Annotated in this window: 41 protein-coding genes and 1 pseudogene; 22 read left to right on the forward strand and 20 right to left on the reverse strand. The window is 73.5% G+C overall.

What is annotated here, in order from left to right:
- Nucleotides 1-145: 145 nt before the first annotated feature.
- The 4 genes from ACWC91_RS18230 to ACWC91_RS18245 form a co-directional block, all read right to left on the reverse strand.
- A complete protein-coding gene (locus ACWC91_RS18230; RefSeq protein ID WP_225076539.1) occupies nucleotides 146-913 on the reverse strand; it encodes a hypothetical protein in 768 nt (255 codons plus the stop codon).
- A gap of 406 nt (nucleotides 914-1,319) precedes the next feature.
- Entirely contained in the window at nucleotides 1,320-1,679 is a 360-nt protein-coding gene (locus ACWC91_RS18235) for a hypothetical protein (RefSeq protein WP_225076538.1), read from the reverse strand.
- Nucleotides 1,680-2,026: 347 nt separating this feature from the next.
- Entirely contained in the window at nucleotides 2,027-2,395 is a 369-nt protein-coding gene (locus ACWC91_RS18240) for a YrdB family protein (RefSeq protein ID WP_225076537.1), read from the reverse strand.
- Complete coding sequence (locus ACWC91_RS18245) at nucleotides 2,392-3,003, reverse strand: peroxiredoxin-like family protein (protein WP_225076536.1); 612 nt, start codon at nucleotides 3,001-3,003, stop codon at nucleotides 2,392-2,394. Before ACWC91_RS18245 ends, ACWC91_RS18240 begins: the two co-directional genes overlap by 4 nt.
- A gap of 78 nt (nucleotides 3,004-3,081) precedes the next feature.
- On the opposite strand from ACWC91_RS18245, the gene ACWC91_RS18250 reads away from it, so the two are divergent.
- Both ACWC91_RS18250 and ACWC91_RS18255 read left to right on the forward strand, forming a co-directional pair.
- A complete protein-coding gene (locus ACWC91_RS18250; protein WP_225076535.1) occupies nucleotides 3,082-3,714 on the forward strand; it encodes a TetR/AcrR family transcriptional regulator in 633 nt (210 codons plus the stop codon).
- Between the two features lie 258 nt (nucleotides 3,715-3,972).
- Nucleotides 3,973-4,812: a hypothetical protein gene (locus tag ACWC91_RS18255; RefSeq protein ID WP_281155710.1), complete on the forward strand. Its 840-nt coding sequence runs from the start codon at nucleotides 3,973-3,975 to the stop codon at nucleotides 4,810-4,812.
- Nucleotides 4,813-5,062: 250 nt separating this feature from the next.
- Here ACWC91_RS18255 and ACWC91_RS18260 read toward each other — a convergent pair whose 3' ends face one another.
- The gene (locus tag ACWC91_RS18260) at nucleotides 5,063-5,206 is read right to left on the reverse strand and encodes a hypothetical protein (protein ID WP_225076533.1); all 144 of its coding nucleotides are present in this window, start codon (nucleotides 5,204-5,206) and stop codon (nucleotides 5,063-5,065) included.
- Nucleotides 5,207-5,420: 214 nt separating this feature from the next.
- On the opposite strand from ACWC91_RS18260, the gene ACWC91_RS18265 reads away from it, so the two are divergent.
- On the forward strand, nucleotides 5,421-6,104 hold the full coding sequence (locus ACWC91_RS18265; RefSeq protein ID WP_450643527.1) for a phosphatase PAP2 family protein: 684 nt from the start codon (nucleotides 5,421-5,423) through the stop codon (nucleotides 6,102-6,104).
- Nucleotides 6,105-6,394: 290 nt separating this feature from the next.
- On the opposite strand, the gene ACWC91_RS18270 is transcribed toward ACWC91_RS18265, so the two are convergent.
- Entirely contained in the window at nucleotides 6,395-7,570 is a 1,176-nt protein-coding gene (locus ACWC91_RS18270; protein ID WP_450643528.1) for a TerD family protein, read from the reverse strand.
- A 210-nt stretch (nucleotides 7,571-7,780) separates the two neighbouring features.
- On the opposite strand from ACWC91_RS18270, the gene ACWC91_RS18275 reads away from it, so the two are divergent.
- Nucleotides 7,781-8,047, forward strand: coding sequence for a GlsB/YeaQ/YmgE family stress response membrane protein (locus tag ACWC91_RS18275; protein WP_141359764.1), 267 nt, complete (start codon nucleotides 7,781-7,783; stop codon nucleotides 8,045-8,047).
- Between the two features lie 25 nt (nucleotides 8,048-8,072).
- Here ACWC91_RS18275 and ACWC91_RS18280 read toward each other — a convergent pair whose 3' ends face one another.
- The 7 genes from ACWC91_RS18280 to ACWC91_RS18310 form a co-directional block, all read right to left on the reverse strand.
- A complete protein-coding gene (locus tag ACWC91_RS18280) occupies nucleotides 8,073-8,240 on the reverse strand; it encodes a hypothetical protein (protein ID WP_450643529.1) in 168 nt (55 codons plus the stop codon).
- 5 nt (nucleotides 8,241-8,245) lie between these two features.
- A complete protein-coding gene (locus ACWC91_RS18285; RefSeq protein ID WP_450643530.1) occupies nucleotides 8,246-13,165 on the reverse strand; it encodes a DNA repair ATPase in 4,920 nt (1,639 codons plus the stop codon).
- 171 nt (nucleotides 13,166-13,336) lie between these two features.
- On the reverse strand, nucleotides 13,337-15,403 hold the full coding sequence (locus ACWC91_RS18290) for an SPFH domain-containing protein (RefSeq protein ID WP_225076529.1): 2,067 nt from the start codon (nucleotides 15,401-15,403) through the stop codon (nucleotides 13,337-13,339).
- A gap of 436 nt (nucleotides 15,404-15,839) precedes the next feature.
- Entirely contained in the window at nucleotides 15,840-16,493 is a 654-nt protein-coding gene (locus tag ACWC91_RS18295; RefSeq protein ID WP_225076528.1) for an Rv1733c family protein, read from the reverse strand.
- 147 nt (nucleotides 16,494-16,640) lie between these two features.
- Nucleotides 16,641-17,465, reverse strand: a complete 825-nt coding sequence (locus tag ACWC91_RS18300; RefSeq protein WP_450643531.1) for a rod shape-determining protein — start codon at nucleotides 17,463-17,465, stop codon at nucleotides 16,641-16,643.
- Nucleotides 17,462-17,833, reverse strand: a complete 372-nt coding sequence (locus tag ACWC91_RS18305; protein WP_225076526.1) for a TraR/DksA family transcriptional regulator — start codon at nucleotides 17,831-17,833, stop codon at nucleotides 17,462-17,464. The genes ACWC91_RS18300 and ACWC91_RS18305 overlap by 4 nt, the downstream gene beginning before the upstream one ends.
- A 57-nt stretch (nucleotides 17,834-17,890) precedes the next feature.
- Complete coding sequence (locus ACWC91_RS18310) at nucleotides 17,891-18,214, reverse strand: TraR/DksA family transcriptional regulator (protein WP_225076525.1); 324 nt, start codon at nucleotides 18,212-18,214, stop codon at nucleotides 17,891-17,893.
- 300 nt (nucleotides 18,215-18,514) lie between these two features.
- On the opposite strand from ACWC91_RS18310, the gene ACWC91_RS18315 reads away from it, so the two are divergent.
- The 9 genes from ACWC91_RS18315 (at nucleotide 18,515) to ACWC91_RS18355 (ending at nucleotide 27,099) form a co-directional block, all read left to right on the forward strand.
- The gene (locus ACWC91_RS18315; protein ID WP_450643532.1) at nucleotides 18,515-19,471 is read left to right on the forward strand and encodes a HAMP domain-containing sensor histidine kinase; all 957 of its coding nucleotides are present in this window, start codon (nucleotides 18,515-18,517) and stop codon (nucleotides 19,469-19,471) included.
- A 2-nt stretch (nucleotides 19,472-19,473) separates the two neighbouring features.
- Nucleotides 19,474-20,133: a response regulator gene (locus ACWC91_RS18320; RefSeq protein ID WP_100568361.1), complete on the forward strand. Its 660-nt coding sequence runs from the start codon at nucleotides 19,474-19,476 to the stop codon at nucleotides 20,131-20,133.
- A gap of 112 nt (nucleotides 20,134-20,245) precedes the next feature.
- Complete coding sequence (locus tag ACWC91_RS18325) at nucleotides 20,246-20,698, forward strand: hypothetical protein (protein ID WP_450643533.1); 453 nt, start codon at nucleotides 20,246-20,248, stop codon at nucleotides 20,696-20,698.
- A gap of 105 nt (nucleotides 20,699-20,803) precedes the next feature.
- A complete protein-coding gene (secD, locus tag ACWC91_RS18330; RefSeq protein WP_450643534.1) occupies nucleotides 20,804-23,146 on the forward strand; it encodes a protein translocase subunit SecD in 2,343 nt (780 codons plus the stop codon).
- A 168-nt stretch (nucleotides 23,147-23,314) separates the two neighbouring features.
- On the forward strand, nucleotides 23,315-23,647 hold the full coding sequence (locus tag ACWC91_RS18335) for a TraR/DksA family transcriptional regulator (RefSeq protein WP_225076521.1): 333 nt from the start codon (nucleotides 23,315-23,317) through the stop codon (nucleotides 23,645-23,647).
- Nucleotides 23,648-23,728: 81 nt separating this feature from the next.
- Complete coding sequence (locus ACWC91_RS18340; protein WP_450725971.1) at nucleotides 23,729-24,550, forward strand: rod shape-determining protein; 822 nt, start codon at nucleotides 23,729-23,731, stop codon at nucleotides 24,548-24,550.
- 270 nt (nucleotides 24,551-24,820) lie between these two features.
- Nucleotides 24,821-25,639 (forward strand): hypothetical protein, encoded by an 819-nt coding sequence (locus ACWC91_RS18345; protein ID WP_450644388.1) that lies wholly within the window; start codon nucleotides 24,821-24,823, stop codon nucleotides 25,637-25,639.
- A 38-nt stretch (nucleotides 25,640-25,677) separates the two neighbouring features.
- A complete protein-coding gene (locus tag ACWC91_RS18350) occupies nucleotides 25,678-26,043 on the forward strand; it encodes a hypothetical protein (protein WP_225076518.1) in 366 nt (121 codons plus the stop codon).
- A gap of 144 nt (nucleotides 26,044-26,187) precedes the next feature.
- Nucleotides 26,188-27,099 (forward strand): SCO2400 family protein, encoded by a 912-nt coding sequence (locus ACWC91_RS18355; RefSeq protein WP_450644386.1) that lies wholly within the window; start codon nucleotides 26,188-26,190, stop codon nucleotides 27,097-27,099.
- Between the two features lie 35 nt (nucleotides 27,100-27,134).
- On the opposite strand, the gene ACWC91_RS18360 is transcribed toward ACWC91_RS18355, so the two are convergent.
- Entirely contained in the window at nucleotides 27,135-28,055 is a 921-nt protein-coding gene (locus tag ACWC91_RS18360; protein WP_225076516.1) for an NAD(P)-dependent oxidoreductase, read from the reverse strand.
- 188 nt (nucleotides 28,056-28,243) lie between these two features.
- Between ACWC91_RS18360 and ACWC91_RS18365 the strand changes: the two genes are divergently transcribed.
- Nucleotides 28,244-28,732, forward strand: coding sequence for a hypothetical protein (locus ACWC91_RS18365; protein ID WP_450644384.1), 489 nt, complete (start codon nucleotides 28,244-28,246; stop codon nucleotides 28,730-28,732).
- 61 nt (nucleotides 28,733-28,793) lie between these two features.
- On the opposite strand, the gene ACWC91_RS18370 is transcribed toward ACWC91_RS18365, so the two are convergent.
- Nucleotides 28,794-29,477, reverse strand: a complete 684-nt coding sequence (locus ACWC91_RS18370; protein WP_225076514.1) for a DUF6445 family protein — start codon at nucleotides 29,475-29,477, stop codon at nucleotides 28,794-28,796.
- 286 nt (nucleotides 29,478-29,763) lie between these two features.
- On the opposite strand from ACWC91_RS18370, the gene ACWC91_RS18375 reads away from it, so the two are divergent.
- Nucleotides 29,764-30,480, forward strand: a complete 717-nt coding sequence (locus ACWC91_RS18375; protein WP_141359781.1) for a DUF4142 domain-containing protein — start codon at nucleotides 29,764-29,766, stop codon at nucleotides 30,478-30,480.
- Nucleotides 30,481-30,519: 39 nt separating this feature from the next.
- Here the strand turns inward: ACWC91_RS18375 and ACWC91_RS18380 are convergent, their stop codons facing one another.
- Nucleotides 30,520-32,217, reverse strand: coding sequence for a glycoside hydrolase family 13 protein (locus ACWC91_RS18380; RefSeq protein WP_450644381.1), 1,698 nt, complete (start codon nucleotides 32,215-32,217; stop codon nucleotides 30,520-30,522).
- Nucleotides 32,218-32,538: 321 nt separating this feature from the next.
- Between ACWC91_RS18380 and ACWC91_RS18385 the strand changes: the two genes are divergently transcribed.
- Entirely contained in the window at nucleotides 32,539-33,495 is a 957-nt protein-coding gene (locus tag ACWC91_RS18385) for an LAETG motif-containing sortase-dependent surface protein (protein ID WP_450644379.1), read from the forward strand.
- A 51-nt stretch (nucleotides 33,496-33,546) separates the two neighbouring features.
- Here the strand turns inward: ACWC91_RS18385 and ACWC91_RS18390 are convergent, their stop codons facing one another.
- Nucleotides 33,547-34,518, reverse strand: a complete 972-nt coding sequence (locus tag ACWC91_RS18390; protein ID WP_376502691.1) for a nucleoside hydrolase — start codon at nucleotides 34,516-34,518, stop codon at nucleotides 33,547-33,549.
- Nucleotides 34,519-34,826: 308 nt separating this feature from the next.
- Between ACWC91_RS18390 and ACWC91_RS18395 the strand changes: the two genes are divergently transcribed.
- On the forward strand, nucleotides 34,827-35,597 hold the full coding sequence (locus ACWC91_RS18395; protein WP_225076510.1) for a hypothetical protein: 771 nt from the start codon (nucleotides 34,827-34,829) through the stop codon (nucleotides 35,595-35,597).
- A gap of 225 nt (nucleotides 35,598-35,822) precedes the next feature.
- Here the strand turns inward: ACWC91_RS18395 and ACWC91_RS18400 are convergent, their stop codons facing one another.
- Entirely contained in the window at nucleotides 35,823-37,166 is a 1,344-nt protein-coding gene (locus ACWC91_RS18400; RefSeq protein WP_450644985.1) for a tetratricopeptide repeat protein, read from the reverse strand.
- 188 nt (nucleotides 37,167-37,354) lie between these two features.
- Here ACWC91_RS18400 and ACWC91_RS18405 point away from each other — a divergent pair, with 188 nt between their 5' ends.
- Nucleotides 37,355-37,519, forward strand: coding sequence for a hypothetical protein (locus ACWC91_RS18405; RefSeq protein ID WP_172632905.1), 165 nt, complete (start codon nucleotides 37,355-37,357; stop codon nucleotides 37,517-37,519).
- 39 nt (nucleotides 37,520-37,558) lie between these two features.
- On the opposite strand, the gene ACWC91_RS18410 is transcribed toward ACWC91_RS18405, so the two are convergent.
- Together ACWC91_RS18410 and ACWC91_RS18415 are read right to left on the reverse strand one after the other, a co-directional pair.
- Nucleotides 37,559-38,347: a hypothetical protein gene (locus ACWC91_RS18410; RefSeq protein WP_450725974.1), complete on the reverse strand. Its 789-nt coding sequence runs from the start codon at nucleotides 38,345-38,347 to the stop codon at nucleotides 37,559-37,561.
- A gap of 129 nt (nucleotides 38,348-38,476) precedes the next feature.
- Nucleotides 38,477-39,538 (reverse strand): hypothetical protein, encoded by a 1,062-nt coding sequence (locus ACWC91_RS18415; RefSeq protein ID WP_281156267.1) that lies wholly within the window; start codon nucleotides 39,536-39,538, stop codon nucleotides 38,477-38,479.
- A 125-nt stretch (nucleotides 39,539-39,663) separates the two neighbouring features.
- Between ACWC91_RS18415 and ACWC91_RS18420 the strand changes: the two genes are divergently transcribed.
- From ACWC91_RS18420 to ACWC91_RS18435, 4 genes and pseudogenes are all read left to right on the forward strand, one after another.
- Nucleotides 39,664-40,104, forward strand: coding sequence for a hypothetical protein (locus ACWC91_RS18420; protein WP_225076507.1), 441 nt, complete (start codon nucleotides 39,664-39,666; stop codon nucleotides 40,102-40,104).
- Between the two features lie 142 nt (nucleotides 40,105-40,246).
- Nucleotides 40,247-41,179, forward strand: coding sequence for a hypothetical protein (locus ACWC91_RS18425; protein WP_450643395.1), 933 nt, complete (start codon nucleotides 40,247-40,249; stop codon nucleotides 41,177-41,179).
- A 105-nt stretch (nucleotides 41,180-41,284) separates the two neighbouring features.
- Nucleotides 41,285-42,202, forward strand: a complete 918-nt coding sequence (locus tag ACWC91_RS18430; RefSeq protein ID WP_450643396.1) for an endonuclease/exonuclease/phosphatase family protein — start codon at nucleotides 41,285-41,287, stop codon at nucleotides 42,200-42,202.
- Between the two features lie 115 nt (nucleotides 42,203-42,317).
- Nucleotides 42,318-42,661, forward strand: a pseudogene (locus ACWC91_RS18435) (VWA domain-containing protein); the annotation flags it as partial.

The following is a 42,661-nucleotide window of genomic DNA, read 5'->3' on the forward strand; positions in this document are numbered from 1 at the left end:
GGGACCTTAGACAAGCCTCATCGTTGCAGCTCAGAAGGCACTTTCGCTTTTCCGATCACGATCCGGACGCGACCCCCGATGAAACGCGCAGGCTAGTGCTGTGACCGTGCCGAGGAGGACACGGGCGGCGGTAGCCGACCGTGTCTCATGAACGCTGTTCCGGCAGGGCGGCCGCCATTTCATGGGCCCTGTGGCCGTGCTCGTAGAGCAAGGGGACGAGGTGGAGTTTCGCCGACAGCTCCTCCTCGGTCAGGACGCCCTGGTCTCGGAGGTGTTTCAGGTTTTCGATCAGCACCTCTTCTTCCTCGTCGGGGCGCCAGTCGTCCTCCTCCGGCATGATTCCGAAGTTGGAGGCGGCCGCCGCGAGGAAAGGGGCGGCGGCACGGAAGAGCGTCACCATGGCAATGAGCAACGTGAAACAGAGAACGGTCCAGCCGACCCAGCGATCGAATTCTTGGAAGAGGATGATCACGAAGAGCACGACCGTGCCGAGTGAGCAGCCGGCGATCTTCCAGGCGTCCAGCATCGGGGGGCCGACGCGGCGGTAGGCGATGTAGTTGGCGCTCATCACGAAGTCGTCGACGATGAAGAGGAAGGCCCAGTTCAGGATGGCGATGAGGGTGGAGGTCCGGGACGTGATCACGAGCACCCACAGGCCGACCAGGATGACCATGAAAAGTACACCCTGGGCGGCGGCTCGCTCCAGCGTCCAGATTCCTCTTCTTGCCTCTTGCGTCATGGTGCGGAGGTCTTTTTCGGGATCCGCGCCCATGGAGTATTCGGGCGCCTTCTCGTGAGCGACCCGCCAGAAGATCATGCAGAACGAGAATCCGATGATCAGGGATGTCGCGCGCAGCGCCAAATGTCCGTTCGCGATCTCATCCCTCAAATGGGCTGCCGAGAAGTTGCCCACTTGAAGGAGCGGATTCAGCAGCGCGTATGACATTGCGGAGACAGCGCATGCCAGACCTACGCAGAATGAAAGATGCAATCGGTTCGCCGGCCGAATCGCCCAGTACAGGCCCAGCAATCCAATGGTTGTGCCCGTGAGTACGGCAGGCAGCACACCGAGTTCGTTCGAGTACAACAGTCACCCCCGTGTTCTCGTGATCCGAGAAGCAAAACGTAGCCCAGATCAGGTGCCGGGCGGGCCGGGTGCGGGGGCACCGGCAGGCGTAGCCCTTCTTCAGGGTGATCAGCTCGGATCCCGCATCGCTCAGCGACCGGTGTAAGTGGCGCGGCGCGGCGACTGAAACGTCTCGGGGGCGCGCCCGTGATGAGCGCGCCCCCTGCCTCTTGGGTTCCTGCGGCAGTCGCCGCTAGTGCACGACGATCACAACGAATCCGTCGTCGAAGCGGTGACCGAAGCCGTGACCAAAGCCGTGGTCGAAGCGGAACTCGCCACGGTCAAAACGGTGGTCGAAGCGGTGGTCGAAGCGGTGGTCGAAGCGGAAACCGCCGCGGTCGAAGCTGTGGCCGAAGAAGCCGAACCCGCCGTGGCCGAAGCCGTGGTCGAAGCAGCGCCAGTCGTTGCCGAAGCACTGCATGGTGGTCACATGGGCGGGCGCGGCAGGAGCCGCTGCCGCGGCCGTGCCGGCTGCGCCGATCGCGGCGCCGCCGGCCATCAGAGCGGTGACCGCGGACGCCGCGGCGAGGCACCGCGCGCCTTGTACTCGCATGATGAATGCACTCTTCCTTCTGCCGCGTCGGCCCGTGTGGCCGTGGCCCGCGCGGTCCTGGCGGTGCGAGAGGGACGACCGCCGCCGCGGGAGGCGGCGGCACGGTCTTGGGCGTCGTCCCGTGCGTTCGGGGAGCGCGTCTCGCATCCGGAACCCCGCCGCACGGGAGCCGGCCGACCAGGGAGGTGTCCTCAGGTAGCAGCCGTACTTCGAATACGTGAGCGAGGCGCTTTGGGATTGGCGCTCCGGCGGGAAAACCGCGCCGGCGCCCCGGCACGGAGTACGCCGCGCCGCGGGCGATGCCGGCCGCGGGGTCCGACCCGCCGCAGTGAGGCGCGGACGGCGGGTCAGGATCCGTGGTGCGTCAAGGCGTTCCGGTCCAGGGTGGCGAGGACGGTGTTGACCGCGACCACGACGGCGGAGACGGCGGCCCACCGGTCCCGGCCGACGGCGTACAGGGCGGCCACCGCGGTGCCGAACACCAGCGCCTTCACGGCCAGAACGCCCAGCACCGGCAGCGCCACCCGGGCCTTCGGGGCGGCGAACAGGCCCCACACGACGGCCGCCGCCGCGGGAGCGGCGACGGCGAGGAGAAGACGCGTGGCCATGTGGTCCGCGCTCTGCCACCCCCACCAGGCGAGGGCGGCCAGGGCCAGCACCTCCAGGAGGAACGCCAGCCCTTCATTGACCACGTGCAACGAGCCGGGAAGCGTCACCGGGAGTCGTCCTCCGTCACCTTCGTCACCTTCATCGCCTTCGTCACGTGCATGGCCGCCAGTTCCAGCAGTTCGTCGACCGACCACTGGTCGTAGACGTGCTCACCGTACTTGGCGGCGAGGACCCGGCCGTCGGGTGCGATGAGGAAGTCGGCGGGCAGACCGAGCCGTCCGCCGTGCGGGCTGGTGGACGGCAGGTGCTCCCGCCCGCGCACGACCTCCCGCAGGCCGCTCAGGACCGCCCGGAGGATCGGCCACCAGGCGCGCGGGTGGAGCAGGGCGCGGGGCGAGCGTTCCACGCCGAACTCCGTGTAGAGCCGCCTGGCCGGATCGGCGACGACGGCGAACGGCAGATCGGTGGTGTGGGGCAGCAGCTCGTCGGCGGGCGAGTGGAAGACCACGACCTCGCGGACACCGGCGGCCTCGATCTCCCCGTGCCGCCGCACCACCGAGCGCAGGTGCAGGTTGCAGACCGGGCAGCCGGCGAACCGCCGGAACTGGAGGTGGATCAGCCGGCCGGGATCGGGAACGGCGACCTGGTCGCCGGAGACGGCGGTGAGACGCCGGTCCCGGACGGTGGAACCGGGCCTCACTGGGTTACGGGACATGCGCACGACGGGCTCCCCTCCGTAAGCGTACGGCATACGCTTACCAGCGTAGGCGTATGCCGTACGCTGTCAACCGCCATGCCACGCCCACGTTCACTCACGCAGGACCAGCCGGCCGCGGCCGCCCTCGCCGTCATCGACCGGGACGGGCTCACCGGACTGTCGATGCGCGCCGTCGCCAAGGAACTCGGCATGAGCACGATGGGGCTCTACCGGTACGTGGACGACCGCGAGGAACTGGAACGACTCGTCGTCGAGCTCGTCCTCGCCCGTGTGGACGTCGAGCCGCCGGACCCCGCCATGCCGTGGCGCGAGCGGATCGAGGTCATGGTGCGGCGGCTGCGCGACGCCGTGGCCGACCACCCGGCGATCGTCCCGCTCGCCATCTCCCACCGGCACCACTCCCGCGGAGTGCTGCGCTGGTCGGAGGCCGTGCTCGCCGTCCTCACCGAGGCGGGCGTCGCGGGCGAGCGGCGGGTCGTCGCCCTGCGCGGACTGCTCAGTTACGTCATCGGGGCCATCCAGCTCGAACATCTCGGGGCCCTGTCCGGTCCGGGCACCGTGGCCATCACCGAGCTGCCGCCCGCCGAGTTCCCGCGCATGGCGGAGACCGCCCGGGACGCCCGGAACGTCGGCGCCGACCAGGAGTTCCTGGGAGGACTCGCCCTGCTGCTCGACGGCCTCAACGGCCTCAACGGCCTCGGCACCTGACATCGGCCTGACGGCGCACGGCGCACCGGGCGGCACGCGCCGTCCGCGCCGGTGGCGACCGAGCCGTGCCTGCCCCTGAGCGCGCCATGCCCCGTCCCGGTTGGACCGGTCGGCAGAGGCCGGGTGTGACGGGATAGGGCCTTCATACGCTGAGGCAGTCGGAATGAGCAGCGAGGGCGTCGGATCCGTAGAGCGAACGAGTAGCAACCGCATGGGATGGACACGGGTATGGGCGACCGACACAGCGACGGTGGGGGCGTGGACCGCCGACACGCCGGCACGGGCGACCGCCGGCCGGGCGGCGATGGCGACACCCGCGCCACCGAGCTGGAACCCGTCCTCCGCCGTGCCCTGTGCGCCGAGGCCCTCGACGCGTCGGCCGAGCAGCGGGCCGTGGCCGCCTTCCGGGCCGCCCGGAAGGAAGGCGCCCACCAGCAGGCACGGGCGCGGAGGCGGGACGACTGGCGACCGCGGCGCGTCGCGGGGCGGCGTGCGGTGCGGGCCGCCATCGCGGTGTTCTTCGCCGGCCTGACCTTCAGCGGCGTGGCGATCGCGGGGATCGGCTCACCGAAATCCGGCGGGAAGGCCGAGGACGACGGTCGCGCACGGCGGCATCCGTCGCCCACCGCTCCCGAGGCTCCGTCGCCCGACCGGCCGCCGGCACCCGCGCCCGCCGACGCCGCACCGTCCGGGCCCGCCTCCCCCACGCCCGTTCCCTCCGTGACCCGCGAGCGACCGCCGACGGCCAAGGACATCCAGGCCCACTGCCGCGCGTACGCGTCGGTGAAGGGCAGCGGCAAGGCGCTGGAGTCGACGGCCTGGAAGCGGTTCGTCGAGGCCGCCGGAGGCGAGGACAACGTCGACGCCTACTGCGCCGACCAGCTGGCACAGAGCGAGACCGGCAGCCCGGGCAAGGGGAACGGCTCCGACAACGGGAACGGCTCCGGGAGCGGGAGCGACCCGGGCAAGGAGAACGGACAGCCGAACGGCAACTCGGCCGTCGAGAAGAACGCGAAGAACGAGAAGAACGGACAGACCAGTCCACCGGGCCGCGCTCCCCAGACCGGTGCGGCGAAGAACGGGCAATCCGGCACGTGATCACGTGGATCACGTGGAATACGGCATGCGAGTTGTGACGCACTGAGTGACGCGATGAGTGCCTTACTGCACAAATGTGTCGACTTCGTGTCAGTGCACCGGAACCCGTGACATCCGGCGCTCCCACAGCGCTGAACCTAGTGACCCCGGGCGGGGTCGGGCCGCCTGCTCTCCGGGGGGAGGTACGCGGGCGGCAACAAGCAGGGGCAGACTTGTTCGCACCCCCCGTGGCGGGTCTGCCCCTGCTTCATCACTCGGCCGGTGCTCCCTCACTCGGCCGGCCCGGCGGCCGCATGAGCCCGCCGCCGGAGCGCTCCCCGCGGATCTGCCTGGTCGTGGCGCTGCCGCGCGAGCCGGGACGGATGACGGCGACCGCCAGGACGTCCTTGGCCACGACCGCCCGCCCTCAGGAGGCCGCGATCGGCCCGGCGGCAATACGACGGCGCCTGAAGCAACCCGGTCTCCAACTGCTACCGTCTACCAATCTGTAGACGTTCATCCCTCGGACGGCCCGGCTTCACGAGGGTTCCACTTCTGCGTCCGCGTGTGTTCACACGCGTTCCCCGGAGCGCTCACGCACGTGGACCCATGGCCCGGAGATCCACCTGATGACGACTTCCTCCCCGCCCGCCACGGGGCTCGACGGCGCGGCCATCGACGGCGGCCTCTACACCGACGTCACCAACTTCGCTCGGGACACGCACTGGCTGAACGAGCCCGCCGCGCTCTTCTCCGACCTCGGCATGGGCCTGTTCGCGCTCTTCCTGCTGGTGGCCTGGTGGCGCGCCCGGCGCGAGGGGAACACGGTGATGGCCGCCGTGCTGGCCACGCCGTTCGCCGTGGTCCTGGCATACGTCGTCAACAGCGGGATCAAGAACGTCTTCGAGGAGCCGCGCCCCTGCCGGGCCCTCCCGCACGGCTTCCTCATCGAGGCGTGTCCCCCGGTCGACGACTACGCCTTCCCCAGCAACCACACCACGGTCGCCTTCGCGTTCGCGGTGGCCCTGCTCGTCATCAGCCGGTGGCTGGGGTCCATCGCCCTGCTCACGGCCGTGGCGATGGGAGCCTCGCGCGTCTACGTGGGCGCCCACTACCCCCATGACGTCGGCGTCGGCGCCCTGGTGGGGACCGTCGTCACCTTGATCGTCGTGCTGATGGCGCGCCGGTTCGCCCCGCCGCTGGTGGAGCGGCTGGGCGCCGGGCCCCTGGGTCCGCTGCTCGTCGCCCGGACCGCGAAGCGGGCCCGGCCGACGGCGCGCTCGGGCCGGGCGGCGGCACGGGCCCGGATCTAGTGCTGTGACCGGGGCGGTGCCGTAGCCGAGGGCCGGCAGGTCGCCCCTGCCGGCCGGGTCGTACGGTCCCGCGGTCGCCGTCGCCGAGGCTCGCGCCGGGCCGGCGGGCGAGACCGGGGCCGGGACCGCCGGCGCGGGCCGGACAACGGAGCCGGAGGGCGGCCCGCCGGCCGCACGCACGATGTCGGAGGCGGCGGCCAGGAGCACCACCGCCGGCCGACGCCGGCGCGACCGGGCACCGGTCATGTCCCGCCTTCTCCGCCCCGCTCCCCCGGCTCCGCGGGAGCCGGTCACTCCTCGTAGTAGTTGTTGATCACCACGTCCGGCTCGTCGTCGTCGAACGCCTCGTTCAGCAGGGCCCCGCCGACCAGGCCGGCCGCGCCGGCGCCGATGAGCGCGCCGGTGCCGAAGCGGCGACCGCCCTGCTGCTGGTCGCCCTGGGGGGCCGGGTAGCCCTGCTGCGGGTAGCCCTGCTGCGGGTACCCCTGCTGCGGATACCCCTGTTGCGGATAGCCCTGCTGGGCCTGGGGATATCCGGGGCTCATCGGCTGGGGCGGGGTGTAGAACGGCGGCGCGGTGGTCTGGACGCGCTGCGCGCACTCGGCGCACGCCTGGACCGGCCGGGGCACGCCCCACTGCGGGTACCAGCTGACGCTCGTCGTGCCGGGGCCGTGGCCGGGGTCGAAGAAGCAGGTCATGTCGGGACTCCTCGTGGGCTGCGGTGGTGCGGCGACGATCGGCGGCTGGGGGGACACCAGGGTCGGTGTCGGTGTCACAGGGAGGGCGGGCGGGGGCGCGTGTGTGGGTGCGGGCGGGGCCGACGGGGGCGGGCCGTACGCTCCCGCACCGGGGTCCGGGGCGGACGGGGCCTGGTTCGGGGCCGGGTCCGGATCCGTCGTCTCCCGCAGGACGTCCACGCCGTAGTCGGCGGCGATGCCCGCGAGGCCCGAGGCGTACCCCTGGCCGACCGCCCGGAACTTCCACTCGGCGCCGTGCCGGTACAGCTCGCCGAAGACCAGCGCCGTCTCACCGGCCAGACCGCCGGCCGCCAGGTCGTACCGGGCGAGTTCGGCACCGCCCTCCTGGTCGAGCACGCGGATGTGGGCGCGCTGCACCCGGCCGAAGGTCTGCCCGCGGGCGGCTCCCTCGTAGAGCGAGACCGGGAAGACCACCTTCGTGATCTCGGCGGGCACACGGGTCAGGTCGACGTCGATCCGCTGGTCGTCGCCGCCGACGGGGCTGCCGCCGCCGCTGTGGCGGACCGAACCGTCGGGGCTGCTCAGGTTGTTGAAGAAGACGAAGTGCCGTTCGGACAGCACCTTGCCGGACGCGTCGCACAACAGCGCGCTGGCGTCCAGCTCGTATCCGGCATCCGCCTGCCAGCCCAGCCCGACCGTGACCGCCGTCAGGCCGGGAGCCTGCTTGCTCAGCGAAACGTTGCCGCCCTTGGTCAAGGGCACACTCATCGAACTCCTCCGCAGCTTTTCCGGTCCCCCGTGTTCATGGAGGTCAACGCGCTTGCCCTCCTCGGCAGTTCCGGGGTTGCGCAATAATGAAAATATGCGGCTGGATGCGGACCGGCCAAGCAACCACGGGCCCCATACCTCGCGTCCTGGCCATAGCAGGCATCCGGAACCACGCGATCGGGCAACCAACACTCCTGGAGGACAGACGACGTGAGCATCATCGGCTGGATCATCCTCGGGCTGCTAGCCGGGGCCATCGCCAAGATCCTGCTGCCTGGGCGGGACCCGGGCGGACTGATCGGCACCACTCTCATCGGCATCGCGGGCGCGTTCGTGGGCGGCTGGCTCTCCGCCAGGTTCCTCGACCGGCCCGTGGAGAGCAACTTCTTCGACCTCTACACCTGGGGTGCGGCCATCGGCGGCTCGCTCGTGCTGCTCATCGGCTACCGCCTCCTGTTCGGCAACTCGCGGAACTGATCCGGCGGCGCCGCCCGGAAGGCGCTCACTCCTCCTCGGCCGGCGAGGGGGACCAGTAGGCGTGGGCCCGGCGGCGGTCGCGGCGGATCAGAACGGTCGTACTGGCCGCCACGATCAGCGTGGCGGTGCTGAGCGGGACCAGGAAGGGCGTCATCAAGGCCATCGCCGCGATGACCGCCGTCATCGTCTCCATCGTCGTCACTCCTCCTTTGCGCGCTCGGCCGCGTGCCGGGCCCGGGAGGCGGTGCGGCCGGTCAGGGCGGCCTCGATGGCACCCATCCGGTCGGCCAGCAGGGCAAGAGCGGCGGTCGCGCGCGTGAGGGGATCCCCGGCCGGGCCGCCGAGAGCCTGCGCGCGGACGTGGGCCGACTTCAGCTCGGCCCAGCGATCCGCCTGTTGCGGGGTCAGGGTGCCGCGCAGTTCGGCCAGTTTCAGCAGGTTGGCCTCGGCTCCCGTGGTGAGGGTCTGTGCCTCGGCGGTGAAGTGGTCGTCGAGGACGGCGGACAGTTCGGCGTCGTTCATGACGGGCCGCAGCCGCTGGGCGATCTTGTTCATGGTGCGGTAGGAGCCCTGGAGCCGGAACGGCGGCTCGGTGCGTGTCGCGTCGGACTGGGCGGCGGAGGCGATGTAGGCGGCGTTGACCGCGAGGACCGTCTCACGCGCGCCGAGCAGATGGCGCAGCACGGACACGATCTGCTCGACCTCGGCGGGCGCGTAGGGGTGCTTCAGCCGGTCGGCGCGGGCCGCGGGGTCGTTGCCCGCGAGCCGGAGGAACAGGTCGAGGTCGCTACGGTCGCGGCCGGCCAGCGGGGCCAGCACGGGGTTCGCGGTGAGCGCGTTCTCCAGGAAGCTGAGGGCGAAGACGTCCTTCTTGCCGGTCAGGACGTCGCCGAGGTTCCAGACGTCGGCGCGGTTGGCGAGCATGTCGGGGACGCGGAAGCGCTCACCCGACTCGGTGTAGGGGTTGCCGGTCATGCAGACGGCGAACCGCTTGCCGCGCAGGTCGTAGGTGCGCGCCTCGCCGTTCCGGACGCCCTCGACACGGCGGGTGGCGTCGCACAGCGGGATGAACTTCTGGAGCAGTTCCGGTGAGGTGTGCTGGATGTCGTCCAGGAGGAGCAGGGTGTTGTTGCCCGCCGCCAGCGCGAAGTTGATCTTCTCGATCTCCTGTCGGGCCGTGGCGTTCGGGGCCTCGGCCGGGTCCAGCGAGGTGACTGCGTGGCCGAGCGCCGGGCCGCTGATCTTGACCAGCATCAGGCCGAGGCGGTCGGCGACGTATTCCATCAGCGTGGTCTTGCCGTAGCCGGGCGGCGAGACGAGCAGCAGCAGGCCGCCGGTGTCGGTGCGCTTGGTCTCGCCCGCGGTGCCGAGCTGGCGGGCGAGGCTGTCGCCGATGAGCGGCAGGTAGACCTCGTCGATGAGCCGGTTGCGGACGAACGCCGCCATGGAGCGCGGGCGGTGGTCGTCCAGGCGCAGCCGGGCCCGCTCGGTGTCGACCAGGGCGGTGCGGCGGCGCTGGTAGGCGCGGAAGGCGGGTGCCTCCCGCGCCTCGAAGCGTTCGGTGCGGGCCAGGAACTCGTCGATCCGCAGGGTGAGGTTGCGGCCCTCGATACGCGGGTGGGTGCCGAGCAGGCCCTCGACGGTGGTCACCGGGGAGACCTCGGACTCGTAGCGGGGCAGGTCCGGGCACAGCTCGGCGGCCACCGCCTCGGCCAGGTCGCCGGCGGTGGTCTCGGTACCGGTGGAGGTGACGTACGCCGACAGCCACGCCTCGGCCAGCTGACGGCGCGCGGCGAGGCCGTCGAGCGCGGCCAGGTCCTCGTCGTAGGCGGAACTGCCCACGGTGCGGCGGAACTTGTCGAGCAGGGTGCGGGTGGCGGCGCTGATGACGAACCCGTCGGGCCCGCTCGTCAGCTCCTGGAACAGATACGCCGCGGCGGCGGGCGCCAGGTCGCCCGCGCCCTGGGAGGCCGGTCCGTGGCCGCCCGGGGCGGCCGGCCAGGCCTCGAGGGCCGCCGCGAGTTCCGCGGCGAGTTCGGCGATGGCGGGGGACGGGCCGAAGGCGTCGCGGGCGCGGGCCAGGGAGGCCGCTCGCCGGGTCCAGGCCGTGCGGGCCTCGGCGGTGGTGCCGTGTGCCCAGAACAGCTGGGCGGCGGCCCGTGCGGCGGGTTCGTGGCGCAGGGGCCCGGCCTGCTCGTACAGGGGGAGCAGGGCGGTGAGGATCGCCGTCGCGTCGTGGTCGTGGACGCCGCGCTCGTAGCCCTCGTCGTACGCCTCCTCCGCGGCCCCGCGCACCAGGGCCGGCAGGTCGGCCTCGGCCGGCGCGGCCGCGCCGTGGCGGCGCAGCAGCCGGGCGGCGAGGTGTTCGGCGCGGTAGACCTCGGGCGACTCGGACGGCAGCCGCCGGTCCCAGTACGGGCGTGTGTCCGCGAAGCCCGGGTCGGTGACCGGGGCGCGGTAGTCGGTGCCGGACAGGGCGAAGGCGAGGCCGTCGCCGTGCGGGACCAGGGTGAGGTCGAGCGGCCGGGTGGTGACGGCGAAGCGGTGGGTTCCCAGGCGGAGGGTGCGACCGCCGTCGGCGTACAGGTCGGTGCGGTCGCGCAGCGCGCGGGCCGCCTCCTGGCGGGCGGACTTCAGCCGGCCGTCCAGCTCCTCCGCCCGCACCGGGTCGCCGAGTTCGCGCAGTTCCCCGGTGGTGCGGCGGACCTTGGCGACCAGCGGGTCGGAGGCGAAGAAGGTGCTGACGGCGTCGGCGTCGGCGAGCGTGGCCGCGCGCCGGGCGATCGTCTCCAGCACCCGGCCCGCGGACGCGGCGAGTTGTTCGGCGCGGCGGGCGCGGGCGTCCAGGAGGCCCTGCTTGCGGCCGGAGAACGCCTCGTAGATCTCGGTGCGCTTGTCGGTCAGCTCGCCGAGGAAGTCGTCGAACTCCGCGAAGCGGGACTCCAGGTTCTCCAGCCGCACCAGCATGGACGCGAGTTGCTCGTCGCAGGCCTCGGGATCGTCGGCGGCCGCGAGCGCGCCGGTGACGGCCTGGCCGAGCAGCGCGAACTCGGCCGCGAACTCGGCGCGTCCCTCCTGGTCGCGCAGTTCACGGCGGCGGGCGTCGAGCAGGGCGCGGGCGCGGTTGACACCGCCCAGCACCTCGGCGATGCGTTCCAGGACGGAGGTGCGCACGGTGGCGTCGCCGATGTCGAGGCCGGCGACGACCTCGGTGACCGTGCGCAGCGAGCCGGCGAGGTCGTCGAGCCGGCCCGCGACCGGTGCCGCTTCGGCGACGCTGCCGATCGACTCGGCGCCGGAGGCGAGGCGTTCGACCTCCTCGTGGTGGTCGGCGAAGGCGTCCTCGCGGGCCAGGAAGGCGACCGCCCGCTGCCCGAACGTGGCGAGGTCGGCCTCCGTCCCGGCGGCCAGCTCGTCGATACGGGCGGTGTCGGCGTACCGCATCTCCTTCAGGGTCAGCAAGTGGCCCTGGGCCTGCCTCAGTTCGCTCAGGCCGCCGACCCAGGCGGCGGCGCCGCGCGGTGCCTCGCCGCGCAGCCGGCGCACCACCGCGGCGAGCCGGCCTGCGGCCGCCTCGAGCGCGTCGGCGGCCTGCCGGGTCAGCGTCTGGACGGTGCGGAACTCCTCCAGCACCTGCTCGGCGGTGGCCCGTACGGCGTCCAGCGGGGTGCGCAGGTCGCCCAGTTCCTCCTCGCCCAGCCAGTGGTGGCTGTCGAGGGCGCGGACGCAGGCGGCGGCCAGCGCCTCGTACACCTCGGCGGTCGGCGTGGTCTCGGCGACGGCGCGGCTGATGGACAGGCAGTCGGAGATGCCGCGTACGAGGTCGGCGTTGCCGATCCGCCCGAGGGGTCCGGTGCCCGTGGCGCCGGCGTGGGTGTCGGAGACGTAGGGGGAGCTCCAGAGCTGGAGGGGGTGCACGCGGCCCGGCTCGTCGGGTCCGGCCGAGGGGTCCGTGCGCAGCGCCATCAGCGTGCCGTCGTCGAACAGCGCCCAGCCGTGGCAGGACAGCGGGGTGGCGACCTCCTCGCGGATGGTGTTGTACGACAGCAGCAGGCTGCGGCCCTCGGCGGGCGCGTGGAAGGCGTACAGCACGTCCTCGCCGTAGGGCGAACGCACGTCGCGCTCGAACTCCAGGCCCGTGCTGTCGAGTTCGTAGGTCTTGTGGGCGCCGGTGGCCAGGCAGTAGCCCCCGGGGAACACGATGCCCTGGTCGTCGGGCAGGCGGCGGCAGGCCTGCCCGACGCCGTCGAGGCGGACCACGGCCCTGGTGAGGGTGTGGAAGACGAGGTAGCGGTGGGCCTGCTCCTTGTAGGGGCGGATCCGCAGCAGGATCAGCGGTCCCACGCTCGCGTGCGCGACGTCCGCGTCGGCGAGGGACTGGAGCGGTTCGTCGACCGGCTCGCTGTGGATGCCCTCGCCGGTCTCGGTGTCGTCCTCCGTCTTGACGGTGAGGTGGCCGCCGACGGTGGAGACGAAGATCTCGCCGCGCACGGAGACGTGCGGGTGGCGGCCCAGGACGTGGTCCTCGCGGCCGGTCGCGGTCCACTCGAAGTCGTGGGACGGCGGCGGCACATGGTCGCGTTCGCCGCGCCCGTCCAGGAACTCCGCCCGGCCGTCGGGGGTGATCGTCCAGCGCAGCACCCGGATGTCGCCGGGCTTCTCGCCGGTCCGGAAGACGGCGAGGAGCCGGCCCTCCACGTGGCGCAGGCTCAGCAGCCGGGCCTGCCGGTAGTAGCGGTGCAGGGCCCCGAACTCCCGCACGAAGGCGGGGTCGTCGAGGAGTCCGGGCACCGCGTCCCCGGGCAGCCGGTTCAGTTCCCGGTCGTGCAGCGCGAGGACGTCGCCGACCTCGGGTTCGGGCCGGTTGCCGTTGTATCCGAACAGCAGGCGGTCGCCGACTGCCACGACGTCGCGGGGCACGCTGGGGTGCTCGGTGCGCAGCCGGCCGGTGCCGGTGAGGTCCAGGCGCGTGGCGCCGAACTCCTCGGCCCGTCGGGCGTTGAGTCGTTCGGCACCGCGGGCGAGCTCGGCGGCCTGCGCGGTCAGCCGGTCGCGCAGCACCTCGTACGTTCCGGTGTCCACGGAGTCGTACGAACCCGTCTCCAGGGCGGTGGCCATGGGTGGTGCGTCCCTTCGCGAAGAGGTGCGGGCCCGGGGCCCGGCCTGTCCGGCGGATCAGGCCGGCTCCCGTCGGCGGGGCTTCCCGGCCCCGTGATTCCGGCGTGTCCACGGGACGGGCCCTCAACCGCCGTCTGCCGGCAGTGGGTTGGGGCCCGTCCCCGCGGCTCGTCAGACCCGGGCGGTGCCGTTGAGTGCGGTGAGCGGGGTGTCGGCGAGGCCCAGCTCACCGGCGCGGTCGAGGAGTTGCTGGAGCTGACCGGCGTTCGTGCCGCCCGACTGCATCATCTTCATCAGCAGCGCGGAGACCGTCAGGTTCTTGACGTCGGCCGAGTTGATCTGGCCGAGGATCCGGGCGAGGTCGTCGGTGAAGTTCGACGAGCCGTCCAGCCAGGGCCCCGCCAGGGCCTGCGCGGTCCGGGAGTTCTCCACGAAGCCGTCGACGCCCTTGCCGAACGAGATGGCGCTCATCAGACGGTCGAAGAAGACCGACTCGCCGCCGACGATGTCGATGTCGGCGTGCTCCAGGCCGGTCGCGATGACCGTGGCCTGCGCCTCGGCGACCTGCCGCTGCGCCTCCAGGCCGGCCAGCCGGATCTCCTTCTCCGCCTGGAGCCGCAGCCGGTACTCCTCGTGCTCGCGGGAGGCCTCGTCCAGGGCGGCCATCGCTGCCGCCTTCTCGGTCAGGCCCGCCGCCTCGGCCTTCAGCTTCTCGCCGATCGCGGCGGCCTCGGCGAGCGCCTTGGCCTGGGCGCCCTCGGCCTCCGCGCGCAGCCGGGCCTCGGTGCCCTGGGCCTCGGCGAGCGCCTTGGCCTGCAACGCCTCGGCCTCGGCGCGGCCGGCCTTCTCGATGACCTCGGCCTCTTGCTCGCGGACCTGGACGGCGGCCAGCCCCTCCGCGGCGGCCTCGGCCTGGACGGCCTCCGCCAGGCGCAGCTTGGCGCGGGCGTCGAGGTCGGCGGTCTTCAACCTGGCCTCTGCCAGGGTGAGTTCCTCGGCCGCGCGGTGGGTGGCGGCCTGCTCGGCCGCCTCGGCGGCCTTGATGTCCTTGACCAGCTTCTCCTGCGCCTCCGCCTCGGCGGCGATGATCACGGCCTGGCGCTCGCGCTCCGCCTCCTCCACGGCGCGCAGCTTCTTGATGGACTCCTCCTGCTCGGCGACCGTACGGTCCACCGCGACCCGCTCGCGGACGACCTCGGCGATCTCCCGCTTCTCCGCCTCGACCTCCTTGTCGGCGGCGATCCGGGTGAGCTGGGTCTCCCGCTCCCGGGCGATGACCTCCAGGAGGCGGTCCTTCTCGATGCGCTCGTTCTCGATGGCGATGACCCGCTCGCGGTTCTTCGCGGCGACCGCGACCTCACGGGCCTGGTTCTCGCGCTGGACGCCGAGCTCTTCCTCGGTGTGCAGGAAGGCGCTCTGCGCGCGCAGCCGCTCCTCCTCGACCACGCGGGCGGTCTCGGCCTCCTCGCGGGCGCGGGAGGTCTCGATCTCCCGCTTCTGCTTGATCTCGGCGTCCGCCTGGCGGCGCTCCAGCTCCAGGATGGCCTCGCGCGCGTCGACGTTCTGCCGGGTGATCTCCTTCTGCTCGGTGCGCTGCGCCTCGTTGGTGCGCACGTGCTCCACGGCCGTCAGCTCGGTGATCTTCCGGATGCCCTGGGCGTCGAGGACGTTGCCCGGGTCGAGCTGGGTCAGCGGCGTCTGCTCCAGGTAGTCGATCGCCGCGTCCTCGAGGTGGTAGCCGTTCAGGTCGACACCGATGACCTCGATGATCTGGAACCGCAGTTCCTCACGCTTGGTGTAGAGGTCGGTGAAGTCCATCTGCTTGCCGACGGTCTTCAGCGCCTCGGAGAACTTGGCGTGGAACAGCTCCTGCAACGTGTCCCGGTCGCTGGCGCGGGCGGTGCCGACGGCCTGGGCGACCCTGACGACGTCCTCGACGGTCTTGTTGACGCGCACGAAGAACGTGATGCGGATGTCGGCGCGGATGTTGTCCCGGCAGATGAGCCCCTCGCGGCCGGTGCGCGTGATCTCGATGGCCTTCACCGAGATGTCCATGACCTCGGCCTTGTGCAGCACCGGCAGGACGACCTGGCCGGTGAAGGTCACGTCGACCTTGCGCATCTTGGAGACGATCAGGGCCTTGCCCTGCTCCACCTTCCGGAACAGCCGGGAGAAGGTGAACAGTACGAAGAGTACGAGGAGCAGGCAGGCCGCGACGAGTGCGCCGATGACATCCATGGCATACGTCCTTGACGGTAAGGAACGGTGAGTAAGGGAGAGACCGGGTGGCCGGGTCCGGCCCCTACCGTGTCCCGGCGACTCGGGCGCCGGGACACGGCGGGCGGCGGGTGCGCCGCGGAATCGTCGAGCCCCCTCTTCCCCCTGCGACGCACCGGGCGGCGGTACTTGCCCCCTGCCGGCCCCGGCACCGGACAACTGCCGGTGTCCGGCACCGGAACCGTCCGCGGTGCTCCCCTCGCAACATCATGCCCGACCGGGCCCACCTGGCACATTGCCGGTTTCCGGCAGTGTTCGGCGGTCCTTCCTGCCGGTGACCTGACAGTGCAGCATCAAGATCGGGGAACCGGGCCCGGAAACTCCGGAGAGCGCCGCCGTCTTCGCGTGCCGTACCGGATGCGGCACGGCGCGGCCCGCGGCCGCCGGCGCCCCGCGATCACGCGGACGGCGGCCAGCGGGGGGCCGTGCGGGCCCAGGCGCTGTCCCAGGCGGCCAGGTTGCGTCGGCGGAGCAGCAGGCCGGCGGCGCCGTACACCGCGGCGCCGGTGACCGGGACGGCCAGGGCTGCGAGGATCGCCCAGCCCGTGCTGTGGCTGCGGACCTGGGCGGTGGTCAGGGGCGGCTCGGTGATGCGTCCGTCGGTGTCGGCCCATATGTCGACGGAGCTGCCGGCGGGCAGGCCGGGCTCGACGTCGGTCCGGTCGGTGCGGGTGAGCCCGCCCGGGTCGGTGAAGCGCACCGGTACCGGATAGCGGGTCTTCTTCGCCTCCTCGGAGCCCGGCTCGGGATGGCGGGGTGCGGCGTGCAGAAGGACCGCGGTGGTCTGCCGCCGCGTCCTCTCCTGGTGCTCGGCCGCCTGTTCGTAGTGGCGCAGGGCGGTGTCGCCGACGAAGAACATGGCCACGGGCGTGCCGGCCAGTACGGCCAGCAGGATGCCGAAGCCGATCCACGCCTGGAGCAGGTCGCTGCGGCGGCGCATCGGGTTGCGCCGAAGGCGCCAGAGCACGCGGCTGGGGAGTTCGTCGGGGAGCGGGTCGTCGGGGAACAGCCCTTCGGGGGGCGGCTGGGCCCGAGGGATGCCGCCGGCCATGGTGCGGCCCTCCTTCTGTGTCCTCTTGGTCCGCGTTGGTCCTCGCAGTCCGCATAGGCCTCGTAGGCCTCGTGCTCCTCTATGTCCGGGCGCGGTGGGGACGGGTTTTCCGTGCGCGGTGGGGACGGGGGCTGGTCTACGACGGGTCTAGGGGCCGGGCGGCCCGGGGGACGCGCCCGCCGGGCCGTCGGGGTGGTCGTGCGCGGCCCGCAGCAGGGTGGCGGCGCCGCGGACGGCGGCGGTGTGCGGCGCCGCCACGGCCTTGAGGGGCGCGTGCAGCCTGCCGGCGAGGTGGTAGGTGATCTCCGGGCGCAGGGCTCCGCCCCCGGCCAGCAGGGCGCCCCGGCGCAGGGCGTCCACGGTGAGCGACGTACGGTCCTGCCGCAGCATCGCGGTCACCATGGTGGCCACCGCCTCGCATATCTGCACCGGCGAGGCGGAGTCGAGGTCGCTGGTGCCCAGCGCGGTGCGGCGCGCGTCGACGACGGCGCCCTCCGACAGCAGCACCACCTCGGTCAGATGCGCGCCGATGTCCACCACGAGCAGCGGGCGGGACAGGTCCGCGCCCGCGGCCAGGGCGACGGCCCGCGCGCTGGGAATGGTCAGCACGTCGCGCGGCCGCAGCACCTCCACCGCCGTACGGGCCTCGTTGCGGAAGGCCACCCCGTCCAGTACGGGAGCGGTGAGGACGACCAGGGGGCGGGTGAAGCGGGGCAGACGGTTGCCGAGCAGGCGGTCGAGCATCCGGGCCGTGCCCTCGGTGTCGATGATCGTGCCGCGCTGGATCGGGTACACCGCCCCGGAACCGGGGAACGTCACCGTGGGGACGTCCAGGACCAGCCCCCGCCCGGCGACCCAGGCGCGGGTGCGGGCGCTGCCCATGTCGAGGGCGACGCCCCAGCCCTGCCGGCCCAGCGGCCACGGCCGGTGCCGGGCGGCCGCGGCGGCACGCGAACGCTGGGTGACCGTCACCGCCCGGCCTCCCTGACCTGCTGGCAGCGCGCGCAGTAGCGGGCCTGCGGCACGATCTCCAGCCGCTCCCGCGCGATGGGACGCCGGCACAGGTGGCAGGTGCCGTAGCTGCCCTCGTCCATGCGCGCCAGGGCCGCCTGGACGTCGGCGAGGACCATGCGGGCCGAGGCCGCGAGTTTCACGCGGACCTCCACCTGCGAGGCGGCCTGCTGCTGGAGCAGGGCGTCCGCGCGGGACGTCGCGGCGGCCGAGATCTGCTCCAGCTGTTCCTGGCGGAACATGCGCTGCTCGTCGAGGTTCGCGCGGAGCGCGGCGAGCTCCTCGGCCGTCAGGTACGTGTCGCGGTCGCCGATGATCTGGTTGTTCACCGTTTCACCCCTTGGGCAGGGCGGAGGACGAAGGCAGGACGGACGGGGCGGGCGGGGTCAGGCGGTACGGCGCCGGCAGGCGACGCAGTGCCCCGTGTACGGCAGGATCTCCAGGCGCTCCGCCGGGACCGGCTTGCCGCATTCCAGGCAGGTCCCGTAGGTGCCGTCCTCGATACGGGCGAACGCCTCGTCGATCTCCTTCAGCACCCGCTGGATGGCCTCACGCTGGGAGGACATCAGGTGGTCGTCCGCCGTCTGCCCGGTCTCGCCGAGGGCTTCCAGCTGGACCAGCCGGGTCCCGCGGGCGTGTTCAAGGCGCCGGCGGGCCTCCTGAGCGGACAGGCGCTCGCGGGGTTCGGTCCGGGCGGCGTCGAGCGACATCGTCAGTGCCCTACTTTCTGCAACGGGGGACGGGGGTCGGTCACACCTCAACCCTGGTCGAACCCGCCGCGGTTTCCCATCGGGTCCAGAGCCCATTTGCGGCCGGTCCGGGGATCCACTCGACACGGGCATGGGTAGGCCGCACCCTGCGAAATGGGGACCGTGCCCCATCGATCGGGGCGGCCGGCGGAAGGCACACTGGGCGGCAGGCCCGGTCGGGACCAGGGGGCCGCGGCTCGTCCAGGATGCGCGATGCCCGACAGTAGAGGCAGACCGCATCACGGAAGGAGTTCAACCCTGGTGTCCCTGTTCTGGCGGATCTTCGGGCTCAACGCCGTGGTGCTGGGCACGGCCACCGCGCTGCTGCTGTGGGCCCCGGTGACCGTCTCGGTGCCGGTCGTGCTGACCGAGGCCGTCATCCTCGTGGGCGGCCTCGCCGTCATGCTGGTCGCCAACGCCGCCCTGCTGCGCTGGGGTCTCGCCCCGTTGGACCGGGTGACGAAGCTGATGACCACCGTGGACCTGCTGCGTCCCGGCCAGCGGCTGCCCGAGCAGGGCGGCGGCGAGGTCGCGGAGCTGATCCGCACGTTCAACGCCATGCTGGACCGGCTGGAGAACGAGCGGGCCACGAGCAGCGCCCGGGTCCTGCTCGCCCAGGAGGCCGAGCGGCGCCGTATCGCGCAGGAGCTGCACGACGAGGTGGGCCAGAGCATGACCGCGATCCTGCTCGCGCTCAAGCGGGCCGCGGACGAGGCGGCCCCGCCGCTGCGCGACGAACTGCACCATGCGCAGGAGATCACCCGGTCGAGCCTGGACGAGGTCCGCCGGCTGGTGCGCCGGCTGCGGCCCGGCGTCCTGGACGACCTCGGTCTGGTCGCCGCGCTGACCTCGCTGACCCACGACTTCGCCACCCACACCGGGCTTCAGGTGGTGCGCCGCTTCGACGCCGACCTGCCCGCCCTGGAGCCGGAGACCGAGCTGGTCCTCTACCGTGTCGCCCAGGAGAGCCTGACCAACGTGGCCCGGCACGCGGACGCCGAACGGATCGAGGTCAGCCTGCGGCGCACCGACGACGCCGTGGTGCTGGCCATCGCCGACGACGGCCGCGGCATCAAGGCCGCGTGCGAGGGCGCCGGCATACGCGGCATGCGCGAGCGGGCCCTGCTCATCGGGGCCGGCCTCGACATCGCCCCCGCCCCCGTGGCCGGAACCGAGGTCCGGCTGACCGCGCCCGTCGTCCCCAGGAAGCAGACCTGACCATGTCCGAGCCGACCACGATCCGCATCCTGCTCGCCGACGACCACGCGCTGGTACGACGGGGGGTGCGGCTCATCCTCGACCAGGAACCGGACCTGGAGGTGGTCGCCGAGGCCGGTGACGGCGCGGAGGCCATCGAGATGGCCCGCACCCACGACATCGACCTCGCCGTGCTGGACATCGCGATGCCGCGGCTGACTGGGCTCCAGGCCACCCGCGAGCTGGTCGCGCTCAAGCCGGACCTGCGGATCCTGATGCTCACCATGCACGACAACGAGCAGTACTTCTTCCAGGCCCTCAAGGCCGGTGCGAGCGGGTACGTGCTGAAGTCCGTCGCCGACCAGGACCTGGTCGCCGCGTGCCGGGCGGCGATGCGGGACGAGCCGTTCCTGTACCCGGGCGCGGTGACCGCGCTCATCCGCAACTACCTGGACCGGGTCCGCCACGGCGAGGAGACCCCGGACCAGGTCCTGACACCCCGCGAGGAGGAGGTCCTGAAGCTGGTCGCGGAGGGGCACTCCTCGAAGGAGATCGGCGAGATCCTCTTCATCAGCATCAAGACCGTCCAGCGGCACCGCGCCAACCTGCTCCAGAAGCTCGGTCTGCGCGACCGGCTCGAACTCACCCGCTACGCCATCCGGGCCGGTCTGATCGAACCCTGACGGCCCGCCCCACGACCGCCTGGGGTCCCGGCTGCCCACTCCCCGGCCGGGATCCCAGGTACGACACCGCGTCCGCCACGAGTGCCACCACGAACACGAAAGGGGACGGTGCATGCACCCAGCGCCGAGCACCGCTCCCTCGTCCCGTGCCCTGGCCTTCCTGACGGCCGCGCTGCTGACCCTGCTGGCGGTCTTCACCACCGGCAGCCCTCCGCCGCTGCCCGCGCCCGCCACCGCGGCGGCATCCGTCGCGGACCTCGCGCCCGGACCGCGCTCCGGCACCGCGCCCGGCGGCGGCCACCGCGGCTTCGACGAGCGTCCCGCGGACGCCCCGCACGCCGGGCAGGGGTGCACCGTCGTCTGCTCCGGGCAGGACGGCACCCGGCAGGAGTTCCACGGGGACCGGCCCGTCGCGCACGGGCAGTTCGCCACCACCGATGACGTCACGGACGTCCCCCTCCCCGCACCCGGGCGGACGCGACCGGTCCCGGTGACCGTCGCCGCCCGCACGGTGCACGTGGTGCAGGACGGCGGTCGGGCACCGCCGCGGGCCTTCGGCATCTGACGTCCCCCGTTCGCCCCTCGACCGCCGTGACCGCGTCGGCCGCGGTCTCGGCGTGCCTGCCGGAGGCCTCCGTTGAAAAAACGTACGAAACGCAGTACTTCCCGGGTGAGAGCGCTGTTCGCCCTCGCCGTGATCGCCCTGTCCGTGTACATCACCGCCACCCTCCCCGTCCGTCTCGGACTCGACCTGCGGGGCGGCACCCAGATCGTCCTGGAGACCCGCTCCACCCCGACCGCCAAGGCCGACCGCGAGGCCACCGACCGCGCCCTGGAAGTGCTGCGCGGCCGGGTCGACGCGCTCGGCGTCGCCGAACCGACCCTCGTCCGCTCGGGCAGCAACCGGATCATCGTCGAGCTGCCCGGTGTGCAGGACCCCAAGAAGGCTGCCGACGTGCTCGGCCGTACCGCCCAGCTGACCTTCCACCCGGTGGTCGGCGTCGCCGACGGCACCGAGGACCCCGCCACGTCCAAGCCCGAGGCGTCCAAGGACCCCAAGGACCCCAAGGACCCCGACGCTTCGAAGGAACCCGACGCGTCCGAGGAACTCGTCCTGCCCGACGAGTCGGGGCAGAAGCTGCGCCTTCAGGACAGCGCCATGACCGGCAAGGACGTCAAGGGCGCTCAGGCGCGCTTCGAGCAGGAGACGGGCGCCGGCTGGACCGTCACCGTCGACTTCGACAAGGCGGGCCGGACCGCGTGGGCCAAGCTGACCAGTGAGGCCGCCTGCCGCGAGGTGGGCGACCCCGCGCGCCGGGTCGCCATCGTGCTCGACGACCGGGTCATCTCCTCCCCGCAGGTCGCGCCGTCCGTCGCCTGCGGCACGGGCATCGCGGACGGCTCCACGCAGATCACGGGCTCCTTCGACGACGCCGAGGCCCGTGAGCTGGCGCTGCTCATCAACGGCGGCGCCCTGCCCGTGCCGGTCGAGACGGTCGAGCAGCACACCATCGGCCCCACCCTCGGCGCCAGCGCCATCGAGGCCACCGCCTGGGCCGCGGTGATCGGCACCGCCCTGACGATCCTGTTCATCAGCATCGTCTACCGCCTCACCGGCTTCCTCGCGGCTGTGGCCCTGCTCTGCTACGGAGTGATCTCCTACGCCGCCCTGGCCGTCCTCGGCGCGACCCTGACCCTGCCGGGCCTGGCCGGTTTCGTCCTGGCGATCGGCATGGCCGTGGACGCCAACGTGCTCGTCTTCGAACGAGCCCGTGAGGAGTACGCCGGCATGCACCGGCCGAGCCCGCGCTCGGCCCTCACCGCCGGATTCCGCAACGCCTTCAGCGCGATCGCCGACTCCAACATCACCACGCTGATCGCGGCGGGACTGCTGTTCTTCCTGTCCACCGGTCCGGTGCGCGGCTTCGCCGTCACCCTCGCCATCGGTGTCGCCGCGTCCATGATCAGCGCGCTGGTGATCACCCGGGTGCTCGCCGAGTTCGCCGTGGACCGCGCCTGGGTGCGCCGCCGCCACCTGCTCACGGGTCTGGCGACCACCGGACGGGTCCGCGATCTGCTCGTGCGCCGCGACCCGGATCTGATGCGCCACCCGCGTCGCTGGCTGGCCGCCTCCGCGGTCCTGCTCGTGCTCGCCGGTTCGGGCATCGCGGCCCGGGGCCTGAACTTCGGTCTGGAGTTCACCGGCGGCCGGCTGATCGAGTACACCACCGCGACTCCCGTGAACCCCGACCGGGCCCGCACCGCCCTCGCCGACGCGGGCTTCCCCGGCGCGCTCGTGCAGTCGTCCAACGACAACGGCCTGACCGTGCGCACCGAGGACCTGACCAACGCCGAGGCCGCCAAGGTCACCGGGACCATCAGCGAACTCGGCGGCAGGACGGAGAAGATCCGCGACGAGCTGATCGGCCCGAGCCTGGGCGAGGAACTGCGCCGCAACGCGCTCATCGCACTCGGCGTCGCCCTCGGCGCCCAGTTGCTGTACCTCGCGGCCCGCTTCCGATGGCTGTTCGGCACCGCGGCGGTCGCCGCGCTCGCGCACGACGTCGTCATCCTCGTCGGCGTCTTCGCGTGGCTCGGCAAGCCCATCGACGGTGTGTTCCTGGCGTCGCTGCTCACCGTCATCGGCTACTCGGTCAACGACTCGGTGGTCCTGTTCGACCGCATCCGGGAACTGCTCGGACGCGACCGCAGGACACCGCTGGAGCAGATCACCAACAAGGGAATCCTTCAGACGCTGCCCCGCACGATCAACACGGGCATGGGCGCGGTGCTGATCCTGATCTCCCTGACGGTCTTCGGCGGGGACTCGTTGACCGACTTCGCGCTCGCCCTGCTCATCGGTCTCGTGATCGGCACCTACTCCTCGGTGTTCACCGCCTCCCCGCTCGCCATCGAGCTGCACCGCCATGAGCGCGGCGGCCGGCGCCGCGGCTCCGGCGGCGGCTCGGGCGGCGGCAAGCCCGCCCGCCGGAGCGCACCGGCGCGGGTCTGAGGCCCTGACGGTGGGCGGTGGTGCACCCCGCCGCCCACCGGAAATGGGTACTGCGACCGATGGCCGCATCCCGCGCGCGCGGCCACGCTGGAGGGTCAGGAGGGGGGCCGTACGTCACCGCGGCCCCCCTCGTCACCGGCTCTTTTGCCAGAAGGGACCGTATCGCCGATGTCGTGGGAGACCACCAGCAGTGCCTCCGCGGCCGAGCGCCTGAGCGCGCACGATGCCCGGCAGCGCCTCGAACACGAGCGCAACTCCCGCCTCGCCCAGCTGCGGGCCGTCCAGGAGAGCGAGGACGGCGGTCAGGAGGCCGACGACCTCCTGACCGCGCAGAAGAACGCCCTGCAGCGGGCACTGAAGGACATCGAGGCCGCCTTCGCCCGGCTGGACGACGGCTCCTACGGGAACTGCGAGGACTGCGCCAAGCCCATCCCGGTGGAGCGCCTGGAGATCCTTCCGTACGCACGCTGCTGCGTGCCCTGCCAGCAGCGCGCCGGCTGATCCGGCTCCCGCGCGCGGTGGCGCCGCCGCGCGGCGCGGCCCGCGCCCGCGTCCCCTGCCCGAGGTGAAGGAGGCCGACCGGTGATCCTCGGCGACAGCACGGCGACCGCCGCCCCGGGGGGCCGCAGGCCCACCGGGCCCGTCCGCGGGCGCGGTCCGGGCATCGCCCTGGACCTGGGCAGTGCCCGGACCCGGGTCTGGGCGGAGGGCCTCGGCGGCATCCTCGACGTGCCCACGGTCACCCATCAGGGCTCCGCCGCCGCCCGCCCCGTCCGGCGCGGCACCGTCGTGGACCCGGCCGCCGCGACCCGGCTCGTCTCCCGGCTGCTGGCCGACCGCGTCCCGCACGACGCCCGGCCCGTCGTCGTCCTCACCACCCCGGCCCTGAGCGGGCCGCGGGCCCGCGCCACCGCCGTCGGCGTCCTTCAGGTACTGCGGCCGCGGACCGTGCTGACCATCGACAGCGTCCGCGCCGCCGCGCTGGGCGCCGGCGCCGACCTGTCCGGCGCGCTGTTCGTCATCGACGTCGGCGCCCAGCTCAGCGAGGTGGCCCTGCTCATCGACGGCCGGGTGGCCGCCGCCCGCCGGGCCACCGTGGGCACCGACGACGTGCGCGCCGCCACCCTCGCCGAACTGGTCACCGCCGTCACCACGCTGGTCACCGGGCTGCTCCGGGACGATCCCCGGCGCGTACTCGTCGACGCTCTCGACCGCGGCCCGCTGCTCGCCGGCGGCGGCGCCCTGCGCCCCGAGCTCGCCTACCGGCTCTCCGCGCGGCTGCGCAGCCACGTCCGGGCCGTGCCGCGGCCGCAGACCGCCGCCGTGCGCGGCGCCGTCGAAGCCCTGCACTCGGTCCTGCGCCATCCCGCCCTGAGCCCGCCGCTGCCTCTGCCGCCGCTGTGACGCCGTCTGTGGGAACGCGGCGGGCTCGATTACGGTCCATACGGTTGTGCGCACGGTGGGGTGGGGGAACTGCTAAGGAGCCGAACGGCGGTGCAGCAGCGCAGCGGTACGCAGCCATGGACAGGGGAGCCGAGGGAGCCGGGGGGACCGGCGGACGACGAGTGGCGGGACCGCGGACGGCGGAGCGGCCGACCACCGGACGCCGGACCGGAGGACGGCCGACCGGAAGACGGCGGACCGCAGGACGGCGGACCGGTGCGGGTGCGTGACGTGGCCGCACGGTTCGCGCGGTTCACCGGGCGGACGCTGCGCGCCGAGTGGCACGGCATCGTCGTCGACCCCGTACGGCGACTGGCGCGCCGGGGGCTGTCCGGGCTGGTGCTGGCCTTCGTGGCGGCCTTCGGCGTGATCTTCTTCCACGAGGTGGCGCAGCGGCCGGCCGGGGCGGCGGCGGTACGCGTCCTCGGCGGCGTCCAGGCCGACCTGCCGCTGTGGCTGGCCCTGCTGCGCACCCCGGTGTCGCTGTACGTCCCGGCGCTCGACCTGCCGGTGTGGGCCGGCATCACCCAGCTTTTCCTCGCGTTCGCGCTGGCCGAACTCACCCTGGGCCGGGGCCGGACGCTGTTCATCTCGTACGCGACCACCCTGGCCGGCACCCTCACCGTGCGGGTGATGATCGCGATCGGGCCCGGCTGGTGGGGGCTGGGGCTGCCGTCCGAGGCCGGCCGGATCCTCGACACCGGGCCGTCCGCAGCCGTGGTGGGCCTGTTCACCTACCTGTCCGTGGTGCGGCGCGCCCCGGTCGTGTTCTTCCTCACCGGCGGCTCGATGGTGGTGGAGTCGGTGGTCAGGCCCAACCTGGCGGGCCGCGAGCACCTCATCGCGGTGGCCGCGGCGATCGTCCTCGCGCTCTTGCACGGCCGCGGCCCGAGTCGGCTGCCGGGCCGGGCGGCCGTACTGGATCGACGGCGGCGGGCCCCCGCCCCGGCCCTGGCGCCGGCGGGCCCGTATCCGCATCCGCACCACCGGCCGCAGCGTCCGCGACGTCACCCGGCCCTGCCGGGCGCGAACGCCCGGGACTCCTCCTAAAATCACGATGGACTCCGCAGGGGGAAGGGTGAGGGCCAATGGGCTGGATCTGGGTGGTAGCGATCATTTTCTGGACCGGCGGTTTCGCCTGGATCGCCGACAACGTCCGCACCGCGCTGCGCAACCGGCACGAGCGCAAGCTCGAACTGATGGAGGCGGCGAAGGCCGAGCGGCTGGCGGTCGAGACGGCGCACAAGCCGCCGGAGCCGGTGTGCGGATGCACCCACCATCTGGCCAAGCACGACAAGAACGGCCGGTGCCATGAGCGCGTCGAGGTGCCGACGGCCTGGGACGAGAACAAGAAGCCGCTGCGTTTCGAGCCGGGGCAGTGCAACTGCCAGCAGTACGTGGGGCCTCAGCCGCTGTCGCAGGTGTACGCCGACGAGCTGACGGACCGCGCCTGACGGTCCGGCCGGGCCCGAGTGGGCGTACTCGCCCGGGTCCGGGTGCCGGGAATCCGCGCAGGAGCGTCACACAGGCTGCACACAGTCCCTCACGAGCCTTGTTAGCGTGACTGGCCGCTCGGCAGGCCTAGTCAGGAAGACCGGATGGACTACTGCTCCACGTGCCGTAGGCACCTCAACGGCGCCCTGGTGTGCCCCGGTTGCGGTGCGTACGCGCCGGACATAGCACCGGACGTCACGGCGCCCCTCACGACCGATACCGCGATCGATTCCGCGGCCGATTCCGCGACGGCTCTCACGACCGGCCTCGCGACGGGCGGGGCCGCGGGCCTCGCCCCCGGCGGCGTCCCCGCCGACTTCGCCGCGGACGCGACGGACGCACCGCCACCGCGGCAGCGCCCCGGGCGGGCGGCGCGGCGCCGTCAGCTGGCGCGCTGGAAGAAGACCCAGCGCAGGGCTCTGGTGGCGACCGCCGTCGCCCTCGTCGGGGGAGGTCTGACCGTCGCCTCGATGGACCGGCACTCCACCGACCGCGCGCAGGCGGCCCCGGCCCCGGAGGCCCCGCACACGGGCACCGTGGGGGACAGCCGGCCGGCGCAGCACGCCGACCCGTCCTCGTCGCCCTCCGACACCCGGCAGTCCCCGCCCCCGGCCGGTGTCCCGCACCAGCGGTCGGCGCCGCGGGGCACCACGCCGCAGGACGTACGCCCGGACGCCGCCGCTCCCCGTACCGCGCAAACCCCGTCGGCGCCCGCCGGCGCGCACGAGGCGCCGACACGGACGGTGCTGTCCGCACCGCGGCCGGACAACACGGCGCCCGCTGCCGACGGCTCGGCCTCGGCCGCGCAGTCGGCCCCGTCCGCCCAGCAGGTTCCGGCGGGCCAGTCGAACCAGTCGGGCCAGTCGGCGTCCCGGTCGTCCTCGACGGCGACCCAGCGGACCGCGCCCGGGGCCGGCTCGTCCGACGGCACCGCCCAGCAGACCCCGCAGACGAGCCCCACGGACACGCCCACGTCGCCGTCCCACCTCTGCCTGCTGGTGATCTGTCTCGGCTGACCACCCGGCCCGCGCGGGTGCGGGCGGCCGAACGGTCAGGACCCGGCGGGTCCGGCGGACTCGCCGGGCCCGCCGGAGTCGTCCGCGAAGCTGGCGAAGTACGCCGCGGCCATGTCCTCGTCGGCATGGCCCCCCGCGGCGGCGCGGGCGAAGCGTTCGGCGCTCGCGGCGGCCACGTCCAGGCGGACGCCGTGGGCCTCGCCGGCCTGGACGATGAGGCGGGCGTCCTTCTCCGCGGTGGCGACCGCGAAGCTCGGGGGCAGGTACGCGCCGTCGAGGATGACGCCGGCCTTGGCGTGCAGGTAGCCCATGTCGAGCGGGCCGTCGGCGATCAGGTCGAAGAAGCCCTGGGGGTTCACGCCGAGTCCCTTGGCCAGGGCCAGTGCCTCCCCGGTCGCCGCGGTGGCCGCGATGACCCAGCTGTTGGCCACCAGCTTCAGCCGGGTGGCGGTGGCCGCCGCGGCGTCCTCACCCGTCCACACCGTGTGGGCGCCGACCGCCTCGAACACCGGCGTCACCGTCTCCCGGCCCTCGGCCGGCCCCGCCGCCAGCACGGTCAGCCGGCCCGCCTCGGCGGGCTGCCGGGTACCGAGCACCGGGGCGTCGTAGAGGAGCAGTCCGTGTTCACGGGCGAGGTCGGCCAGCTCACCGGCCGCCTCCAGGCCGACCGTGGTCGACTGCGCCCAGACCGTGCCCGGACGCAGCGCGGGGGCGGCCTCGCGCATGACCTCCAGCACCGTGCCGCCGTCGTAGAGCATCGTCAGGACCACGTCGGCGTCGCGCACCGCCTCGGCGGGGGTGTCCACGACGTGCGCGCCGTCGGCGGCCAGCGGCTCGGCCTTGGCCCGGGTGCGGTTCCACACCCGGACGGTGTGTCCGGCCTTCGCGAGGTTGCGGGCCATCGCGGCGCCCATGATCCCCGTGCCCAGGACGCCCACGGTACGGATGTCGGTCATGTCGTCCTCCTCCTGATCGATGCGGTGAGTATCGCGCGGACCCCGGGCCCGGCGTCCGGCGAAGCGACTCGGCCACGGAGCCGCACGGGTGACACGAAGGTGCGGGTACCCGTGCCCGGCGGTTCACTTGAGGGGTGGCCGGTCCCTTCTCCGCGCGAGGGGCGGGCGAACGGGCAGTGGGAGGCGACATGGCCGGTCACCGGGCACGCTGGACGACGGGCGCGACGCTCCCGCTGGCCGTTGCGGTGGCCCTCGGCACGACCGGCTGTTCCGGCGGCGGCACAACCTCCGGCAGCGCGAGCCAGGCGGCGTCCGCGGTCTCCTCGCTCGCCTCGCAGGCCGACTCGATGCTCTCCTCGGCCACCGCGGAGGCGGGCCGCAGGCTGGGCGAGGTGAGGAACGGCATCGACGCCCGGAGCGCCGTGACCCTGGGCACCCCGGCCACCGCCTCGGACGGGCACGCCACCGTCGCGGTCAGGGTGGAGAACAGGGCGGGCTCCGCCAAGTCCTTCGCCGTGCGGGTCGACTTCAAGGACAGCGGCGGCAACCTGCTCGACACGGTGGTCGTCACCGTCCCCGGCGTACCGGCCGGGAAGACCGCCACGGCCACCGCCCGCAGCATCCGCGAGCTGTCCGGCCCCGTCAGGGCGGAGGTGGGCACCGCGCTGCGGTACTGATCCGCCGCCCCGCGCGCCCCGGCCTCCCCGCCGACCCCGGCGGCGCCCCTGAGGGGCCGGGTCAGGCCATCCAGAAGAAGACCGCCGTCATGCGCTTGTCCTCCAGGCTCCGACCGCAGTAACCGGTCGCGCTGTGCACGAGGTTGGCGTGGTAGAGGAGCAGCCGGTTGGCCTCGTGCGGCACGCGGACGTCCTCCTCGAAGGCGTCCGGCGCGACGAACCGCGTGCCGAGGGCCTCGACGAGGTTGTGGTGCGGTGGCTGCACGACGTTGCCGCCGAGCCGGCCGCCGGGCAGACGCTGGCGGTAGAAGCTGGTCCCGCGGTCCTTGGGCACCGAGGGGTTGAGGTAGAGCACGGCCGCGTACCGGCACAGCGCCCGCGAGTCGGTGTGCGGCCTCGGTTCGCTCTCGCCCGCGCCCACCACCTGGACGCAGTTGTGGTTGAGGGTGCCGCCGTCGGGCGCCTGCCGCACCCACAGCTCCTTCGCCCCGGTCGCCTTCTTCACCAGCCGCTCGACGCGGGCGAGTTCGGACGGCTCCAGACCGGGCATGGTCCGCAGTCCGGGCCAGGTCTGGGAGGTGTACGGGTAGCCCTTCACCCAGTCGTCCTTGGCCAGGCAGCGCCGCCGTACGGCGTCCGCGTCGGGCAGGACGTCGTCCAGCACCCAGTAGTCACGGCCCTTGGTGGGCTTGCGGTAGGGCAGGACGGGGAGCGCGGTGGGCACACCGCGGGGCTGTGGGGGCATGCGGCCGAATGTAGGGCGGGCAGCCACCAGGGCTCTCCCCAGAGCTGGTCAACGTTGCGTCAACCTTGCCTGCGTCCACAGAACTTGGACACTGCGGCCGGGCAAGCGCGCCCAACTACCCATGGGCGTGAGCAGTCTCACATCACGGTCGTTTCTTTTTACCAAATCAAAAGGTTCTTCACGCTCCCCGGCCCGTACATGTGAGTGTCCGAACCGCCCACGGCGGGACCATGACCGGGCAGGAGGCACGGTGCGCTTTTCGCGGAACGCGACGGGAACTCTTTTTGTGGGCGGTGCCCTCAGCCTGACCCTGGTCGCGCTCGCCTACCCCAGCATGCTCGGCCTCGAGAAGGTCTCCAGCGACGGCTCCCGGGTCATCGCCCAGACCCAGTGGGGGCCGCTGACGGAGGCGGACCGGGACTTCGTGGTCAAGGTGCGCGCGGCCGGGCTGTGGGAGTACCCCGTCGGCGAGATGGCGGTGCAGAAGGGGACCACCAAGGAGGTCGTCAAGGCGGGCAAGCACCTGATCGACGGGCACGCGCAACTGGACGTGAGCTGCCGCAGGATCGCGCCCATGCTCAACATCACGCTGCCGAACGTGGCCAGCCCCCAGCAGCAGGGCTTCGTCACCCAGCTCGCCGGGGACACCGGCAAGCAGTTCGACTCCGACATGGCCAACATCCTGCGCGTGACGCACGGCTCGATCTTCAACACCATCGCGAAGATCCGCTCCACCACCAAGAACAGCCTGGTCCGCGAGCTCGCCAACCAGGCCAACGCCACCGTCCTGGACCACATCACGGTCATGGAGGAGACGGGCCTGGTCAACTTCGACCAGGTGCTCTTCATGCAGACGACCCCGCCCAAGCTGCCCAACTCGGACCTGACCCCGCCGCCCCCCTCCGGCGGGCAGCCCGAGGTCGTGCTCACCCCGCCGCCGAACGCCACGTCGAGCCCGCTGGTGCTGCCCGGCGACCCGAGCCCCAGCCCGGCGGCGGGCTGAGGCGGAACCCGCGCGCGGGAAGGAACCCACGCGCGGGGACTACGCGAGCCACACGGTGGTGTCCGGGGCCAGCCGGCGCCCCGTCAAGGGCGAACTGCTCAGCAGCACCTCCCCCGGCGGCAGCGGCACGGCCCGGCCCGACAGATTGGTGACGCACCGCCGGCCGCCGGAGCGGGCGAACGCCAGCACCCCGGCCGGGCCGCCCTCCACCCAGGTCAGCGACTCGCCCTCCAGCAGCTTGCGGCGCAGCCGCAGCGCCGAGCGGTACAGCTCCAGGGTCGAGCCCTCCACTCCGTCCTGCGCCTCGACGGCGTACGCGGCGAAGCACGGTGGCTGCGGCAGCCAGGCGGCGCCCGGACCGAAGCCGTACGACGCCCCGGTGGTGGTCCACGGCAGCGGCACCCGGCAGCCGTCGCGCCCCTTGCGGGCACGGCCGGTCTGCTCCCACACCGGGTCCTGGAGGACCTCGGCGGGCAGGTCGGCCACCTCCGGCAGGCCCAGTTCCTCGCCCTGGTAGAGGTAGGCCGAGCCGGGCAGGGCCAGCATCAGCAGCGTCGCCGCGCGGGCGCGGCGCAGCCCCGCCGCCTCGTCGACGGCCGGGGCGCGGCCGCCGGACAGCAGCCAGGCGTTCTCGTCGGTGCCGGGCGGGAGCGTCAGACGCGAGGCGTGCCGTACGACGTCGTGGTTGGACAGCACCCAGGTGGCCGACGCCCCCGCGGCCCGCGCGGTGGCCAGCGACTCGGTGATGACCTGCCGCAGTCGGCCGGCGTCCCATCCGGTCTGCAGGTACTCGAAGTTGAAGGCCTGGCCCAGTTCGTCGGGCCGGGCGTACAGCGCGCGCCGGTGACCCGGCACCCAGGCCTCGGCGACCGCCGTGCGCGGCGGGGAGTAGGAGTCGAGGATCCGCCGCCAGTCGCGGTAGATCTCGTGCACCTCGTCCCGGTCGTAGTACGGATGGCTGCCGGGCGGCACGAGCGGCAGCGCGCCCTCGCCGGTGGCGCCGATGGCCCCGACGTCCCGCAGCGGCTCGTCGAGGTCCTTGGCCAGGGCGTGCGCCACGTCGACGCGGAAGCCGTCCACGCCGCGGTCGGCCCAGAACCGCAGCGTGGTGCGGAAGTCGGCGCGCACCTCCGCGCTGCCCCAGTTCAGGTCCGGCTGCTCGGGCGCGAACAGATGCAGGTACCACTGCCCGTCCGGCACCCGCCGCCAGGCGCTGCCGCCGAAGACCGACTGCCAGTCGGTGGGCGGGAGTTCGCCGTGCGCTCCGCGGCCGTCGCGGAACACGTAGCGGTCGCGGGCGGGGGAGCCGGGGCCGGCCCGCAACGCCTCCTGGAACCAGGGGTGCCGGTGGGAGGTGTGGTTGGGGACGAGGTCCGCGATCACCTTCAGGCCCAGGCGGTGCGCCTCGGCGGTCAGGGCGGCGAAGTCGTCCAGCGTGCCGAGGCGTGGGTCCACGTCGCGGTGGTCGGCGACGTCGTAGCCGCCGTCGGCCAGTTCGGAGGGGTAGAAGGGGCTGAGCCACACGGCGTCCACTCCGAGGGCGGCGAGGTGCGGCAGCCGCCCGGTGATGCCGCGGAGGTCGCCGAGTCCGTCGCCGTCGAAGTCGGCGAAGCTGCGGGGGTAGACCTGGTAGACGACGGCCTGCCGCCACCAATCCGGGTTCCTGGACGACAGGTCGGACGCGGTGTCCCGCGGAGAGTCGTGCGTGGAGTCGTGCGTGGGGGCGGTATCGGTCACGCGATCTCCTCTTCGGTGCGTACGGCGGACGTACGGATGACTACGGGCGACACGAGAACTCTGTCCACATCGCCCGAAAAGTGAACACCGCCCCCGTGACGGAGTGAGTCGCTCCCTATGTGGCACAAGCGTGATGAAGGCGTGAAGTCCCTTTGTGTTCCGGCAGATTGACAGGCTCGGCCGCACACACGACCATGACCTCACACTGTGGCGCATGTGACCGATGGGCCCGTTGTTCCCTTCGGCCTTCCGTCGGCCCGTCCTGGTCCGTGCCGTTGCCCCGCGACCAGCCACCCCGCGCACAAGCAAGATGGGATCCGTATGTCCATAGCCAGTCGTGTCTCCGCCGCCCGCCTGCTGGGAACGGGCGCCGCGACGCTCGCCCTGTGTGCCGCCTCCGTCGCCGCCGCCTCCGGTGCCTGGGCCCACGGCGCGCCCGGCGGCGAGGGCTGGAAGGGCGGCGGCCGCTACCAGCCCGGTACGGGCGCCGGCACGGTCACCGAGAGCGACCGCTGCCAGTTCTCGCTCGACGGCAAGAACTTCTACGACGCCGTCAAGGTCGACGACCAGAACCTGCGGCCGACCGAGGACGGCAAGGTCCACATCACGGTCCGCACCGCCCACGACGCCACGGCCTGCACCGCCTCCCTGGCCTCCTACCTCGCCCACGGCGCCACCTTCGCCACCTCCGGTGAGCAGGTGTTCGTCGACTTCGGCACGGTGACGGTGAAGCGGGGCGAGACCGGCTCCCTCGACATCGCCGTGCCGGACGCGGGCTGCTTCGCCCAGATCGACCTGTACCGCGGCGCGGTCAAGTTCGACGGCAGGACGGACGCGAACGACGGCTTCGAGCACGGCGACCTGCCCAAGGGCCCGGACCGCCCGGTCATCAAGGACAAGCTGATCGCGGCCTGGAACGGCGGCGCCAAGGACTGCACGGCCGCCGAGGAGCAGCCCCCGGCCACGACGCCGGCCCCGTCCGCCCCCGAGTCGTCGGCCCCGGCCGAGGAGCCGACGCTCCCGGCCACGAAGAGCCCCGCCGAGACGGAGAGCCCGTCGTCGGCCCCGGCGACGCCGCCGAGCGAGGCCCCGGCCGCGTCGGCCTCCGAGTCCACCACCGCACCGGCCCCGGCCCCGAACGGCGGCAGCGGCGACCTCGCCGAGACCGGCGGCGGCAGCGGCACCGGCCTCGTCGCAGGCGGCGCTGCGGTGCTGCTGGCGGGCGGCGCGGCGCTCGTCGTCGCCACGCGCCGCCGGGCGGCGAAGCAGGCCTCCTGACCCCCGCGGATCAGCTCGCGGGGTGCCGGGGGTGTTGACCCGGGCGTTGACCTAGGCACTGTCCCCGGTGCCCTCGACGGTGGTCAGGTACAGCCGGACGTACCGCTCGGCGTCGATGTCCAACGCCACGTCCACCAGGGCCTGTTCGCGGGCCTCACCGTGCAGTTCCGCCTCGCCCGGACGCGGGCGGCGGTCGACGACCGTCTGCCCGCGGGCCGGGCCCGGCGCGAGGTTCACCTCCACCGGCAGCCGGTGGGTGGTCAGCCCCTCCGGGTCGGCCACCGAGCACACCGTGCCCGCGTCGCCGAGGACGCCGTGCGGGGCGTCCCCGCCGGCGGCCGGGTCGGGGCGGGACAGCAGCAGTCCGGCCAGCCGGGCGCCGGGCTCGTCGCGCCCGCACAGCCGCCGTACGTCCGCCTCCGGCACGAGCACCCGCTGGAACACGTCGAGCCCGTACATCGTGATCGGCACGCCCGCGGTGAGCAGGACGGCGGCGGCCTCCGGATCGTGCCAGACGTTGAACTCGGCGACGGGCGTGGCGTTTCCGGTGGCGACCGCGCCGCCCATGAACACGATCCGCTCGATGTTGCGGGTGACCTCGGGGTGGGTGCGCAGCAGCAGGGCGATGTTCGTCAGCGGCGCGGTGGGGATCAGGGTGACCGGGCGGTCGCAGTCCAGGATCGCGTGGCGGAGCAGCGTCACCGCGTTTACGTCGGCGGGACGGCGGGCCGGCGCGGGCAGCGCGAGGTCGCCCATGCCGTCCCTGCCGTGCACATGAAGGGCGGTGCGCAGGGGTTCGAGCAGCGGCCGCTCGGCGCCCCGCGCGACCGGGACGGCGGGAGCGCGCGCCTGCTCCAGAACGGTCAGCGTGTTCCGTACCACCTGGTCCACGTCCGTGTTCCCGGCCACACAGGAGACCGCGCGCAGGTCGAGGCCGGGGTGGCGGACGGCGAACAGCAGGGCGAGCGCGTCGTCGACGCCGGTGTCGCAGTCGACGATCACAGGAGTGGGCCGCGAGGTCACAGGGCGCTCCTTCCGTCGTACGCGGTCCGTCGTGGGGTTCCGCGTACGAGTTCCGCCGTACGGGGTCCGTCGTGGAGGTTCCGCCGTACGGGTGCCACGTTCGGGTGCCGCGTACGGGGCCATCACCATCGTCGCTTGCCCCGCCCGGTGCCGCGCGCCCGTCCGCCGGTCTTCCCTCCCCCCTCCGCGGCGCTCACCCGGACGGACCGGAGCGCTGGTGGGCGGGGCCGCCCGGTGGTGCCGTGGGAGGAGCGCCGCCGCCCGGACGCCAGGTCCGCGGCGCGCGTTCCGTCCGTCTGGAGGCATGCATGTCCCGTACCCCGGCCCGTGTCCTGGCCGCCTCCGCGCTCTGCGCGGCCGTCCTGCTGACCGGGGCCGCCTGCACCGCCGGGCAGTCCGGCCGGGCCGTCCACGCCTCCACGCCGGCGGCCACCCGCCGGCCCGGCCCCGCCGCCGCGCCGGCCGCGGCGCTCACGCCGGACCAGGCGCGGTCCGCGCTGCTGACCCAAGCCGACCTCGGATCGCCGTGGGCGCCGACCCAGGGCGCGGCGACCTGGCGGGACGGTGTGCTCAAGGCACGGGCCGACGTCTCCGAGTGCGGCCGCCTCCTCGACGCCCTCTACACCGAGGAACCGTTCGGCACTCCCTCGGGCGCGCACGCGGTGGCCGCCTACGACGACGGCGACGACGGGGCCCAGCTGCGCCACCAGGTGCTCGCGCTGCGCGCTCCGGACGTGGACCGCACCCTCGCCTGGCTCAAGACCATGCCGCAGACCTGCGCGGAATTCACCGCCACGGCCCCGAACTCCGACTTCATGGACGTACGGGTCGCGGACCTGGCCCTGCCGAACGCCGGCGACGCCCGTCAGGGCCTGCGCCTCACCTTCACCACCGAGTCGTACGAGGACAGCCTGACCACCCTCACCCTGGACCTCGCCACGGTTCGCGTCGGCGACGACGCGATCGTCCTCACCACCGGCGCCCCGGGCACCCTGCCACGGGACGCCACCGCACAGGCGGTCCAGCACGCCGTGGACCGCCTGACGACGGTGCACGACAAGGCACGGACCCCGGCCTGAGCCCCGGCCGGCCGCCGTCGCCGGTCGCGTGTGAGCCGCACCGGCAACCGCCTTGCGCACGCACGGATTCCGGCCACGGTGCACGGTCCGGTCCGCTGGACTTCCGGTCACGGTCGAACCTCGTCCCTCGGCGCGGCCGTCGTCCCCGGCCCGCGTGCCCCGGGACCGGACGCACCCACACGCGCCGAGCAGCCGCGCGCCGCCGCCCGCCGCGGCGGGCGGCCGTCACAGCGGAGGCTGCGCCGGGGCCGGGCCCAGGGTCGTGGTGCCGGGGGCGGTGCGGTGGCCGAGGCCGGTGCGGTAGGCGTCCAGGGCGGCCTCCACACGGCCGGTACGGCGCAGCAGATCACCGAGGAGGCGGCACAGGTCGGCCAGGTCGCCGGCCGCGCCCGCCCGCTCCAGCAGGCTCAGCGCACGCACGTAGTGCTCCTCGGCGGCCTCCGTGTCGCGGGTGTCCTCGGCGATGATGCCGAGCAGGCGGTGCGCGGCGGCGGCGTGCACGGCGCCCCGCTCGGGGGAGAGGTCGCCCAGGACGTTCCGCAGCAGATCGGCGGCCTCCTCGGACTTGCCGCGCCGGTGCAGGACATCGGCCAGCTCGACCGCGACCTGGCTGGTGTAGAGCGCGGCACGCTTGGCGGACAGCATGGCCTGGGCGGCCCGCAACTCCTCCTCGGCACGCTTCAGTTCGCCGTTCTGGGCGCACACGTAGCCGCGCATCCAGTGGCAGTTGGCGAGTTCGGTGCGCAACTGGAGGGCGCGGTAGAGCTCGGCGGCCTTGGCGAGCGAGGCGTCGGCCTCGGCGATCCGGCCCTCGGCGAGCAGGGTGCGGGCCACCGACCGGTGCATCCGGGCCACCAGCGCGGGATCACCCGCCTGCGGGGCCAGCGCGAGCGCGAACTCGGCCGCCTGGGCCGCCCGGGCGTGCGCCCCCATGTCCATGTACGGCCCGATGACGCCGGCGTAGAGCAGCAGCAGCGCGTCCGGGTCGTGCAGCCCGCCCCGGTTGAGCTCGTCGAGGGTGGACTCCATCAGATAGACGGCGTACCGCAGCTCCCCCGCCAGGTAGTGGGAGACGGCGCGGCCGCGCAGCGCGGGGACCCGGGCGGGCAGCGGCGCGTCGGCGAGGGCCCGCTCGGACCGTTCGAAGAACTGCCGGCCGCTCTCCAGTTCGCCGGTCTCCAGGGCGCATTCACCGAGCCCCAGCAGCGCCTCGGCCTGGACGTCGACGAGTTCGTGCTCCTCGGCCTCCGCCAGCAGCCGGGTGTACTGCTCGGCCGCCTTCTCCGACTCCCCGGTGGCGAGCGTGCGCCGGGCCTCGGTCAGTCTGAGACGCAGGTCGGTGGCGAGATGGGCGGGGCGTCCGGTGGCGAGTTCGTCGAAGGCGACCCCGAGCCGCTCGGCGACGTGCTTGAGCGCCTCGTCGGAGGGCCGGACCCGTCCCGCCTCGAGCGTGGAGATGTACGCGGGGGTGTACGCCGGCTCCGCCAGCTGCCGCTGGGTCAGGCCCCGTTCCCGCCGTAGCCGCTGAACCCTGCGCCCGATGGTCTCCGGGTCGTCCCGCTTCGCCATGCGGTTCATCATGCCAGTAAGCCGAGTTGCGGCGAGCCGTCTCCACTGACCGGAGGTCAGCAACGGACCTTATGCGCAGCGGACCCCAACTCGCCCGGGCGCCCTTTCCGTTCGGCCTCCTCACCCCCTACGTTGGAGAGTGCGTTAAACGCGCTTAATCCATCACTGTCGTTGCGAGGTCGGTTGCCGTGCTCGGACGCACTGTCGCGCGCCAAGGACACTTCTCCGCACGTTGCGTCAGAGGATTCGGCGCGGCCGTCATAGCCGTGGCCGCCCTGGTCGCGGCGGCCAACGCCGGACCGGTGCCCGCGGCCGACCCGGTCCCCGCCCCGCAGGCGGTCCAGACCCGCTAGTGCTGCGCCCGGTGTCGGCGCCCTCGTCGCGGGTCGCGCTCAGCCCGGCAGCGCTCGGCGCAGCGCCTCGTCCAGCCGGCCGGCCAGCACCGCGTCACTGGGCGGGTCGTCGGTGAACAGGGCACCCAGCTGAGCGGTGAAGGTCTGGGTGAACGCCCCGTAGAGCGGGGTGCGCGGCCGGGAGACCGCCCGCTGGAGGGCGGGCAGGAGGATGCCGCGGGCGTAACCGGGACGGCCGGCCGCGTCGCGGGGCATGCGGTCGGTGCTCTCGCCGGTGGGCGCCGCCGACGGCGAACCGCCGGCGGCGGCGGGCGCGGACATGCAGCGGACCCGGTCGTCGGTGTACGCCGACGTACGGGTCGCGGCGAAGCCCGCGTCCAGCAGGCAGCGTTCGCTCTGGGGGCTGGTGAGGAACGTGATCAGCTCGGCCGCCTTCCCGGCCCGCTGCGAGGACCGGGTGACCGCCAGGTTCTGCCCACCGAGCACCGCCCGGCCGGGCAGCGGGGCCACGCCGCCGGGGTCGACGAGCTCGTAGCCGCCGGCACCGAGCGCGGCGAGCGCGGCGAGCGCGAGCACCAGCAGCGCGCTCACCACGACCCGGGCCCTGGTGCGCAGCCCGACGAACCAGTCGAGCACGGCACGCGCCCGGGCACGCGGCGCGGCGAGCAGGGCCACCAGGAGACGGACCGGGCCGCCGGCGCCGGTGCCCGGCCCGGGGCCTGCCGGCCCGCCCGGTGGGTCGGTGCGCGGCGGCTGCGCGGAGGACTGCGCCGAGGGCGCGGGCTCCTCGGAGGACTGCGCCGGGTCCGGCGCGGGTGCGGGGCGCATTCCGGCCACACCGGACCCGCACCGGCCTCGGCGAACCGGGGTCGGACCTGCACGAGACCCGCACCAGAACCGCACCAGAACCGCGTCGGACCCGCGCCAGATCTGCGCCGGATCCGCGCCGGTCCCGCCTCAGACCTGCGTCTGCAGCTGGCTCAGCTGGCGGCGCACATGGTCCAGCGCGCCCTCTCGCCGGCCCGGCACCCGGCCGCGCAACTCCGCGAGCACCGAGCCGAGTTCGCGCGCCCGTTCGGGGTCGTGGATCAGCCCCCACTGGTGGTGGGCGCGGTCGACGGCGGTCTCGACGGCCACGGCGTCGGCGGCCTGGCCCATGGCCAGGCGGGTGGTGGCCACGGTCAGCCAGGCCCGGCAGCTGCGGGCGGCGTCGCCCGCGAACATCGCCAGGTCAGCGCGGACCTCGGCCCAGTGCAGCGCGTCCTCGGAGGCCGCTCCGTGGGCGAGGGCGGCGGCCCGCTCCCAGCGGGCGGCGAGCGCGTCGGCGTCGCCGTGCCGGCCGGCCTGCACACAGGCGGCGATGGCCGTGTGCGGGTCGGCCGGCCCCGGCCCGGGCGCGGTGAGCACGAGGCCGGGGCCGCCGTACTCCTCGGTCAGCCGCGACAGCGCCTGCTCGTGCAGCTCCGCCGGGGGCGGCCGGTGCCCGCTGCGCAGGATCGTCGCCACCGCCCTCATGTACGCCGGTGCCGCCACCGTGCGCCGGGTCGGCGGCGGCGCGATCCGGCCGTACAGGGAGATGTTGTGCCCGCAGCCCAAGGGGCGCCCGCGCAGCAGTTCCCAGCTCTCCGCGTCCGCGTGCAGATCGGCCACGACCGTGGTGGTGCCGTCCGGTCGCAGCCGGAGTTCCTCGCGCAGCCAGTGCCAGGGCAGGGCCGTGTAACGGACGGTCGCCGGGGTGGTGCGGGCGAGCGCCAGGTGGGGCAGGTGCTGGCGGCGGTCCAGCTGGAGCTGGCCGGTGAGGAACACGGTGAGCGGGCCGGGCGCCGCCGCGGCCGCGCGCAGCCGGGTGAGCACGGCCTGCGGCTCCAGCGGGTCGGCGAGCTCCACCACGGTCGCGGTGTCCGTGCCGGACAGCACGGAGGGCGCCACGGCGGCCAGCACCGGCAGCACGGACGCGGCGTCCACCAGACGTCCCCTGCCCACGGGCGCGGCCGCGAGCAGCAGCACGGTTCCGGGCATCGTCCCCCCGTGTGGTGATCCGGTCGGTCGCGTACGTCAGCACGTTAACCGCTCCACCGACTTGCCAGGGCACCTTCCCCGGTGTGCTCTGGTAGGCGGGGGCGAGGAGAGAGAGGAGCGCTCTCATGGCTCACGCGGCACCCGTGTCCGGCATCACCACCCGCACCACCCGCCCACCGAACCTGTTCAGCGCCCGGGCCCATGCCATCGGCCGGTGGGCGGGACCGCTCGCACTGGGGCTCGTCTACGGCTACTGGACCGCGGCCGACCGGCGCGACGGCGGACCGATCACGGGTTGGAACGTGCTGTTCGGCTTCGTGACCACGATCGTGTTCACGGTGGTCCTCGCGGGCGTCCTCATGCTCGGCCCCCGGCTGCGGCGGGAGCAGCACGCGGCGCTGTGGTTCGCCTTCATCGGCGTGGCGTTCGGCTTCCTCTACAGCCAGAGCGGCCATGCCCTCGTGTCGACGGTCGGCCTGTCGCTGGGGATCGCGATCGTCGCGGGCCTCTTCTGCTTCTACTGGTTCTACACGCACGAGGACGCGGCGGGCCATCGCGTGAGTTGACCCGCTGATCCGCTGACCCGCCGACCCGCGTCAGTCGCCCCGGACCGACCTGACCGACCGAACCGGCCGACCCCGCTCTCCCGGTCACCCGAATGCCGCCCCTCCGCTCGCGGAGGGGCGGGTGACGGCCTTGGCTGAGAACGTGTCCCGACGTATGCGAAGCGGCCTGTCGGCCGTGCTCATCGCGCTCTCGTGCCTGCTCGTGCCGTTCGGCGCGCTGTCGGCCTGGGCGGCGTACGGGCTCTCCGACACCGGTCGCTACGTCACCACGATGGCGCCGCTCGCCGACGACCCGGACGTCCGCGACGCGATCGCGGACACCGTCGGGGACGGGATCATGCAGGAGATCGGCCACGGGCTGGACGCCCGCGTGCGCCCCGGCACCATCACCCCCTTCGTGCACGACGCCGTCCGCTCGTTCACCCGGACCGAGGCCTTCCGCACGGCGTGGAACGAGGGCAACCGGGCCGCCCACGACGCCGTGCTGCGGGCCCTGCGCGACGAACGCGCCCCCCTCGAACGCCCGGTCACCGTCGACCTCGCGCCCGTCACCGCCCAGGTCAAGGCCCAGCTCGCCCAGGACCACGTACCGCTCGCGAACCGCATCCCCGTCCAGCACACCGAGGTCGATCTGCTTCCGGCCCAGCAACTGGGCCGCCTGCGGAAGGGGTTCCACGTGCTCGAAGTCGCCGGTTTCTGGCTGCCGGTCGCGGCCGTCGCGTTCGCCGTCGCCGGGCTCGCCCTGGCCGCCCGCCGCCGCCGGGCGCTGACCGCCACCGCGCTCGGCACCGCCCTCGGCGGCGCGCTGCTCGCCCTCGCCGTCGCCATCGGCCGCAGTCTGACCCTCGCCGACCTCCCCGGCGAGGTCTCCCAGCCGGCCGTCGGCGCCGTCTACGACGCCCTCACGGCCACCCTGCGCACCACCTCGTGGATCCTGGTCGCCCTCGGTCTGACGGTGGCCGCGCTGACCTGGCTCTCGCGTCGACCGCGCCGGCCCTTCCGCCGCCGCCGGGCGGCCGAGGCCCCCACCACCCAGACCCGCCCAGAGCAGCCGCCGCCGCGCGTGCGCGTCTGATCCCGCTGCTCCCGCGCGCGGGACGCCCGGGGTCCGTGGCGACCCCGTAGGCTCGTCGTCGTGACCAAGCAGGGGGGACGGTTCGCGAGCTGGTGCGCCGGGCTGATGTTCGCGGGGGTGAGCGTCGTCGTCGGGTGCCGGCTGGCCGACAGCGACGGCATCACGCCCGTACCGCAGCTCCTCGCGTTCCTGCCGTGGCTGCTCGTGCCCACCGGACTGGGCCTGGCGTTCACGCTGCGCGGACGCTGGTGGGCGGGGGCGGTGTGGGGTGTGGCGCTGCTGGGGCTGCTGGCGTGGTTCATCGAGCCGTACGGCAGGGTCTCCGCGCCGGCCGGCCATGCCGTGGCCGAAGTGCGGGTGCTGACCTCGAACGTGCAGTTCGGGCGCGGCGCCCCGGCCCTCGTCCCGGTCGTCCGCCGCGAGCGGCCCGACATCGTCTTCGTCGAGGAGTGCGAGTACACCTGCCAGGCGACGCTGGACCGGGAGGTCGGCGGCGACTACCCGTACCGGCGGGCGGTCCGGGCGAGCGGTTCGCAGGGGTCCCTGATCCTCAGCCGCTACGCCCTGCGCGGCACCGCCGGAGTCCGCGGCACGATGGGCATGCCGGGCGCGGTCGCCGACGTCCGCGGGCACGCGGTACGCCTCCAGCTCGCGCACCCGATGCCACCGCTGCCCGGCCAGGTCGCCCTCTGGCACCGGGAACTCGCCCGGCTGCGCGCCTTCGCCGCGGCGGGCCGTACGACGCCGACCGTGCTGGCCGGCGACTTCAACGCCTGCCAGGACCACGCGGCCTTCCGCCGCATCATCGACACAGGACTGCGCGACGCCGCCCGCCTGGCCGGCGCAGAGCGCGCTCCCAGCTGGCCGGCCCGCACCGCGCCCACCCTCGGCGCCCAGATCGACCACGTGCTCGTCTCACCGGACTTCTCCGCGACCGGCGCGCGCTTTCTCGCCCTGGCCGACACCGACCACCGCGCGCTGCTCGTCGACATCACGCTGCACGACGGCCGAGGATCGCATTGACACGGCCCGCCTGTCGGTACTCGCCCCTGCCCAAGATCACTACTCGGGGCCGCTAACCTTACGTGTCCGTCCTGGCCAGGGATTGACGGGCATCAACTCACGAAGGGTTGCGCACATGGGCATTCTCACTCTCCTGCGGAACGCGTTCGGCCGATCACGCAAGGGGCGTACGGCCGAGGCAGAGGGTGCGGAGCAGACTCCAACCCAGGAGCCGACCCCCACCGCTGCCCAGCAGCCGGAGCCGAAGGTCCCCGCCCCGGCGGCCGAGGCCGCCCCGGAGCCCCCCGCCACCGTCCACGTCCCGGACCCCCGGCCCTCCACCGGCGACGAACACGATCTGGTCTCGGCCGCCTTCGACAACGTCACCGTCCCCAAGCCGGCCACCCCCGTGGACCCGACCGACTCGACGACGGAGGAGCCCACCCCGACTCCCGAACCGACGGCTGCAGAGCCTGAGTC

Source organism: Streptomyces sp. NPDC001204, assembly GCF_053598035.1.

Bases quoted from the DNA above. Each gene is read 5' to 3' on its own strand.
- ACWC91_RS18235 (WP_225076538.1), bottom strand. From the start codon at position 1,679: ATGCGAGTACAAGGCGCGCGGTGCCTCGCCGCGGCGTCCGCGGTCACC.
- ACWC91_RS18245 (WP_225076536.1), bottom strand. From the start codon at position 3,003: ATGTCCCGTAACCCAGTGAGGCCCGGTTCCACCGTCCGGGACCGGCGT.
- ACWC91_RS18250 (WP_225076535.1), top strand. From the start codon at position 3,082: ATGCCACGCCCACGTTCACTCACGCAGGACCAGCCGGCCGCGGCCGCC.
- ACWC91_RS18265 (WP_450643527.1), top strand. From the start codon at position 5,421: ATGACGACTTCCTCCCCGCCCGCCACGGGGCTCGACGGCGCGGCCATC.
- ACWC91_RS18270 (WP_450643528.1), bottom strand. From the start codon at position 7,570: ATGAGTGTGCCCTTGACCAAGGGCGGCAACGTTTCGCTGAGCAAGCAG.
- ACWC91_RS18280 (WP_450643529.1), bottom strand. From the start codon at position 8,240: ATGGAGACGATGACGGCGGTCATCGCGGCGATGGCCTTGATGACGCCC.
- ACWC91_RS18285 (WP_450643530.1), bottom strand. From the start codon at position 13,165: ATGGCCACCGCCCTGGAGACGGGTTCGTACGACTCCGTGGACACCGGA.
- ACWC91_RS18290 (WP_225076529.1), bottom strand. From the start codon at position 15,403: ATGGATGTCATCGGCGCACTCGTCGCGGCCTGCCTGCTCCTCGTACTC.
- ACWC91_RS18295 (WP_225076528.1), bottom strand. From the start codon at position 16,493: ATGGCCGGCGGCATCCCTCGGGCCCAGCCGCCCCCCGAAGGGCTGTTC.
- ACWC91_RS18310 (WP_225076525.1), bottom strand. From the start codon at position 18,214: ATGTCGCTCGACGCCGCCCGGACCGAACCCCGCGAGCGCCTGTCCGCT.
- ACWC91_RS18320 (WP_100568361.1), top strand. From the start codon at position 19,474: ATGTCCGAGCCGACCACGATCCGCATCCTGCTCGCCGACGACCACGCG.
- ACWC91_RS18325 (WP_450643533.1), top strand. From the start codon at position 20,246: ATGCACCCAGCGCCGAGCACCGCTCCCTCGTCCCGTGCCCTGGCCTTC.
- ACWC91_RS18335 (WP_225076521.1), top strand. From the start codon at position 23,315: ATGTCGTGGGAGACCACCAGCAGTGCCTCCGCGGCCGAGCGCCTGAGC.
- ACWC91_RS18350 (WP_225076518.1), top strand. From the start codon at position 25,678: ATGGGCTGGATCTGGGTGGTAGCGATCATTTTCTGGACCGGCGGTTTC.
- ACWC91_RS18355 (WP_450644386.1), top strand. From the start codon at position 26,188: ATGGACTACTGCTCCACGTGCCGTAGGCACCTCAACGGCGCCCTGGTG.
- ACWC91_RS18360 (WP_225076516.1), bottom strand. From the start codon at position 28,055: ATGACCGACATCCGTACCGTGGGCGTCCTGGGCACGGGGATCATGGGC.
- ACWC91_RS18365 (WP_450644384.1), top strand. From the start codon at position 28,244: ATGGCCGGTCACCGGGCACGCTGGACGACGGGCGCGACGCTCCCGCTG.
- ACWC91_RS18370 (WP_225076514.1), bottom strand. From the start codon at position 29,477: ATGCCCCCACAGCCCCGCGGTGTGCCCACCGCGCTCCCCGTCCTGCCC.
- ACWC91_RS18385 (WP_450644379.1), top strand. From the start codon at position 32,539: ATGTCCATAGCCAGTCGTGTCTCCGCCGCCCGCCTGCTGGGAACGGGC.
- ACWC91_RS18395 (WP_225076510.1), top strand. From the start codon at position 34,827: ATGTCCCGTACCCCGGCCCGTGTCCTGGCCGCCTCCGCGCTCTGCGCG.
- ACWC91_RS18400 (WP_450644985.1), bottom strand. From the start codon at position 37,166: ATGGCGAAGCGGGACGACCCGGAGACCATCGGGCGCAGGGTTCAGCGG.
- ACWC91_RS18410 (WP_450725974.1), bottom strand. From the start codon at position 38,347: ATGCGCCCCGCACCCGCGCCGGACCCGGCGCAGTCCTCCGAGGAGCCC.
- ACWC91_RS18415 (WP_281156267.1), bottom strand. From the start codon at position 39,538: ATGCCCGGAACCGTGCTGCTGCTCGCGGCCGCGCCCGTGGGCAGGGGA.
- ACWC91_RS18420 (WP_225076507.1), top strand. From the start codon at position 39,664: ATGGCTCACGCGGCACCCGTGTCCGGCATCACCACCCGCACCACCCGC.
- ACWC91_RS18430 (WP_450643396.1), top strand. From the start codon at position 41,285: ATGTTCGCGGGGGTGAGCGTCGTCGTCGGGTGCCGGCTGGCCGACAGC.